Genomic DNA, 54,784 nt, shown 5'->3' with positions numbered 1-54,784 from the left:
GATGAAAACCGACGTCGTCATATTCCTGGTGACGACACCGCCAAAATCGGCCCTTGCGAGATCTTCCAGCGCGTCCAGCAACGCCTCGCGCTTCTCCGTCTCCAATGCCACGACATTCGAATAGGTCGCATAGAGCCGCCGCACCGCGGGCGGATCGAGCGTCAGCGTCCACTCGAACATGACAGGCGGCTCGCCGTGGAATGAAGCCTCCTCAAAATCCCTGAGCCGGGCCTCGCTATCGAGCCCGTAAGGCGTCTGCGTCGTCCCTCCGCCGGACGGGCTTGGACGGTGCCCGGCAAAGAGATGCGCGCTCGCCTCGTGAAAGGGATCGGGCCTGCTGTTGTCGCCAAAGACGTTCCAGATCAGGGCGACAGAGCCACTATGGCGAAGCAAGGCATGGATACGCCGCAGCGCCGGAACGGCATCGAGCCAATGGAATGCCGTCGCACTGACCACAAGATCGTAGGACTGCGGAACCTCGTTCAGCTCTTCGAAAGGCTGCTCGATCACGTCGAGTTCGGGCCGACGCAACCGCGCACGCAGGAATTCCGCAAGCCGCGCATCCGGCTCGACAGCCAGAAGCCGTTGCGGGTTGTGCTCCAGAAGATGTTCGGTGGCGAGCCCCGTCCCCGCCCCGATCTCCAGTATCGAGATACCGGGTCGCAATCCGGCCCGCTGCCGCAAGATATCCCAAACCGCCGGCGGATAGGCTGGTCGGGCGGAGTGATAGTTTTCAGGACTAAGGCCAAAGGCTTCGCGGCCGAATGAACGGGCAAGGCTGTCACCGGACATGGCGATCTCCGCGCTGATCGGGATAGAGCAATTCCAGACCTACCCCCAATCGCCACGCTCAACAAGCATCCCGCAAGGGCGCTCCTAACCGAGCAGCGAAACCACCCCGCTGGCGATATCGTAGCGCGCGGCGAGGACCCTGAGTTTCCCCTCCTTGACAGCCCCCGCGATGACGGTCGAACTCCGGCTGATCAGCGTCGCCTGCATCTTGGCGTTGGCATCGATCGCCGCATCGAGGTTGTCGCCAGCGGCATTCACCGCTGGCCAGATCGGCGCATAGAGGGCGCCGATCTGGCCAGGCACGGCTTTGCCCTCGATCGTCGCCTTCACCGCACCGCAATTGCTGTGGCCGAGCACCATCAGAAGCCGCGTGCCGAGAACGGCAACACCATATTCAAGGCTGGCGATAATCTCCGGCGTCGCGATATTTCCGGCGACGCGCACGACGAAGAGCTGACCGATGCTCTGGTCGAAGACGAACTCCACCGGCACCCGTGAATCGGCGCAGGAGAGCACCGCCGCGAAGGGCTCCTGCTTTTCCGCCGTCTTCGCCTTGAGGATCGAAAGGTCCTCGTTGAGGGACTGCAGACGCCCGTCGATGAAGCGCCGGTTTCCATCCATCATCGCCTTCAGCACGTCATCGGGCGCCAATGTGCTCTGCGCCGATGCCGGCCCGGCCGATGAGATAACAGCCCCGGCCGCAATTGCAGCGCTTCCCAACGCAGCGTACAGGAAACGCCGGCGCCCCTGGTCATCAGGAACATCGGGACAGCCGCCGCAGCCGCAAGCCACGCTGTGGTGTTGTATAAAACCATGCATTTTTCCCTCCCAAGACCGACGATACTGAAACCCGAGCCCCGCTTACGCATGGCAACGCAAGCGCCTGCCTTGCGCAAGTCACCCAAACGGGTGACATGCGAACCAGTCCCTCGGCGAATCTGCCTTGCCTTTGCCCCGTCACCTCCCGGAATATTTCGCAACGCGAACGCCTTGAGGCCATCGATGGCTTGTCCTCGCGATGCCTCCTGATGCATCGAAAGATACATTGGGGAGACGGGAGGCAAGCCGATGACACCAGGGATCATATTGTTGCTGCTTGCCGCCGGCATGGCGGGCGGCGTGATCAATGCGCTTGCCGGCGGCGCCACGCTGCTCACTTTCCCCGCTATGCTTGCCGCCGGACTGCCGCCCGTCACCGCCAATGCCTCGAATGCGGTGGCGATCGTGCCGGGCCACCTGCTCGCCGTTCTCGCCGACCGCCGCAAGGTGCTGCCGCTGGATGCTAAACTTTGGTCGTCCGTCCTCGTCTGCCTGATCGGCGGCGGCATCGGCGCGCTGCTGCTGCTCGCCTTGCCCGAGCGGCTCTTCGTTCTCCCCGTTCCGGCCTTGATCGGCATTGCCACCCTGCTCTTCCTCTTTTCGCCCCGCATCGCCGCCTGGGCGGAGGCAAGGCGGGGCGATGCCGAGCCCTCGCACGGTCTCGGCCTTTCCGTCCTCAGCCTCTCGTCTATCTATGGCGGCTTCTTCGGCGCCGGCCTCGGCGTCATCCTGACGGCGGTTCTCTCAATTGCCGATCCCGACGATATCCGTCGCGTGAAGGCGCTGAAGAACCTGCTCGCCACCTCGGTCAGCATGGCAGCCGTTATTATCTTCATCGCCCAGCGCGCCGTCCGCTGGCCCGAAACGTTGACGATGCTGTCAGGCGCCCTGGTGGGCGGTTATCTCGGCGGCTATCTCGTGCGCGTGCTGCCGGCCACGATCGTCCGCTGGTTCGTCATCCTCACCGGCGCCGTCATGACTGTTGTCTACGCCGTCAAATACTGGAGCTGAGGCCCACGCCTATCTTCAACTCCGCAGCCACAGCCGCTTCAACGCTTGCCACCGTTTCACAAGACGGATCACGACAGGCGGCGGGATTTTCCTGTTGTCGGCCACCGTCCCCTTTCTCGTAACAGGCGATCGGGGATCGAGCAGGAAGGCCACCATCAGGCAGACGCTCGTCGCCTCTGCCGTCAACACTTCATCCGACAGCAGCAGCCCTTGCTCGCCTTCCCCAAACGCCTGCCCGCCGGCGAGGACTGCACCGCTGAACACATAGAAATAGAGCTCGCGGCCGGGTTTATGCGGGAAGTCCACCCGCATGCCGGGTTCCAGCCGGACATCGAAGACGTCGATCTGGTTGCGAACGAAGAAAGGCGCATCGCCCCCCGCCGGCCCGACGAGATGCCGCCATCGATTGGGCGCGCTGTCAGGCATCGCCCCATGCTGGATGCCAGGTTCGAGATCGATCGCATCGGGCCGCACGAGGATCTGCAGCATGCGCAGCGGCGGATCGGACGCCAGCGTCTCCTCGGAGTGCCAGAAGCCACGCCCGGCATTCATCACCATCAGATGCCCGCTGTCGCAAACCAACCGGCCGTGGGCTCTATCTTCGTGGCGCATCACACCATCAGGCACCCAGGAGATGATCTCGTCATTGCAGTGCTCGTGCATGGCAATCAGCCGGCCCGGATGCAGGATGGATTCGACCACCATCGCCAGCGGCCCATGCCCATGATCGGTTGGCTTCGGCTTCACCCATCCCGGCATATTGATATGCGCGATGAACCCTCCCATGTCGCGCACAACGAAGGTTCGTTCCCCCTTGAGCAGCATCGCGTCCTCCTTGCCTGCAAGCAGTGACGATACCGGCTCATTAGCGCCCTGATACGGTTTGAGGTCAATAAAGCAGGTCGTTGCCGCGCCACGCCCCCGCCGTTACCGACGCCGGCCTGGCCCAAGCTTTGACAGCAATTCCGCAAAAGCAAGGCCACCCTCACCTCGCAGGCTGCGCATCCGGTGCCTCACCCGAGGCGGCAATGATGTCGTCGAGCGCCTGACGACGGGCCTCGGCATGGGACAGTCGCCAGCGAACCGTGTCATCCGCGCCATCCCCTTCCTTGACGTCGATATCCACCGGGCTCACCGGCTCGCCGGTCTTCTGATCGATGAAGCCCCAGCGTATCTCTGCGCCCGTCCTGCGATTGACGAAACTCATGGGCGGTCCCGAAGCGCCTGACAGGCCGAGGCTGTCGCCGATCTGGGAAAGCACCGGCATGAGAGGGGCGATCTGCCAGCCTTTCCGGGTCAGGAGATATTCGAACCTTTCCGGGTTCACCTGATAGCGCCGCCGCTCGATAAGGCCATTGGCTTCCAGATGCTTCAGCCGGTCGCTGAGCGTCGCATTGGTCACGCCGGATGACCGGCGAAAATCCTCATAGCGGCTGAGGCCGCACACGAGATCGCGTAAGATAAGCAAGCCCCATCGATCCCCGATCGCCGCCATGACGCCGGCAATCGAGCAGACCATTCCATCAAACCCCTTAGAACGCATCGAACCCTTTCCCGGCATCCGCAAAATGACCGAAGGCCTCTCATCATGAGAGCCACATTAATCTGGTGGAATGGCCGATTCAAGAAAGCCCGGAAAATACCCCTGAAGCCGCCTGGCCTGCGACAAAGCAGACCGACAAATCGCTTGCTCGCATATTCACTCTTATAATAAGAGTTATGTCTATCACCGGAGGATGACACTGCGCCGGCTGACCGCAGCCACGGGGGCCTTTGAAGCCCGTGCGGATCAGGCGCTGACCACTGCAACACAGTACCGATTTCGCCAAAACGGGAGGATCTCACCTTGGCGTCGAACAACACTGCGATTTTCACCAGTCCGACACTCGCATTCGCCGGCACCGCCGTTGCCACAGGCCTCTGGTTCGCCGCCCTTGTCGCAATCCCGGAGCTTCAGCGCTCGGACCTGTCCATCATCGTCGCGCGCATCGCCGTGCATCTCATCGTGCTCGGCGGCACCTGGGCAGGATTGTCGCGCACTTCGCTCACCGCCTCTGAGCGCATATGGACCTGGCTGGCGATCGCAATTCCCCTTACCCTCTGGCATGGGGCAGCCTGGGTGATCGTCGCCGAAGGCCTTCTCCTGCCCGGCGCAGTCTCGATCCCGTTGCTGCCGCTGATGATCGTCGTGCCGACCGCCCTCGTCATCACCGTCCTGTCGCGTTCGGACCGGATCGGCACGCTGCTCGATGCCATGCCCGCCAACTGGTTGATCGGCCTTCAGGCCTACAGAGTGATCGGCGGCGTCTTTTTCGCCAACTGGCTGGCCGGCACCACGCCCGGCATCTTCGCCCTGCCCGCCGGCACGGGTGACGTGATCACCGGACTGATGGCCCTGCCAACAGCCATCGTGCTCGCAAGCGGCCGGCCGGGCAGCACCAAAGCGGCTCTGTTCTGGAACCTCTTCGGCATAACCGATCTGGTCGTGGCGGTCACGCTCGGCGCCCTCACCACGCCCGGCCCCCTGCAACAGCTTGCTCTCGATCATCCCAATCTGACGACCGGCACCTACCCGACCGCCATCATTCCGGCCTTCACCGTACCCACCTCGCTCGTCCTGCACGCCCTGTCGCTGCGTCAATTGCTGAGACGCACGCGTCCCGTGGCGAGAGCTGCTGCCTAAAGCCTCGCGTCAAAAATCCCGTCGCCGACTTGAGCTGGCCCCAGTTTCGAGATCAATTCGGCGACGGCTTGATCCACACTCAGCACCGCACTGTCGATAACTATGGGTCTCTGCCCCCAATCGTCATAATCGCGCGTGATAACCTTCTCCCAGCTCGGATCTATCAGCCCTGGAATATCGCTTGCCCGCGTCTCGACCCGCCGGCGATGCTCAACCTTGTCCGAACAGACGATTTCGATCTCGACGGCCCGTACACCCGCCCGGACAGCGACCGAGAGCCAGGCATCACGTGTTATCGTCAGGCCGTTTACAGAGTCCGCAACGACGGTATTGCCGAGCGTCAGATTGTCTTCGGCAAGAGCATATCCAACCATATATCCCGCCGGCCCGACCTCCGATCTCAACATGCCCGAAGCCCGTATGGTCTGTTCGATCGTATCGATGCGCAGATGAACGGCCCCAAGCCGCTTCGCCAAAGCCCGCGCAATCGTCGTCTTCCCACTGCCCGGCAAACCGCCGAAAATGATCAGCATGAACAGGCACCTCCCTTGAAATCACGCTTAGATCGGAACGCTGAGCCCAACCTTGATCCGGTCCATGGCAACGAATGTCCGAAACCGCTTCACATTATTGTTGCCGAAGAACAGGCGCCGCGTCAGCGCTTCGTAATCGGCCATCGAAGACACGATGATGACGAGCATGAAATCGGCCTCGCCCGTGACGTAATAGCATTGCTGGATTTCCGGCGCGGCAGCGAATTCACGCTTGGCCTGCTCGATCTGCTCGGCGGTTTCGCTGATGACCTCCACCTCGACGAAAATGGTGATCGCCTGGCCAACGGCGGCGGGATCGACGACGGCGACATTGGCGCGGATGACACCCTCTTCCGTCATGCGCTTGATACGCCGCTGCACCGCCGGGGCCGAGAGATTGACCGCCTCGCCGATCGTGCGCTGCGGCGTGGTATTGTCACGCTGCAATATGTCGAGAATCTTGCGGTCGAAGGCATCGAGTTGTGCCGCCATGCGGACTCCACGAAACAAAATTGCAAAACAGGCATCAAATATCAGCGCCTTTTTCGTGTCTGCTGCAATATGTTTCAGCCGGACAGCAAGTGAGGCCACAATGTTTATCCTCAACGGCAATGCAGACTACCGACGCCCGCTCGTAACGGGCGATGCGGAAACGCTTAGCCTGGCTGCCGCAGAAGGCGTGGAGCGTCACCTGCGCTATCGCGACCAGCATGCCGAAACGCCGCTGATCTCCCTTCCCGGCCTGGCCGCTGAATCAGGTGTCGCCGCCATCCATGTGAAGGATGAGGGCCAGCGCCTCGGCCTCGGCAGCTTCAAGGCGCTGGGTGGCGCCTATGCCGTCATCCGCCTGGTTCTCGAAGAGGCCGAGGCAAGGCTCGGGCGGCCGGTCGATATAGCCGAGCTGCACTCGCCTGACGCCAGGATGATCGCCGAAACCATGTGTTTTGCCTGCGCCACCGATGGCAATCACGGCCGTTCGGTCGCGCAAGGGGCCGGGCTCGTCAGCGCGCGCGCGGCGATCTTCGTGCATGCAGGCGTCAGCGACGAGCGCGTCGCGGCAATCGCCCGCTTCGGCGCCGAGATGATCCGCGTGACGGGAAGCTACGACGACTCCGTGAGGGAGGCCGCGCGCGTGGCGAAAGAGCGCGGCTGGATCATCGTCTCCGACACGTCCTGGCCGGGTTACGAGCGCATCCCCGGCCTCGTCATGCAGGGTTATACGGCGTTGGTGCGCGAAGCGCTGAGGCAGCTGCCGGCCCCGCCGACGCATGTCTTCATCCAGTCCGGTGTGGGCGGCATCGCTGCCGCCGTTGCCGGGCATCTGGCGATCACGCTTGGCGAGCAGCGGCCGGTATTCACAGTCGTCGATCCCGCCCGCGCCGCCTGCCTGTTTGCGACCGCCCGCGCCGGCCATCCGGTCACCGTGCCGCATGGCGAGCCGACCGTCATGGCGATGCTCGAATGTTACGAGCCGTCGCTGGTCGCCTGGCGCATTCTCTCGCGTGTCGCCGATGCCTTCATGACCGTCGATGAGGAGGATGCCGTTGCCGTCATGAGGCACCTTGCCAACCCCGTCACTGGCGACACCGCCATTATATCAGGCGAAAGCGGCGGCGTTGGCCTTGCCGGTTTTCTGAAGGCGGTCGCCGACCCCGAGATAATGGCAGCCCTTTCCATCGGCCCGAATTCCCGCATCTTCGTCGTCAACACCGAGGGCGCCACCGACCCCGGCAAATACCGAGAGATTGTCGGGCTCTCGCCTGACGAGGTACTGTCGCGAGGTGCAGCATGAACAATCTTTCCATAAACAACGCCCGGCTGCTCGGCCGGCTCCGTGAACTCGGCACCATCGGTCGCCATGCCGACGGCCGCCTCATTCGCCTTGCCGCATCCGATACCGACAAGGAAGGCCGCGACCGGCTCGCCGCCTGGATCGAGGACGCCGGTCTCGAACTCGCCATCGACAGGATCGGCAATATGTTCGGCATCTGGGCGCCCGATGGCACGGCAGGCCGCGCGCCGCTCATGCTCGGCTCGCATATCGATACCGTCATCGATGCCGGCATCTACGACGGCTGTTACGGCGTACTGTCAGGCCTCGAAGTCATCGAGACCCTGAAACAAGCGGGCTTCGTGCCCGCCCGTCCCATCGTCGTTGCCGCCTTCACCAATGAGGAAGGCGTGCGTTATGCGCCTGACATGATGGGCTCGCTCGTCTATGCTGGCGGGCTCGACATCGATGCAGCGCTCGCGACTGTTGGAACCGACGGATCACCGCTTGGTGACGAGCTCGATCGCATCGGCTATGCCGGCGACAAGGAACCGGGTTTCCTGACGCCGCATGCCTATATCGAGCTCCACATCGAGCAAGGCCCGGTGCTGGAGCGCGAGGGCATTCCCCTTGGCGCAGTCGAAAACCTCCAGGGCATTTCCTGGCAGAAAGTGACGATCGAGGGCGATGCCAATCACGCCGGCACGACGCCGATCTTCATGCGCCGCGATGCCGGCCATGCCGCCGCCCGCGTCATCACCTTCCTGCGCGAGCGCGCCAAGGCCTCGAACACACCGACGGTCGCGACCGTCGGCTGCATGGAATTCCAGCCGAACGCCATCAACGTCATCCCCTCGAAGGCGATCTTCACCGTCGACCTGCGCGATCCCGACGAGATCAGGCTCAAGCAGGAGGAAGCAGCCCTTGCCCGCTTCCTCGAAACGCTCGCTGCCGAAGAGGATGTGACAATCGCGGTAGAGCGGCTGGCCCGCTTCGAGCCCGTCACATTCGACGAGCGCATCGTCGCCGAGATCGAAACGGCCGCCAAAGCGCGCGCACTCCCGTGCCGGCGCATGACCTCGGGCGCCGGCCATGATGCCCAGATGATCGCCCGCATTGCTCCGTCAGCGATGATCTTCGTGCCAAGCCAGGGCGGCATCAGCCACAATCCCAGAGAATTCACCGCCGATGATGATATCGTCGCCGGCGCCAATATCCTGCTCGATGTGGCGAGCAGGTTGACGCAAGAGGAATAACCGATGGATCTCGATCAACTGATCTCCGACATGCGCGGCTGGCGCCGCCACCTGCACGCCCATCCGGAATTCGGCTTCGAGGAGAAGCAGACCTCTGCTTTCGTCGCCGCAAAACTGCGCGAATTCGGGCTCGACGATGTCACGGAAGGCGTGGGCGGCACCGGCGTCGTCGGCACGCTGAAACGCGGCAACGGCAACCGCTCGATTGCGTTGAGGGCCGACATGGATGCGCTGCGCATTCCCGAACAGGCGGACCGGCCCTATGCCTCGCGCAATCCCGGCGTCATGCATGCCTGCGGCCATGACGGCCACACCGCCATGCTGCTCGGCGCCGCCCGCATGCTCGCCGCAGACGGCGGCTTCGACGGGACGGTGCGCTTCATCTTCCAGCCCGCCGAGGAATGGGGCAAGGGTGCGCTTGCCATGATCGAAGACGGCATTTTCGAGCGCTTCCCCTTCGACGAGATCTACGGCCTTCACAATATGCCGGGCCTGCCAACAGGCCATTTCCAGACGCGTGCTGGCGCCTTCATGTCGGCGGAAGACAATTTCGAGATCGTGCTCAGGGGCACCGGCGGCCACGCCGCCCGCCCGCACGCCACGAACGAAGTGCTTGTCGCCGCCTGCGCGCTGGTCATGAACCTGCAGACCATCGTCGCCCGCCGTCTCGACCCCACCGATATCGGCGTCGTTTCCGTTACCGAACTCCTGACCGACGGCACCCGCAATGCGCTCCCCGGCCTCGCCCGCATCCTCGGCGATTGCAGAAGCTTCCACCCCGACGTCAGCGCCGAAATCGAAAAGCAGATGCGTGTTATCGTCGAGGGCACCGCGCTCACCTACAACGTCTTGACCGAGGTCAACTACACCAGGGAATTCGTACCCCTGTTGAACGATCCCACCCTGACCGAAGAAGCCTTCGTAGTCGCCCGCGACATCTTCGCACCCGAGAGCATCGAGATCCGCAAGGAACCGATGACGGCATCGGAGGATTTCGCCCGCTTCCTCGCTCTGAAGCCCGGCTGCTACGTCTTCCTCGGCAACGGCGAGGATTCCGCACCCCTCCACAATCCCACTTTCGATTTCAACGATGACGGATTGGTCCACGGCGCGAAGTTCCATGCAAGCATCGTGCGACGGAGGCTGCCGGTATCAGCAGGATGAACGCAAGAGTACGATTGTCGACGCCAGCCATTTTGCACGAGACGCCCCATTTCTTTCGCGCTATGAAGATTATCGATAATCCCGCCCCATCCGACACGGAGATCCCCACATGGCTCTGAACATCCTTTTCATCGGCGGCACCGGCCAGATTTCCTATCCCTGCGTCGAGCGCGCCGTCGCTCAAGGCCACCATGTCAGCGTCTTTAACCGAGGCTTGCGAGGCGATCCCCTGCCCGCAGGCGTCACCTCCATCGTCGGCGAGCTTGGATCGTCTGCCTATGCCGATCTCGCCAAGGCCAATTACGATGTCGTCGCCCAGTTCATCGCCTTCACGCCCGATCAGATTGCCCGCGACATCGAGATCTTCTCGGGCCATTGCGGCCAGTACATCTTCATCTCCTCAGCCTCGGTCTATGAAAAGCCGGCGCGCCATTACGTGATCACCGAGGAGACGCCGGCAATCAATCCCTACTGGCCCTACAGCCAGGCCAAGATCGCCTGCGAGGAGTTGCTGAAGAAGGCCAACAATCTCGCCTGGACCATCGTTCGCCCCAGCCACACGGTTCGCACCGGCCTGCCGATCATGATGGGCGACAGCGATATCATGGCGCGGCGCATGCTGGACGGCGAGCCGACCATCGTCGCCGGCGACGGCCACACGCCCTGGACGCTGACCCGCTCGGTGGATTTCGCCGTGCCCTTCGTCGGCCTGTTCGGCAAGCAGGCGGCACTCGGCGACATCTTCCACATCACCAACGATCACGCCCATATCTGGGACCATATCCAACAGGCGATCGCCCGCCTGCTGGGCGTCGAAGCCAGGATCGTGCATGTGCCGACGGATACGCTCGTCAAGTACAATCCGGAATGGATCGGCCCGCTGACCGGCGACAAGGCCTGGACGGCGATTTTCGATAATTCCAAGGTCAAGCGTGTGGCCGGCGACTTCGCCTGCGCCCAAAGCCTGGACGAAATCCTCGAAGAGCCGATCATGCATCTGAAGCAGCGTTTCGCGAAGGGCCGTCCGCCGAAGGGCGATTTCGACGCCCTGATCGACCGCATCTGCGCCGAACAGAGTGCCCTCGGTTAACCGCCTTCCTTCAAGCCCGGCGCCCACCAACAGGCGCCGGACGTTCTATTAAGGCTCGAATGCGCGAAGGCACTTCATGACCTCGCGCAGTCCCCTCGTCAAATGTTTGTCGCGCCGGATGACCACGCCGAGTTGGCGCACGAGCGGCGGATGAACGGGTGAGGTCACGAACCGGCCTCGATCGCGCTTCAGGGCAAGTCCCGGGAGTATCGACCATCCGAGCCCCGCGGCAACCAGTTCCTTGATCGCCTCGACACTGCCGAACTCCATCGTCGGCTGGCTGCGCATGCCCGAGGCTTCGAACCATTCGTCGGTGGCGCGGCGCGTATTGCCGCCCTCATAGAGCATCATGACCTTGTCCCCGAAGAATTCCGGCGTCGGTCCACCCTCCGGCATCGTGCTGCCCTTCGGCGCCACGGCGACAAGCTCGTCCTCGTAAAAGGGCTCGATCTCAATGGAACGGCCCGAAGCCGGCAGCGTCACGACGGCGATATCGAGCGCGTTGGTTTCGAGATCGCGCACCATCTCGTCGGTATTGCCGACACGAACCACGATCTCCAGGCCCGGCATCCGCTTCTTGACGGCGGCAATCACCGGCGGCAGCAGATGGATCGAAGCCGTGCCGCCGCTGCCGATCCGCACGCGGCCCACCGCCCCCTCCCTATAGGGCGTCATCGCCTCCTCGGCCGCGAGACATTCGCCGAGAATGCGGCGCGCATGGGCCAGCAACTCGACGCCCGCCGCGGATGGCAGCGCCCGGCGGCCGATACGCTCGATCAGCCTTACACCCATCCGCTGTTCCAGCAGCTTCACCTGCAGGCTGACGGCAGGCTGCGTTAGCCCCGCCCTATCGGCTGCAGCCGTAAAACTGCCGAGATCGACGACGCTGACGAAAGCGGCGAGCTGGTCGAGGTTCAACATCAGAAGAATTCCTTATGGATTGCATAAAAACCATAAGCTTCCTTACGCGTATGTACCAGTCCATTTTCGAGGCACCCAAGACCAAAGCCGAGAGATGCCCGATGACATCAGATGTGGAAATACCGACGACAATGGATCGCGCCCCAAGCGGCGGCATTGTCAGGCGCTGCCTGATGAGCCTCAACCTCTATCTCAGCAAGCGCCGCGAGCGGCTGGTGCTCTCCGACCTGTCCGACGATCAGCTCCGCGATATCGGCATCAGCCCGGCGGAGGCGCGGACGGAGGTCAACAAATCGTGGTTCTGGGGATAGCAGCCACAATTTCTAAAATGCGCGCTTGGACTGGAGAAAACCGCTTTGTCCCTTATGTCACTGCCATCAGGGGAAGAACACCAAAGGACCACGCGATGCACAAGAACACGATCTGCGTCTGGTATGACAAGCACGCCGAAGAGGCCGCCCGCTTTTACGCCGGGATCTTTCCGGACAGCAAAGTCGGCGCCGTCCACCGTGCCCCCGGCGATTATCCCGCTGGCCAGCAGGGCGACGTGCTGGTGGTGGAGTTCACGGTTGCCGGCATCCCCTGCATCGGGCTGAACGGCGGCCCCTCGATCAAGCACAGCGAGGCTTTCTCGTTTCAGATCTCGACGGAAAACCAGGAAGAGACCGACCGCTACTGGAACGCAATCGTCGGCAATGGCGGCCAGGAAAGCGAGTGCGGCTGGTGCAAGGATAAATGGGGCATCTCCTGGCAGATCACCCCGCGCACCTTGATGGAAGCGATGCAGGCAGGCGGAGCCGAGGCAAAGCGCGCCTTCGACGCGATGATGACCATGCGCAAGATCGATGTCGCAGCCATCGAGGCAGCCCGCCGCGGCTGAAGCGACAGGTCCTGCAAATGGTAAGATCACGATGTTAGGGGCCACCGACTGGTGTGATTCCTCAAACAACAGCCCCGGCGTCGAGCTGATGCTTCGCCCTGTGATCACAGAGATTTCCAAAATTTCTAATTGAGATTGCAGCCGGAAGATGATTCCATGCCGCCCGCGTCGCCTTACACGCCCGCCCTCTTCCTGATGTTGCACCCAAGAGGCTCGAGTCGATTATGTCGATTTCAGATGCGATCTACCGTCCCTTCGAAACGCTGATCCGGCCGCTCGATATCCCCTACCGTCCGCTGCCGTCGAAAGGACCGGTGACGGTGCTCCTGCACTTCATCTCGATGTTTCGCGGTATCCTGATCACGCTCGCCCTTTGCACCATGGCGATCGAGGCCATGAATCTGACGATCGTCTGGAGCCTGTCGGTCATCGTCGATGGCGTCACGCAGCAGGGTGCCGCCGCTTTCCTGCACAATGACCGGCCGCTGCTGATCTTGCTCGGCGTAATGCTCTTCCCTGCAATCCCTATTGCCTCCTTCCTCGTGAATACGCTGAATTCGCATACGCTCGGCATCGGCATGCCGGCTGCCATTCAGTGGCAGGGCCACAGAGCGGTGGAGCGGCAGGATCTCGCCTTCTTCCACGATCTCTATGCTGGCCAGGTCGCCTCGCGCTTGCAGCAGGTGGCGTCCGCCGTCCAGCAGCAGATAATATCGGCCTTCCAGTCCATCCCGCGCTTCATCATGCAGATGGTCGGCTCCGTCATCCTTCTGAGCGCACTTTCCTGGCAGCTTGCGCTGCCGACCATCGTATGGATCACGCTCAACGTACTGCTCGCCGTCAGGCTGGCGCCTGTCTTCACCGAACGAGCACGCCGCTCCGCCAAGCGCCGCAGCCTGATTTCCGGCGCCATTACCGATCTCTACGCCAATATGCAGATGGTGAAACAATTCGCCGCCGAAGACAGCGAGGCTGGCACCATCCGCGGCATCATCGGCAAGGCGATCAAGGCCCAGCAAAGCGAACAGCGCATCTATCGGACCGCAGAGGTCATCGTCGTCGTCCTCAACGTCACGCACTGGCTGGCCATCCTGTCGATCGGCTTTACCGGGCTCGTTGACGGCTTCGTCACGATCGGCGAATTCACCGCCGCCGTTTATGTTCTCAACCGGCTATCCGGTCACACATTTACATTCCTGCAGATGGGCCAGCAGATTTTCCAGGCGATCGGCACGATCAAGGACGCCATGCCCGTCATGACGACACCGCCCACCATCATCGACCGGCTGGATGCGCAGGACCTTGTCGTCCCGAACGGCGAAATCCGCTTCGACAATGTCCATTTCGCCTACAAATCCGGCAAGCCCGTCATCGACAAGCTGTCGCTGACCGTCCGCCCCGGCGAAAAGGTCGGCCTCGTCGGCCTCTCGGGTGCCGGCAAGACGACGCTCGCCAACCTGTTGCTGCGTTTCTACGACATCAAGGACGGCGCGATCCTCATAGACGGCCAGGATATCCGCGCTGTGACCCAATCCAGCCTTCGCCGCGCCATCGGCGTCATCGCCCAGGATGTCGCGCTGCTGCACCGCTCGGTCGGCGATAACATCCGCTACGGCCGGCCGGAGGCCACACAGGAGGAGATCGAGGCTGTCGCGAAGATGGCAAGCGCAGACGCTTTCATCGCCGATCTCACCGACAGCGAAGGCCGCAAGGGCTACGAGGCCTATGTCGGTGATCGCGGCATCAAGCTCTCGGGCGGCCAGCGCCAGCGCGTCGCGATCGCCCGCGTGCTCTTGAAGAACGCGCCGATCCTGGTGCTGGACGAAGCAACCTCGGCCCTCGACAGCGAATCCGAAGCTGCCATCCAGGAACGGCTTGATCTCGTGATGGAAGGCAAGACGGTCATCGCCATCGCCCACCGGCTCTCCACCATATCCAGCATGGACCGCATCGTCGTGCTCGACCGCGGCCGCATCATCGAGGAAGGCCGGCCGGAAGACCTGATCGAGAGCGACGGGCTGTTCGCGCGCCTGTGGCGGCGCCAGACGGGTGGCTTCATTCCGGAGGAGATTGACGAGGGTGCGTCGGGTTAGCGGGTGGCAGCGGGCAGTAATTGCGCCCACACCGGAAGCTTAATCCCCTATTGCTCGCCAATCGGCTCGGGTACATGACAACAGGCCCATTCGAACGCTTCGTCGATGGCCGCAAACTTGACCGCCTGCCAATATCGATAGTCGCGGATCAGCTCTGCCCCAAGCCAGAAATCACCGCGCTCACTGGAGAGGTCCCATCCACAAGCCTCAAGCAACTGAGCGCGATCGAAAAGGCGCCGCGCGTGGGTTCGAGAGATGGCGTAGCGCTTGAAGAATTCTCCGATGCGCAAAGGGCCAATAGGCATGCGCGGCTCCAGTTCCTTTTCCGGAGGTAAACGAGACATCAGGTCGTGCAGGATGTTGCTTCCGGAAGCCGTTCGGACGAAAGCGTCCACCGTCTGCGGAGGGCTGGTCCAGTCTGGATCGTGAAAGAGGCTCTGGGACATTCTCGGCTGCGCATACCAGAGCAGGCGCCGATCGGCAGATGATCGTGAGAATCGCGTCCCCTGATCGAGCATGTCGAGTGATTTCAAATGCTCGTCGAACCATTCGCGGATCAAGGCTTCGGCAGGTTCGGAAATTCTGAGCTGGCGAACGCGCCGGTCCCCGTTGTCATGGGTATCAACCAGGAGACCGTAGTTGCGCATCTCCGCGAGATGCGCAAACGCCGTGTTCTTGGAAGCAACGTCACTCTCAGCGATGAGGGCGTTCAGTTTGGCGGCCGTAAGGCCCGGATGAGACGGCGACGTGACACGCTGAAAATGAAAAGCCAGAATTGATTGCGTCAGCAACCATCGTTTCATATCTGCGGTGTAGCGGACGATACGAGGCGCGGCATCGTGCATGGCAATGAGCTTCAGCGCAGCATCCCTCAAGGCGAACGCATAAAGGCGATTTTCCACAATGGCTTCGACGGTCAAAACGTCAGCCGCGTCAGTGGCGGAGCGCATTGCGGTTGATATGGAAGTCACGGAGATCTCTCCAGGCAAGGTTGAATTGGGCAAGCGACGGCCTGAGCGACCGACAGCTTGCCCTCGTGGCGCTGGCTACGCCCCTTGCGCGCTCGCAGGCTTGCGTGTTCACGCACACTTTCCTTGCACGCAGGGCATATCGACATCGCCAGCGTCTTCCGCCAGCAGTCGGCCATCTCCTGCTGCACTATGTCCCTTAAGATAAAATTGCAACGGGCCGAAAGCCCCGCAAAAACCTAAGCCAGCGGCTTCGTCGCACAGATCGCGAAACGGTCCTGCACCATGCGCTCCAGTCCGCGCAGGAAGGGCATCTTGCGCGCCTGCGCCCAGTGGATATCCGAAAGCTTGCGGTCAACGACGATATTGTCGAAGCCTGCCTGGCGCAGCAATTCGACGATCGCCTCGGCCGGCATCTTGTCGGGGAAATAGACGCGCGAGCGGATGGCCTGATGGCGGGCCATCATCTCGGGCTTCATGTGGCTCGCTGGCGCCTTGCCGGTCAGCTTCGTCCAGAGCTTCTGCAGCCCTTTCACCCAGGTCTCCTTGCCCATGTTGCCGTCGACGATCAGCACCTTGCCGCCAGGCTTCAGCACGGAAAACCATTCGCGGAAGGCCGAGGGCGGATCGACCAGCGTCCAGACGAGGTGCCGGTTGGTGATCACGTCATAGCTGCCCTTGGCCTCCATGGTGTTTTCCGCGTCGCCCGAGATGAAGCGGATATCGGTGCCGCGCTTCTTCGCCTTGGCGCGCGCCTGCGCCAGCATCGCATCCGACCAGTCGAGCCCGGTCACCTTGAAGCCTGCCCCATGCATGAGATGGGAAATGACCGCCGTGCCGCAGGCCAGGTCGAGCGCCGCCCGCCCCTGCCCCTCGCCGAGATGCTTGCGGATCAGCCGCTGCCAGCCTTTTCGCTCGGCTTCGGAAAAGATTTCGTGGCCGACACTCTCGTCGAACGTCGCTGCGCGTTCCGACCAGAAGTCCCGGATTTCATCGCGAATGGAGTAATTCGTGTTCATCGTATTCATCATCTTCACCCAGCGCCGAACGTACTTTGGAAAAGCTCTAAAACATAAAACTTGATTCCAAAAGTCAATTTTTCTATGCCTCAGGAAATAGCCGAGTACGGGGAGAGTTTCCAGATGAATTTTATGAAATTGCTTGCACTATCAGCAGTTGCAGTTGCGGCGCTGTTGCCGTTCTCGGTCTTTGCCGACCCTTTCACCATCAAGGATGTGGCCGGCCGCGAGGTCACATTCGACAAGCCGGTCGAGCGTGTCATTCTCGGCGAAGGCCGGATGCTCTATGCCGTCGCCCCGATCGAGAGGGACGATCCCTTCGCCAAGATCGTCGGCTGGCGCAACGATCTCTGGACGACGGACAAGGATGGCTTCAACGCCTATGTCGAGAAATTCCCCAAGGGCAAGGACCTGCCCTTCCTCGGCAACCTGACGGACGGCACGCTGCAGACCGAGACGGTCGTGGCGCTTCACCCTGATCTCATGCTGCTGCCGATCGGCAACAAGAAGGCCGCCGACGAGGTGAAGCTCGAGGATATGCTCAGCAAGATCGGCGTGAAGATCGTCTATATCGATTTCCGCGAACACATCCTCGCCAATACCGAGCCGAGCCTAGAGATACTCGGCAAGCTTTTCGGCCATGAAGACCGCGCCGAAGCTCTCGCCGCCTACTGGAAGCAGCAGATGGCGCGCGTCACCGACAAGCTGAAGGAAGCCAACCCCAAGAAGCCAAACGTCTTCATGTATCGCGCCGCCGGCCTCGTCGAGTGCTGCGGCACCTTTGGCCCCGACAATTTCGGCCTGATGGTGGATTGGGCCGGTGGCCACAATCTCGGCTCCGATTTCCTGCCCGGCTATACCGGCTCGATCAATGCCGAGCAGGTCGTCGCCTCCAATCCTGACGTCGTCGTCGTGACAGGCTCGAACTGGAGCCAGACCAAGGACGCCAAGGATTTCGTCAATGTCGGCCCGGCCGCTGCCGGCACGATCGACGACAGCCGCAAGGCGCTGGATGCGCTGATGCAGAACCCCGCCTTTACCGGCTCCAAGGCGGTTGCCGATGGCAATGTCCACGCGATCTGGCACCAGTTCTACACGAGCCCCTACCAGTTCGTCGCCGTGCAGCAGTTGGCCAAGTGGTTCCACCCGGACCTCTTTGCCGATCTCGATCCGGATGCGACCTTCAAGGAATTCCATGAGAAATTCCTGCCCGTCGCCTATCAGCCCGGTTACTGGGTCGACGCCAAGGCCGGAAAGTAAGCGCCATGGCAGAGATCGCCGCCATGCCGATCGAAGCCGAAGCAGGCAGGGCGCGTTATCGCGCCCTCGCCCGCCGCAAGCTGATGATCCTCTTTGCCATGACGGCAGCGCTCTGCCTGTCCTTCGCCATCGATCTCGCCTGGGGGCCGGCCCGTTATGGCCTTGATGAGGTCGTGGCCGCCCTCCTCGATCCCGACTCCGTCTCGGCGCAGATCCGCGCCGTCGTCTGGGATATCCGCATGCCGGTCGCCATCATGGCGATCGTCGTCGGCGCCTCGCTCTCGGTCGCCGGCGCCCAGATGCAGACGATCCTTGCCAATCCGCTCGCAAGCCCCTTCACCCTAGGCATTTCGGCCGCCGCAAGCTTCGGCGCAGCTCTCGCCATCGTTACCAGCGTGCCGATCCTGCCGGTTGCGGCAGGCCTGCTCGTGCCGGTCAATGCCTTCATCATGGCGCTGGTCGCAACCCTCTTCATCCATTTCATCTCGCAGGCGCGCGGCGTCTCGGTGCAAACAGTCGTGCTGCTCGGCATCGCACTCGTCTTCACCTTCAACGCGGCTCTCGCCTTCCTGCAATATCTCGCCTCCGAACAGGCGCTCTCGGCCGTCGTCTTCTGGACCATGGGCAGCCTCACCAAGGCCACCTGGCCGAAGATCTGGATCACGCTTGCCGTGCTGCTCTTTGCACTTCCGCTCTTTGCCCGCCATGCCTGGGCGCTGACGGCCATCCGCCTCGGCGAGGACAAGGCGGCAAGCTTCGGCGTCAATGTGCGCCGCATCCGTCTGGAGACGATGCTGGTCATCTCGCTGCTGGCGGCCGTTCCCGTCAGCTTCGTCGGCACGATCGGCTTCGTCGGCCTCGTCGGCCCGCATATCGCCCGTATGATCCTCGGCGAAGACCAGCGCTTCTTCCTGCCGGGCTCGGTCCTCTCGGGCGCGCTGCTGCTGTCGGTTACCTCGATCGTCTCCAAGTCGATCATTCCGGGCGTCGTCTTCCCGATCGGCATCATCACGGCGCTCGTCGGCGTACCCTTCTTCTTCTCGCTCATCCTCTCGAACAGGAGCCGCTCATGGTAGCGCTTCAGCTGCAGTCGGTCGGCGCCTATCACGGCCGCAAGCTTTTCGTGGAAAACGTGACGACGCCGAAAATGACGGCTGGCGAACTCGTCGCCGTCATCGGTCCCAATGCCGCCGGCAAATCCACGCTCTTCAAGCGCATCACCGGCCTCCTGAAAGGCCCGGGAAACGTGCTGGTCGAAGGCGCGAAGACGAAGAATGCCATCAGCTACATGCCGCAGGATACCTCAGCCAACGCGGTGCTGACGGTCTATGAATCGATCCTGCTCGCCCGGAAGCAGGGCCAGTCCTGGGCCGTCAGCGATCAGGATCTCAGACTGATCGACGACATCATGAAGGCGCTGAACATCGAGGCGATCGCCTTCCGCGATCTCGGCGCTCTCTCCGGCGGCCAGCGCCAGCTCGTCTCCATCGCCCAGGCACTGGTGCGCGAGCCGGAGATCATGCTGATGGACGAGCCGACCAGCGCCCTCGATCTTCACCGCCAGGTGGAAGTCTTGGATTTCATGCAGCGTCAGGCCCGCAAGCGCGGCATGATCGTGCTGATCGCCATCCATGATCTGAACCAGGCGCTGCGCTTCGCAGACAAGGTGCTGATCATCCAGAACGGCCGCATGCGCGCCTGCGGCGAGCCGCGCGATGTGGTCACCGTCGATATGCTGCGCGAGGTCTACAAGATCCACGCCCGCATCGAGAAATGCTCCAGGGATCATGACCACGTCATCGTCGATGGCACGGCGCATTAAGGTGTTCCCAAGACCCTGAAGTGAGCGAAAAATATAGTTTTGTTCGAATTTAATTGTGATTGAAGCTTTCAACTAGACTAAAACTGGCAGCCACTCTTTCATTCAAGTCGCACCAGGCTCGGGCATTCAAGCGACTGATTAGCTTATGAAGGCCGCCGGTGCGCAATTCGTTTGGGGAGCTTATGTCATTTAAGAGAGTGCCATGGAGTGTGGCTGCGGGATTGGTCGCAGCGCTGATTGGAACGCCGACGCTCGCGGTCGACACTGTAAAGCTACAGTCGATTCGCTCATCCCTGTCTTTGGAGGAAATAGTCGCATTTGCAGTGTCGAAATCGACAGCGCCGATTCTCGACATCGACAAAACAATCGAGATGAACATCGTCATCAATGCGAAGGGTATGGAGAGGGGCGATATTCAAGCTTTGCAGCTCGAGTTTTTGCGCGTGTTTTTTGGGCTGATGGCTTACGCAGACGTGCGTCTCAATTTCAATGCCAGCCAATCGATAGATTATTCAGCTGGAGCGCCATATGCCCCTTTCGGTGATCAGAACCGGCCCTCAAACACCCAGACCTTCGAAGTGTTCGTTGATCGTGATGCGCTCAAGCTGGCAAAATTGGGCCTGATAGCAGTGCACGATATAGACACGCTTCGAAGCAAACCGGACACATTGGAATGCTATCATGAGCGCCGAAAAGGATACCCGGCTATTAACGTAGTGGTCGACCGCGATATTAATCCGGTAGGCTGCCTGTACACAGTTCTGCTGCAGTCGATCGGAATTGAGGGACCTTTCGGCGGGGTTGCAGCAACACATCGCGCCGGGGACGTTCCCGGCTTCAGACGCAATGCCGAAATGGCGGCAGCATATGCTATTCATGAGTGTCGATCTCTCATCGGTAAAAAAGATCAGCTTGAAAGATGCCTTAGGGGAGTTCTTGAAGATGGGAAATTGTGACCGTCACCTTAGACCCGACAATCAAAGTTGGCGTCCCAGCAGCCAGTCGGATTCAGTTCGATCACCGGCGATTTCGGTGAGGAATACCGGCTCACCTATGTAAGGCTGAGCAATCCAATACGAGCCTTATCGCCGCGTTAGGTTTTCAAATAATCCAATGCTTGAATAAAAGACCGAAAGCGGCGGAAGTGATTCCGTTTTCTCTTCCGCCGCATTAAGAGCGCGCAGGAAATCCGGCGCGCCTGTTTCAGACACTTACCGGCCGCGCGGGATCGTCTGGCCCTGCTTCATCGCATCAATATCCTGAGCCTGACGAAGCTCGCGCTCGGCGTCTTCGTTGGATTCGTCGACCGTGCGGTGGTGCCCGGTCGGCAGAATATCGTCACGCAGTTCCGGATCGAGCAGCGGCTCCTCGTGAGCACGAGCCTTGTATTGCGATGCTGCCAAAGCTTCGTTCGACTTGCTGATATCCCAGCCCTCCGCCCGCCAGAGATCGGCACGCTCGTCCATGTCGATGGAGCCTTCATCGTCGAGAATGTCATGCGCGATACCGTAGGTCGCGTCGTCAACCTCGACGGAGATCAGAAAGCCGCCCCGGCGCAGGCCTTCGGCATAAACCGAACGGTCCTCATCCGGAAACAGCCAATCCCCCAGCTTCGACCAGAAACCGCCACGGTCGTCGCCGGCAACGCCGGCCTTGTCACTATCCGCTTCATATCCCGGCATCATTCTGACGGTGGTGATGCCCAAATTCTTCAGCCGGTCGATCGCGCTCTCGGCGTCATGACGGCTGTCGAAGAAAGCCGTCAGCGTGCTGCGGCCCTCGCCGCCTGAGAATTCGGGGGCGCTGTCATTATGGAGATTGCTCATTGGGATTCCTCCTCGGTGTCTTTCCTTTCCGCAAACGGGCGAAGAAGCTGGAGGTTCCGCACCTGACTGCGGAAATGCGACGTCCTCAGGAGCGCAATGTCCTGAACGCCGCACGAACCTCCCGGGCAAAGAGTTCCGGCTCCTCCCAGGCCGCGAAATGGCCGCCTTTTTCGGCGGTATTGTAGTAGATCAGCTGCGGATAGGCTCTATCGAGCCAGTGCCGCGGCGGCCGGTAAACCTCGCCGGGAAAGATCGTCACGGCGACCGGAACCTTGACCGGTCCCAGCTTGGTGCCTCCAGCCACATTCTCCCAATAGATGCGCCCGCTCGACGGCCCGGTATTGGTCAGCCAGTAAAGCGTGATGTTGTCGAGAATGGCCTGCCTGCCGAGCGCCTGTTCCGGGTCTCCGCGGGTAAACACCCAGTCGGCGATCTTGTCGTAGAGCCAGGCCGCCAGCCCGACGGGGGAATCCGCCAGACCGTAGCCGATCGTTTCCGGCCGCGTTCCCATGATCGCCGCATAGCCGAAGCCGTTGTTGAGGAAATCCCGCGCCTCCTTGAAGATGATCTTTTCTTCCGGCGACAGGTTCTCGGGCGCGGGCGCACCGCTCATCAGCGCCTGAGCTGCATCCGGCGGAAAGGTCGTGGCGCGTTCGACCCGGTTGACGTGAATGGCAAGCAGGCCTTTGGGCGCCAGACGCCCCAGCGCATCGCTGATGATCGCGCCCCAGTCACCGCCCTGCGAAACATAGCTCTCATAACCGAGGCGTTTCATCAGCATGTCCCAGGCAGCCGCGATGCGCTGCGGGTTCCAGCCCAGTTCCGTGGGCTTGCCGGAAAAACCGAAGCCGGGGATCGAGGGGATGACCAGATGAAAGGCATCCTCTGCCGTGCCACCATGCGCCGTCGGATCGGTCAGCGGACCGATGACGCCAAGCAGCTCGAACACCGATCCCGGCCAGCCATGCGTCATGATCAGCGGCAAGGCATCCTCATGGCGGGAGCGCACATGGATGAAATGGATATCCACCCCGTCTATCTCGGTCACGAATTGCGGAAAGGCATTCAGTCTCTCCTCCGCCTTGCGCCAGTCGTAGGAGGACTGCCAGTCCGCCACCAGCGCCTTCAGCCGCTCCGGCGGCACACCCTGCGATCGGTCGGCCACGGTCTCTCCATCAGGCCAGCGCGTTGATGCAAGCCGGCGGTGCAGATCGGCAAGCGTCGCCTCGGGGATGTTGGCTCTGAACGGGCGTATCTCGCCGCCGAGTGCGGTAATATCGACAGGGTCCGCCGCAGCCGCAGCCGACGGAAGCATCGTCGCCAGCCCGGCCGCCGCGCCGGCCAATAACAGCGAGCGCCGCGACATCTGCGGTCTCTGGATCGATTGCCTAGAGGTCATCACATGCATCCTTTCCATCGGAAGGTTCGCAGGCGCATTTCAGGCGCTGAGCATTATGCGACTGAAATGCCTGCGAAGCGATCATCAGGTCTCGTCCGGCCCGGCGCGGTAAACCAGAAACTTGTTGCCCTCCGGGTCGCGGAAATAGGCGCAGTAAGGCCCCTCGCCATTCTCCCCGCGCGGCCCCGGCGCTCCCTCGTCAGAGCCGCCGGCCGACAATGCGGTTGCATGGGCCTCGCGCACCTGAGCGCGGGAGCGTGCCTCGAAGGCCACCATGCCGCCATTGCCGACATTGGCCGGCCGGCCGTCGAAGGGCTTTATCACGCCGAATTCCAGCGTGCGCTCGCCGTAATAGACCGCTCGGCCGGGCTGGACCAGAAAACGGCCGATGCCGAAGACGGCCATGAGCCTGTCGTAGAATTCAGCCGCAGCCTCGAGATTGTTGGTGCCGACGGTCGAATGTCCCGGCAGGCCGCGCACTCTTTGAGGCTCGGCGGCTTTCAGATTTACGGTCATGTCGTTCATGTCCCATCGTCCTTTCATAGGGGGACGCGGGCCGTTCGCTGGCACCGCTGTTGGTGATGATGTACGGCGCGGCACGATCGGCCGGTACTGAGGGAAAGTGAGAGGCAGACTCTCATGACTGCGCTCTACCGGCGGCAGGCGCGATGCACGATCCTTGTCATCGAAAATTCACCCCGATCGCGGCCCTGAGCCTCCACAGCGAGCACGGCCGCCGGAGAGGAAGGACAACGGACATGCTGACATCCTCACTTGGATCATTGCTCATAGCCGCTGCAATCACGGGCACGACACTTACCCCCGCAAGCGCCGGCACACCTGAAGCCGCAAAGCCTGAAATCGGCACCATCGCCATTGGCGGCGATATCACTCTGCGGCGGCTCGTCGTGCACAATTCGGCGTCGAAAGGCACCGTACTTTTCCTGCACGGCTTTCCCGAAACCTCGGTCGTCTGGCGCGACATCGCAGCTGCACTCGGCGACGAATTCGAAGTGCATGCCTTCGACTGGCCGGGATACGGCCTTTCATCGCGGCCCTCGGTCGAAATCTTCTCCTATTCTCCGCGTGATTATGCCGGCGTGCTGAAGGCCTATATCGACAAGGCCGGCATCGACCGATCGAAACTGACGATCTATGCCGCCGATATCGGCGCCCTGCCCGCCCTGCTCCTGGCCCTCGACGAGCCGGATATCGCACAGCGCATCATCGTCGGCGACTTCGCCCCCTTCAACCGGCCGGCCTATATGCATGAGCGCCTGCAGAACCTGAAGACCGAGCCGGCTGCTTCCAGGACCCGCACCGTCATGAACCAGACGAGCGACGAAATCCTTCAAAACGTCTACAGGCGCGGCCTGCCTGACGATAAGCAGTTCGATCTCGCCGCCGGCGTGAAAGAAGACATGGTCCGCGGCTGGAGCCACGGCCCCCTCACTTCCGCCGATGCCTTCTACCATTATTATGCGGCATTCACACGGGATCAGGATGTGCTCGAAGCGAACCTCGGCAGACTCCGGACACCGGTGAAGGTGATCTGGGGCGAAAAGGACATCTATATCGACAGCAGGATGGGCGCGGAGTTTGCCGAAAGAACCGGCGCGACATTCGAGATCCTGCCCGGCATCGGCCACTATCCGCATCTGCAGGCGCCGGAACAGGTGGTCGCGGAAGTCCGCGCCCTACCCGATTGAGCAATAGCTCCGACAGGCTTCCCGCAGCCGCGGCAACGTCCAATCGATGAAGGAGCGCACCTTGAGCGCCAGAAAGCCCTGGCGCGGATAGACGATATGGATCGGCTGCGGCGCACCGGCATAGTCGTCGAGGATCGGCACGAGAGAACCGGAGGCGAGTTCACCGGGGATCTGATAATCGAAAAGCCTGGCAATACCGGCTCCGCCCACAGCGGCGGCAACGCAGTTCGCCGCCGTATTGACCTCGATGCGATGGCGCGGCACCACCTCCACCGGCCGGCCATCGATATCGAAGGTCCAGAAGAAGGTCCTGCTGTTGAAGATGATCCCGTCATGATCGGGCAGTTCGCCCGGATGCTGCGGGCATCCGCACCGTGACAGATAATCCGGGCTCGCGCAGGTCAGCAGCCGGAATTCGGCAACCTTGACGGCATAGAGCGAACTATCCGCCAGCGCGCCCAGCCGGATGGCAATATCCACCTGCTCGCCGACGAGATGAACGGTGCGATCGAGCGACAAGAGGTTCAGCGAAACCTCCGGATGCTCCACCAGAAAGCCGAGCGCGATCGGCAGCACATAGCGGTTGCCGAATTCCACCGGCATGGTGATCGTCAGCACTCCCCGCGGCCGCTGATATTCGCCGGAAGCGCGGCGCTCCGCCTCCTCCATATCGGCAATGATCTTGCGCGCCGCCTCCACATAATCGCGCCCGGCATCGGTGAGCTGCAGCTTCCGGCTGGTGCGAATGACGAGACTGGCGCCGAGCAGCCGCTCCAGCTCGGCCACCTTGCGGCTGACGCTCGGCAGCGGCGCATTCAACCGCTTGCTGCCCGCCGACAAACTGCCGGCATCGACAACGGCAAGCAACACGCGCATGGCATCCAGCCGATCCATCAGTGGCCTTCATCCCGCCTTCCCCGCGGGAAATCTTAAACCTTCGAAACTCCGACCGATAGATGGGTCCTTATCCATCACGGTCAGCTCATCCGCTCCGCCCGACGCCGCGGAAACGATCTCCTCGACCTCGGCATGGGAAGTGGCGATCGTGGTGGACGGATGCTCGCCTGCTCGGATACGGATAATTCCGAGAGCAACCGGAACCCCGAATGAAAACCGTCCGCATCGCTGCCGCCCAGACCTTGGAATATCGCGAAAATATCGAGGCCGCACTGACATGCGCGCTCGACATGATCCGTCAGGCCGAAGCCGAGGGCGCGCGGCTCCTCTGCTTTCCAGAGGGCTTTCTGCAGGGCTATCTGACGGAACCGGAAGCGGCGCGGCGCGCCGCGATGGGTCTCGCATCGCCGACGTTCAAAGCCGTGACGAACCGTCTTGCCGCTGCCGGCTCCATGATCGTGATGGGCATGATCGAGTCCGAAGGTGAAGACCTGTTCAACACCGCCGTCGTCATTCATAAGGGCGAAGTGATCGGCCGATATCGCAAGGCGCATCTGCTCAAGGGAGAAAGGTTTTTCCGGCCCGGCACCGAGACGCCCATCTTCACAATCGATGGCCTGCGCTTCGGCATCAACATCTGCTACGACACCGGTTTCCCCGAGGCCGCTCGCAAGGTCGCACGCGCAGGCGCATCTCTTCTCGTCTGCTGCGCCAACAACATGATGCCGCGCGCCAATGCCGAAAAATTCCGGCACGTGCACAACGCCGCCAGAGGCGAACGCTGCCGGGAAACCGGCCTGTGGCTCATCTCCGCCGACGTGACGGGGAAACGCGAGGGACGCATTTCCTGGGGACCGACGGCGGTGTTGAATCCTGCAGGCGAAGTGGAAGCGCAACTCCCACTCGAATCCCCCGGTCTGTTGATTTTTGATATAGCCTCCGAGCAGTAGTCGCCGCCAAAGAAGCGATCACGCATGCCCATTCACATCGGCAACAATCGCAAATTCAGGTTTCGCCGGTGTCACGACATCCATGCAGGTCGCACCGGTGACAAAGCGGTAATGTGAGGGCGCGCCATATATGCAGACTGACGCCTTCCAAATCTCGGACTGCGACCTGTCGAACACAGCACCTTCAATCCGATAGGCGAAGTGTTCCCGAACGAGGCCTTCATTGTCACTATCCTCGTTTTCGGTACTCAATGGCATTTCATCCAGCAGCCGGACGATGCAATTACGGTCGAATGAGACCCTCAGCAAATGTTCGGAATCACCGGGGATGAGGAAATCAGCTTCGATGCCATCCGCCCGCCACCGGAAAGAATGAAGGTCACTGGCGCTGGCTTGTAAATCGATGCCAATCTCAAGCGGAATATACTTTGCCACCGAATGCTCCCCGCCAACTCTGCTGGTTCACAGATATTTAGGAACCTTACGTTCCAATAGGCTGACCAGCATCGGATCCATGAACTCGTAATCATCGAATGTCGAGGCAGATAATGCGCTCGCCGTTCAGCGACTTGCGGAACTTGCAGGTGATTTTGCTGCGATGCGCCTTCTCCATCACGAAGATGATGTCGGCCCACTCCACCTGTTCGGCATCGAGCGGATTGCAGGCATCGTTGTTTGTTCCCACCGACGACACTTCGATGTCGTCGCGCGCAGAAAACACCTGCTCGGCGGTCGGGCTTCGCAGCTTTTTCCGAATGCACACGAACGGCACGTATCGGGATTTGATCGACATTCGGGCCTGATCGCGCATTGATATGGAACGGATGATCGCGTCAACATAGGCGCCAACCTTGCGCCCGGCAAAGCGAATCCATTGCGGAGCCGCCACTTCCGCGCTCCCCAAGCCCCATCACGCTTTCGTTACCACAACGCCTGTAACAACCCGCGATCCCGTTGCGAATACCCCGACGTGCCCCGCCGAAAACAGGGGCGTTACGAGCAACGGAGACTATCAATGTTGAAGACTTCCATCAGCACCGCCCTTCTTGCCGGCGCAATCACGTCAGCTCTTGCCACGATGGCGAGTGCCTCCCCGCTGACCAAGGCCGAGGCCGATGCTGCCGTCGCCGCTCACAAGGAGAAATGCTACGGCGTTGCCCTGAAGGGCCAGAACGATTGCGCTGCCGGTCCGGGCACCACCTGCCAAGGCACCTCCGTCAAGGACTTCCAGGGCAATGCGTGGAAATTCGTCCAAGGCGGCACCTGCGCCTCCCTTGATCTGCCGGGCGGCCGTCATGGCTCGCTGAAGCCGCTGACGCGCGACATCTAAGCCGCCGGAATCAGACGAAGATCGAGGAAAGCGGAGGCGAAAATGGCAAACGCCGATAGGGCGACCAACCTTCCCATGGAGACGGAAAGCACCCTCCGCTTTCCGACATATCAGGTGACCGGCCTAGCCGGCACCAGTTTCAAGCCGGAGCATCTGGCAGCGATTGCAGCCGTATCAGGCCCGCAGGGTTTCTTCGAAGTCCATGCCGAAAACTATATGGGCGCCGGCGGCCCGCCGCATCGCGCGCTTGAACGCCTACGCCGCGACCACCCGATTTCGCTCCATGGCGTCTGCATGTCGCTCGGCGGCCCGCAGCCGCTCGACCGCGAGCATCTCCAGCGTTTCAAGAACCTCGTCGACCGCTACGAGCCGGCGCTGGTATCGGAACATCTCGCCTGGTCGACGCATGTCGATACCTATCTGAACGATCTCCTGCCGCTGCCCTATACCAGCGCGACGCTGACGCATGTCTGCGACCATATCGACCAGATGCAGAATGCCATCGGCCGCCCGATCCTTCTCGAAAATCCCTCCACCTATGTGCTGTTTTCGGAATCCTCCATGGGCGAAACGGATTTCATCCGCGAGATTTCAAAGCGCACCGGCTGCGGCCTGCTGCTCGACATAAACAACGTCTTCGTCTCCGCTACCAATCACGGTTTCTCGACGCTGGAATATCTGCGCGATTTTCCGCTGGCGAAAGTCGGCGAGATCCACCTCGCCGGTCATGCCGAACAGGAGGATGACGAAGGTGAGCTGCTTTTGATCGACAGCCATGACGGCCCGGTCGCCGATGCCGTCTGGCAGCTCTACGAGATCGTCATTGCCAGATGCGGGCCGATCCCGACCCTGATCGAATGGGACAGCAAGATCCCCGACTGGCCGGTGCTGCGTGCCGAGGCGCTGGCCGCGCAGGCGATCCTCGACCGGCATGCAAGAGAGGCCTCCCATGCGCTCGGCTGACATTCTGCCGATGCGGCGGGCGGCACCTGACTTCGCCGGCCAATTCTCAGCCGCGCTGCTCTCCCCCGATGCCCCCGCCCCTGATCTGGTGACCGGCCCGCGCGGCAAGCGCGCGGAGAAGCGCTACAATGTCTACCGCAACAATGTGACCGTCAGCCTGATTGCTGCGCTCGCCTCGATCTTCCCGGCGGTCGAGCGCATTACGGGCACGGATTTCTTCCGCGCCATGGCCCGCTTCCATGTGCGCGAAACGCCGCCCGCCTCGCCGCTCCTCTTCGAATACGGCCGCGACTTCGCCGATTTCATCGATCGTTACGAATATGCTCAGGATATGCCCTGGCTCTCGGATGTGGCGCGTATCGAGCGTGCCTGGCTGGACGCCTATCACGCCGCCGATGCGCCGGCGCTCAGGGCCGAAGCGCTCGCCGCCATACCGCCGGAAGAACTTGATGGCGTGACCTTCCAGCCGCATCCGGCAACGCGGGTGATTTCATCGGCCCATCCGGCCGTCACCATCTTCGCCATGAACCGTGGCTCAGGTCCGGTCAGCCGCGTCGACGATCACCCCGAAGACGGGCTGATCACCCGTCTCGACGACGAGGTCACCGTGCGCCTCCTGCCGCCAGGCGGTGCGGCTTTCTTCAACGTCCTTCTATCGGGCGAATGCCTCGCCGCCGCGGTCACAGCCGGCCTCGACGCTCATCCCGCCTTCGATCTCTCCGCCGCCATCGGCGAGATGATCGCATCAGGCGCCTTTTCCGCTATCGAACTGGAGATTTCCAATGTCTGATATGCTTCACTCCCGGCCTCACAATAGGCCCCACAACGAACCTCGCAACGGCTCTCTCTCCCCGCTCGCGAGGCTGGTGGCGACGGCTGACGGACTTGTCCGCACCGTCGCCCAACCCGATCTCGTCCAGGCTGTCCTCCGTGTGGCGCTCGCCGTCCCCTTCTGGCGCTCCGGCATCCTGAAATGGGATGGCTTCCTGCAGCTGAACGATACGGCGATCGATCTCTTCACGCAGGAATTCATGCTGCATCTGCCAGGCGGCCCTTATCCCTTCCCCGCGCCCGCCGTCATGGCCTTCCTGTCAGGCTGCGGCGAGATCATCTTCCCAACGCTTCTAGTGTTCGGCCTCGCCACCCGCTTTGCCGGCCTCGGCCTGCTCTTCATGACGCTGGTGGTGGAGCTTACCGTTCCCGATGGCTGGCCCATCCACATTACCTGGGCGGCGATGGCGCTCGCCATCATGCGCTACGGGCCGGGCCGCCTGTCGCTCGATCATCTGATTGGGAAGCTCGCAGGCGCTCTAAGAAAAATACGTGTTTTATGAGGTCTCCAGTTTGAGCGAAGCAGTCGTTTAAAATCGTCCGAAATCAGGATGATCGGTGATGTTTCCATCCTCATCATCTGTTTCGAAAAGGAAAGACTGCTGATCGTCGTCCGGCGGCAAGGACAAGTCCTCAATGCCGAAGACCTCAAATTTCGAGCCAGCCAGCTTCTTGATGTGCCCGTCGTCCGAATAGATGACCGTCGCACCCTCGATAGCAGCTATGGCGACAATCTGATCATCGAACTTGGCTTTCGCCTTCGACGGCGCTTCGGATTTCGCCCCGTTCCTGCGACGCTCAACCTGCATGGCGGCGTATTCGACCGCCGCGCGTTCATCGAAAGGCGAAATGCGGAAGTGCTTGCTTCTTTTGATGATCGACAGACGTTCCGGCGCTCCGTCCTGCGCCCTCACAAGGCTTTCTGCGAGTGAGGGTGTGGGAATGATGATCTTCGTCTTTTCCCGCTGCAGGGTCGCAATCAGATATTCGACCCGCTCCCGGCAACGCTCCACCGGCTGGCCGGTGGTCTTGCTGGTCGGCGCATTGGCGTTTTCGTCAAAGAGGTAAACGAGGATATTGGCGTCGAAGGCAACAATCAATTCGCGTCTCCGCCACCATGACGATCTTCCAGCAGAGCGCGAATAGGATCGGGAACCTCGTTCCAAGTGCTTCCTTTGATCTTCCGCAGGGAGGCAACCACATCTTCCAGCGGCTCGTCGCCCAGGACCTCAAAATCGGTAATCTTGAAGCTCTTCAGCACCCAACCGCCATCGGTCTCCCGATACCATGTCCCGCTGCCGTAAACGCGCAATGTTGGGCCGAGGAGATACTGTGCGATCTTCCGCGCGAGGTCGGCCGTGACGTTGAGACCGCTATGGATGACAGCACCATCGCGCAGGTGGACAGGGATGGTTTCGTCCTTGCCGCCGACGCGAATAACCTGTCCTTCAAGGCTGCCTTCCTGCCGGATCGGGCCGAAGACCAGAGGTTCCGGTCGAGTACGGCCGGGAAACGGCAGAATGACAGCGCCATCTTTCCCGCTGAGCCCACCGGTCGCGTTGTCCTTGCGCAGCATCTCATCGAGCTCGTCAAACGCCCTGAGCGCATCCTTCGGTGCGCTACCCCGTTGAAGGCTCCGTACCCTGTCCCGCACTTTCGGCTGCGCCGGCTCGTCCACGGCGGCGACAAGGATCGCGGAACCCGTCTCGACAGCCTGAAAATGAACATTAACGGTTTCACCAAGCAAACGTGCATACGCCGCCATGTACTCCGCAAGCCTGTCCATCGGCAGCGTTTCCGGCGTGTAGCTGTTTTCTATGTGAAACCTGTATTCGCTCATTCCAGTTATGCCTCATGCTGATCGGCGCAACTTCCGACTGATCAGATGACTACCATTGATAGCTCTTTAGACCAACGATACATCTTCATCGTGGCAAGAAATAGCGCCGCTGGCCGTCGATTTCGCCCGTGCGCGCCACGCCAGTCGCCACCAGCGTTTCCAGAACCTCCGCGACACGATCTCTGCGCTTTGCCGTGTTCCTGCCGTCGAATACGCCAGCGATAGCGTCGGGAAGCGCCGGAGCCGGAGCCCTGGCGAGGAGATCGCGCACCAGCCTGATCTGTTCCAGTCCATCGGGCGGCCATTTTAGGCGCTCCGCCATGTCGGGCACCTCGACATCGAGCGTGCCGACATATTCGTCTTCCATCTTCGGCGCTTTCACGCCCAGCTTCGGTATTTGATAATCTGGCCGTAGCCAGCGGACCAGTCCGCGCTTTTCCTCCGCTACTCGTTCACGGTTGAGCGCAACGAGCCTTGTCAGCAATTCTTCTTCGGCTTGCACCTGTGTTTTCGCTTTATACGACGATGACAGGGTAGCGCCTGGCTTGCCGACCAAATCGGGGATCAGGTCTTCCCAGCCATAGGCGATGAGCACGGCGCGGTCGATGTCGTCGTGTATCTCCTTCAGGACAGAGATGAGACCGGCCTGATGCGCATCACGCTCGACATCCGTTAGGGGTGGCGCCTTACTGCCATTCTCCAGTTCTCGTAATCGCTCAAGCGCGTTGTAGAGGCCAGTTACAGTCAGGAAGGAATGTTCGTCCAAGCGTTGCTTGCGGAATGTGTCCAGACGTTCACCCAGTTCGCATAAGCGCTCTCGTTGAGCGAACAACGGTTCGGAGGGCAGCAGGGTCGGATTGACCGCAGGCGGGAAGGGAAATGCGTCAAAGCACACGCTGTTGTAAACTGGTGTATTTGCTTTACCGGCTCGCCCTCCCATAGCAACCGAGAATTTTTCATGCGGACGTGAGTTTAGAACTGAATAGATGGAAAAATCGTCCGAGGCTACAACTCTTAGCTTTTGATCTGGCAACACTTCTTTTGGTAAAGATACAAAATATCTTCTTGGAGAATTTTCCAAAGTGGCGAAGTAATAATTAATTCCAGATATCGCCTCCCTAAGATCAGAACGGTTTGCCTCAAAGCGCCACCATTCCTTCCGAAGTCGGGGATTTCGCTCCTTAGCTCTATGGGGGAATACGGCTTCCAGTAAATATTGATAGGTGCGAGGGAACTGATCCCTTATCTCTCCCTCATCTAAACGGTTGATGTCCAAAATCCGCATAAGTTGACGATTTTGACCTATGGTGTCACCGTTGGCAAAAAGGCGGGTTTCGTAGTCGAGATTTTCATTCCCCGAGACGATAAATCCCCGGCCATACGGTTTGACCCCTGCGCTTCCGAGGGTAGAATTTGAAACTAGCTTTTCAAGTCGCACATTTCCCAGCTCATATTTGAGACTTGGAGGTATAAAATCGACATTCTCGATTCGAGATAACTTTACATACTCATCGTCGCTATAGCGCTTCCGTGTTGTTTGATCGGCATCGGGCGTTAGAACTATTCTTTTTTGTTTATCTTTTTCCGCGTTTGCAGTGATCATGCAGATCCGCACGGACGCAGAGCCTGCGTCATCTGGCCATTTGTGATCTGGCACCACAAAGTAGATTGTTTTCCCGCTCACCTTGAGGGCTGACGAAAAGATTGCATTGTTTTGTTGTAGTCGGAGCCGTGCTGTGGAAACTAGCCCAACGGCACGTGCAGTTCGGTGGCGCTCCAGCGCCTGCCACCAAAAATACATTACCAAGTCGACATTCTTTGGTACCTTTGGAAAGGCACGCGCCAAAGCTGCTACATAACCGTCTCCAAGTTCCATCCGTAGCTCTCGGGCAGAAATGAAGGGTGGATTGCCGACGATGAACTCGACCTCCGGCCATGGCGCGCGCTTCGGGTTCACATAGGTATAGAGCGGCACCTGCGCATCGGGGTCGGGAATTTCCTCGCCTGTGACTGGATGCAGCTTCGTCGTCACGCCATCCCAGCGCGATAACGGCCTGCCGCTCGCGTCTCTCTGCAGCTCCTCTCGGTCATAGGCAATCACCGCGTCCTGTTGTTTGATCGTGCCATAGGCATGCAGGATCGGCTCTGTGATCGAGGCGAGGCCTGCGGTTTTGAGCTGCCATTTCAAATAGCCGATCCATAGCACGAGGTCCGCGATGGGCACGGCGCGGGGGTTCAGTTCCAGTCCATAGAACTGACGCGGGTTGACCGTCTCACCCTCCATCGCGAAACGCGCCTGATCCTCGCCGAGATCGTCCAACGCCTCCAGAACCTCGCCTTCGAGACGCTTCATCAATTCGAGGCTGACATAGAGGAAGTTACCGGTGCCGCAGGCCGGGTCCAGTACCCGCGTCGTGCAGAGTTTGTGATGATACGCCTTGACCGCTGCAAGCGCCCCGGCGTTGTCGCCCTTGTCCCTCAGCTCCTTCACCTGCCCCTGAACCAGTTCCCAGTCTGCGCGCAACGGCTCGATGATGGTGGGCACGACAAGGCGCTCGACATAAGCGCGGGGTGTATAATGTGCGCCGAGCTTTGACCGTTCTCGTGCGTTAAGCGCCCTTTCGAGCAGCGTGCCGAAGATGGCAGGCTCGACATCCGACCAGTCCTTGCCCGCCGCGACCCAAAGCTCGTTGATGTCGTCGCGGTCGAGCGGCAGGGCGGAACGCTTCTTGAACAGCGAGCCATTGAATTTCTTCAAAGTGGCGTTGAGGTGCGGAGCGTAGCCGCCGCCGTCCATCACGGTCCACAGGCTTTCGAGCGCCGGCACGAAATTGTTCGGCGTGTCTTTCATCTGCCCGAGCAGCTTCTGAAATCCCTTTTGTGGAATGAGCTTCACATCCTCGGCAAACATGGTGAACAGGCAGCGCATCAGGAATTCTGCCACATCCTTCGCGTCGTGCTTTCCTTCCAGCCGCTTGGCAATCTTCGCCAGCCGCTCCGCAATGTCGCGCGTGACTTCTGCCGATATGCGGGTCGGATCGAGGGACAGCGGATCGGTCCAGATCGCCCGGAGCCGTGCCTGCATCTTCTCGCCACGAAGATCGTCCATGCCGATGCGGTAGGATTGCCGGTCGGGGAAATGGGCATAGTTTTTCCCTTGCCCGGAAAAGTCGGCATAGACCTCGATGACGTGACCGACATCGACGACGAGCAGGAACGGCGGATATCCATGCTCGACCGGAAGAGCGCGAGCATAGTCTTCAGCCTGCTTGCGCGCGGCGAGCATCACTTGGTCCCAGCCACGTGTGCCGCGCTTCGCCTGACCGGGCTTCCGTTGGCCGGCATCCTCCGGAATCAGCACCATCTGCTCCGGATCGATTTTGGCGGACGTGCGCTTACCGGACTGCTTGGCTTCGAGGATGAAGCAGCCGCGCTTGTAGCAGTCTATCCTGCCTGCCGTCCGCGAACCGTCAGCATGCTTGAAATCGACACGACGTTCGAAAACGTAGTCGTTCAGTTCGTTCCGCTCCTGCGCCATTTGAGGACGAGGAAGACCGAGGGCCTCGCAAAGTCCGATGACGAAGAGCTGATAGTTCGCAAGCTCGGATCCGCCGGAAGAACCACTGGCCAAGATAAGTTCTTCAATTTTCTGGTGATCAACAAAGCTCGTGGTCACAAAAATCGCTCGGATAATTTCTTAACAGTTTTCGCCATCAATGTCCGACGAATGACTTCATATTTCGTTAACGGTATCGTTGGGATGGTGGGCCGGATCTGGCGCAATCAGGGCCTAGATAGTTTGAACTTTTACCCCAGTGCGAAATTATTCACAACTGAGGGATTTGTAAAATGGTTGGCGCAGTAGTAGCGCATCTCATTAAGAACGCCCCGCAGTCCGCACCGACACAAACACCCGCCCGGCCCCTTATCGCGCCGGGCGGCTTTTGCGCTTTGTTGCCGCACTACTCTTGCCGTTTGCCCGCCGATGCGCTCAATAGGCGCCGGCCTTGCCTCACGTGCCGCGTCATCAAATTTCTCAGGATGACGGTAACAAACACGTGGACCCGTGCGTAGAGGATAGTGGCGGATGAAACATTCGGTCCGTGAAGAGGAATGGGCGGCCTGGATGCGCGCGGCAATCGCCGGCGATATCAAGGCCTATGACCGGTTCCTGAAGGCCGTGACACCCTATCTCCGGTCGATTGCGCGCAGGCGCTGCGACCAGTTCGGTGCCCCGCCGAGCGAGGTTGAGGACGTGGTGCAGGAAGTTCTGCTGGCAGTTCACCTGAAGCGCGGGACCTGGGATATCTCCCGGCCGATCGGCCCATGGCTATCGACCATCGTGCGCAACAAGCTGATCGACAGCCTGCGCCGCCGCGGCCGCCATGTCAGCGTGCCGATCGAGGATATGATGGAGACGCTGGAAGCCGACCACCACGAGGATGGCGCCGATCGCGTCGATGTCGACCGCATGCTGGAAGGCCTGCGCGACCCGCAGCGGGAAATCGTCCGGTCCATCTCGCTCGCCGGCGCCGGCATCCGCGAAACGGCCGAGAGACTACAGATGACGGAAGGCGCCGTGCGGGTGGCGTTGCACAGGGCGCTCAAGGGATTGGCGGCCCTCTATCGGAGCAATACGCGTGAAAACGAATGACCTGATCAACCTGCTGGCAAAGGATGCACGCGTTCGCATCCGCTTCGGCCGTGTCTTCCTGATCGCGCTGGCCATCGGCGTGGTGATATCAGCCGCGCTGCTGCTCTCGACCCTCGGTATCCGTAGGAATATGGCGGATATGATCGAGACGCCGCGCGTCCTCTTCAAGCTCGGCTTCACCCTGCTGCTCGCCGTCACCGCCACCCGCCTCGCCTTCCGCATCGGCAAGCCAGGCGTCTCGCTGCAATCTGCCGCCCTGATGCTCGTCCTGCCGCTTGCCGTTCTCATCATCGGCATCGTCACCGAGCTCTTCGTCGTGCCGCAGACGGCCTGGGCAAGCAGCATGGAGGGCCGGTTCCCCGCCTTCTGCCTGTTCTTCGTGCCGACGCTGTCAATCGCTCCGCTAGCCGCCATCCTCTACTCGGTCCGGCAAGGCGCCCCGGAAAATCCGGGCACGGCCGGCGCCGTCGCAGGCCTTGCTGCCGGCGGCATCGCAGCCGCCATCTACGCCTGGCATTGCCCCGACGACAGCCCGCTGTTTCTGGCGGCATGGTATTCGATCGGCATATTGGTCGCGACCGCAGCCGGTTTCCTCCTGGGCCGAAAAATCCTCCGCTGGTGACGGCGGCGGCTTCCTTCAGGACGCGCCAGACGTCGATATCGACATCGGCCGATCAGGCGGGACAGCAGCGAAAATACGCATCGGCCGCCGGGAACTTTCGGCCCCGATCTCAGTCTGACATGCGGAGCGTACGGTGCGCTTCCCTCAACAAAATCATGCACCACACGGCGCGTCGTGCGATCCAGCCTGTTATTTCCCAATAATTCGGCCCGCTTCGGCGGGCCTCTTTGTGCCCCGGTAACCGCATCGGCTGTTATCGCGTCCGCTTTCCCGTCAGCGCCTGCCAGGCGAGCCGCAGCGTATCGAGGCGGGAGCGAATGCGCTCCTGTTGCGGGATGGCCAGCCGGTTGCGAAAATCGGCAAGTGCCTGGGCTTCGAGCCTGCTTCCGAGTTTTTCCGGCAGATGCGGCACGGGTGCGCCGGTCAGCCGGTCGATGACAGTCCAGTCGTCGTCGTTGCGGCGCTCGATATCGTAGCGGTTCATGATGGTCAGGATATCTCTAAATTAGGGATGCGGATGACAAGAAGAGCGGCTTTCCGATCCACATGCAATCGACAAAATGTGAGCGAGCGTCAGGAAAATACGCACATGGTCAAAATTGCGTTGCCAAGCCTGATCTTAGGCACTCAGTTTCGTCGCTCTCACCCTGTCGAACCGCTTGCGGACCTTTGCCGGCCTGGCCTTCAGTTCGGCCTCGGCATAGTTGAGATCCAGGAAAGGCATGGGCCGGGCATTGATCTCGCCGATCTTGGCCCCGAGCGCGGCAAGACCCATCACGATCTCGTCGAACATCCTTGCGTCGTCATGCCTGGCTTCCACATGCATGGTTTCCCATTGCGTGGCTTCCATGTGGCCCTCCTCCACTGCGGTTACCTCGGCCGCTACGGTAGCATTCGATAAAATGGCAGACCAATCCCACATTGGAGCTAACCCGAATGAACCTCATTTACCGTCTTTTCGCCATCGCCGCGACATGCATTGATAGCAATACGGGTCTAAGATGCAGCAAGCATCGGAAACCAGTCACGGGAGGATAACCATGCACGAGATGACACCATCGGAAATGCTGAGAGACCCGATGATCCGCCAGATGCTTCGCGCCGACAGGATCAGCCTGGCGTCTTTTGAGGCGCTTCTCGACGCTGCCGCCCGTCGGCACGCCCGTTCCGCAAGCGACGGCACCTTTGCGGCGTCGAAGATGCCGGACAGCTGGAGTGTTTATGCTGCGGCCAATATCTGATCGAACGCTTTTTCCAGATGCCCGTCCGACTCCGGGCACCCCTGAGGCCCGCTCCCAAGTGAGCGGGTCCTTTTTGTTTGCGAGGGCGCAGCATTGTGGCGATGAAGGCGGCAGGCCCTCATGCACGCCTGCCGCCTCCCACCTCCGAGCGTCCGCCGCCCAGCGCTCAAGGAGGGAGGGCCACGATACCCCGGTATTGTGGCCTTTGGGGCAGCTGGTCTGGAAGATATTCCCGGTGTCATCGGCCGGTCACATCACCCATCTGGAGGAGCCCGATCGCTTTCAGGCGCATGTCGTTGAAAGCGTTGGGAGGAGATAGAACCGCACCTGTGGATAAGCTGTGGAAACATTGTGGATCGAAGGTCGCCTTGAGGCGCAGTTTGGCGTCAGCCGTTGCCATTTCGTTCCAAATGCGGTCTTCTAATCGCACCTGCCGTCGGCCTCCGCCGCAACTGACGCCGACGCAGCCACAGGGCGCTCCGACATGAGGTCGTAGAGCGCCCTTTCTTTTTAACGTGGCAGACATGTCACGCGCTCGAGATTCACGCATTCCGCAATTCCGAATTTCATAATTCACGCGTATAGTGTGTTTGAGGGTCTCAATCTCCGTGCCTTGAGGGGTCGAGGACAATGAGCTGGAACACGTCATCGGCATTTGCGCCGGTCGGGCTGGTTTTGCGCGGTCGGGAGACGCACACCGTCGTGCGTACGCTCGGCGATGCCGCATATCTCCTGATCCGGGACTGGCCTTTCGATGATGGCGAGGAATATATGATCGCCGTCAAAGCCTGCATCGACGCCATCTGTGGAGAAGTCGCTCCTGAGCAATTCCGGGAGGCATTTTTGCGCGCCGCCGACGAGGCAGGCATTGCCGCGCTGACCATCGTTCATTGATGGGGGGCGTCCATTGAGGCCAAAGCCATAGACTGCATTGATTTTCTCGGTAAAACCGTCATCTGCTGGCGGCGGCGCGATGACGCGCGCCGGCTCTGACATCCGAGAGGCAATGAAGACAGCAGCAATAACAGGCACAATCGCCTGCATCGCCTTCGCCGCGGCCGCAGTTGCGCAGTCGAATCTCGATGCCTCCCCCGTCCAGCCGGACTACGTGGCCGTCACGCAGGCGCTCGACAAGAACGGCAAGCCGGTCGATCCGACCGTCACCATTACCCATCACGACGGCATGTTTCTGAGCGAGACCCTGCGCGACGGCACGAAAAGCATCGGCTTCGGACCGGCCAGCAACGATCCCGTTCTGCGCTGGAGCAGGCAGGCGGATGGTCAGATCACGTTCCTGGAACTTCTCCTTCGCGATCGAAAACCGGACGCCGCGAAAACAGAAACGCCCCAGCCACTCGCAGAGGTTTCTACCGTTGCCGGGGAACGCTGCAGATGGCGCGAAACGGCGAGCAAATCGCCCTCGCCCGGGACATTCATCGCACGAGAGCAGACTTGCGTCACCGACGACGGCATCGTCATCGAAACAAGGCTGCTCGCTCCCAATGACGTGCCGATCTATCACACCCGCCTCACCAGCCTCGACCGCCGCGCCATCGCCCCCGCGGAGATTGACCCGCCATCGGAAATCCTGACAGCGGAATTCTGGCTCAGACCGATCCGCAGCCATAATGCCGATCCTTCCCAGCCCGATTTCGACATTACGCTGGAGACCGTCAGCGGCTCGACGATCCGCTTGTTGCGGCATTATCCCTGGCACTACCGGGAACAGCGGGACGGAGGCGGCTCCGTCAGCATCAAGATCTGGAACAGGCTCGAAGCGCAGGGCATCTCCTACCGGCAGGCAGGCGGCCATCGCAGGCTCACGGCCGCGCGTCCGACAGACGATGGCTCTGCCTCTTTCAAATTCGATGAGACAACCGGAAAGATCTCGCTCGGCAAGGCCGAAGCCGTCCTCGGCGAGAGCTGCGAATGGTTTGATCTGATGCCGGGAGTTCAGGACGCCGGAAACAGGGAGTGCCTCACACGCGACGGGCTGCCGCTCAAGCTGGATATCAGCGGAATGAATTTGGCCCTCCCCTACACCGCCACATCATTCCGCCGTCGCGCCGTCGCTCTCTCGGAGATGCGCTTGCCAGCCGAAGCCTTTTCGCTGGACGAATGGGGATTGCCCGCGGTGCGGTGAGGTAGGTTGCCTCTTTTGGGTTTTGCCGTGGGATACCCCCTCTGTCCTGCCGGACATCTCCCCCACAAGGAGGGAGATGTCCGGCAGGTGTCCGACCCGGATAGATAGGTAACAGAACGGACCGTTTAGATAGGTGACAGTTCTCTGAGCGCCGGGAGGACCCGGCGATGGTTTGGAGAGAGACTGGCATCATGGACGAGCGGTTGCGCTTTGTTGGAGAGTGTCTTGCGGGCGAGGAGACGATGACGGAGCTGTGCGCGGCCTATGGGATATCGCGCAAGACGGGCTACAAGTGGTTGGAGCGGTATCGGGCGCTCGGGCCTGCGGGGCTTGTCGACCTGCCGCGGGCGCCGCTTGCGCATGGGCGGGCGACGGCGGCGGAGCTGGTGGCGCGGATTGTGGCGGAGAAGGAGGCGCACCCGCAGTGGGGGCCGAAGAAGGTGCTGGCGCGGCTGAAGCGGGCGGCGCCGCAGCTTTGCTGGCCGGCGGCCTCGACGGTGGGCGAGATCCTGAAGCGGCACGGGCTGGTCGGGCGCCGGCGGCATCGCTGGCGGGCGGCTGGTTGCGGCCCGCTCGCGCCGGCCAGCGGACCCAATGCGGTGTGGAGCGCCGATTACAAGGGGTGGTTCCGGACCGGCGACGGGCGGGGCTGCGAGCCGCTGACGGTGATGGATACGGCGAGCCGCTTTCTGCTGGCGCTGGAAGCCTGCGCGCGGCCGGCCGAAGGCGAGGCCTGGCCGGTGTTCGAGCGGCTGTTTGCCGAGCATGGCCTGCCGGAGCGCTTTCGCAGCGACAACGGTTCGCCCTTCGCGGCGGTCGGCGTCACCGGGCTGACGACGCTTGCCGTGCGCTTCATCAAGCTCGGCATCGGCCTGGAGCGCATCCAGCCGGGCAAGCCGCAGCAGAACGGCCGCCACGAACGCTTCCATCTGACGATGCTGCCGCTGGCCAAGGCGCCGGAGGCCGACCATGGCGCGCAGCAGGCTGCCTTTGACGCGTTTCGCCAGAATTACAACGCCGAGCGTCCGCACGAGGCGCTCGCCATGGATGTGCCTGCCGATCACTACCGGCCGTCACCGCGGCGCCTGCCCGACCGCCTGCCTGAACCGGACTATCCGGCCGAGGCGGCGGTGCGCCGGGTGCGCTCCAATGGCGAGATCAAATGGAGCGGCGGCCTCGTCTATGTCGCTGCGGCGCTGGCCGGCGAAGCCGTGGCGATCGAGGAGAGCCAAGCCGGAGCCTGGACGCTGCGCTTTTATGCCCATCCGCTCGGCATCATCGACAGGAAGAGCAAGCAGCTTGTCCGCCCCAGCGCCCTGCAACCCCGGCCAGCCGGCGCAGGGGCGGACACTGGTTAAAGGGGGGAAAACTGTAACCCATCTATCCGGTTCAATCTGTTACCCATCTATCGGCTGGACACAGGGCAGAGGGGGGTATCCCACGGCAAAACGAAGCAACCCGAATCAGCATTCCCGTAAAATTTCGCCTTGCATCCGACCGATTGCATAAAGACATAGGAAATAAGCATACCCGTGTCGCAATCAGCCCGGCACTTTCGTCTTAAGGCAGCACCCTTTCTTTCAGATATGGATACAGGAACACCATGACCAGCGAACCCCTGCTTTCAGAGATCGAAGAACAGGCCGAACTGCCGGTCGAAGACCATAGCGCCCGCAACAGGCTGGTGATCGGCCTGCTGCTCGTCTCCGCCTTCGTGGTCATCCTCAACGAGACCATCATGGGTGTCGCGATCCCGCACCTGATGGCCGATCTGAAGATCCCCGCAAGCTCCGCCCAATGGCTGACTTCGGCCTTCATGCTGACCATGGCCACCGTCATTCCCGTGACCGGCTTTCTCCTGCAGCGGCTGAACACGCGGCCGGTCTTCATCCTCGCCATGTCGCTCTTTTCCGCCGGCACGCTGGTCTGCGCCCTCGCACCCGGCTTTCCCATGCTGGTCGTCGGCCGCATCGTTCAGGCCTCCGGCACGGCGATCATGATGCCGCTCCTGATGACGACGATCATGAACCTCGTACCGCCGCATTCGCGCGGCAAGACGATGGGCAATATCTCCATCGTCATCTCGGTCGCACCTGCCATCGGCCCGACGATCTCCGGCCTTATCCTCTCCTCGCTCGACTGGCGCTGGCTCTTCCTGCTGGTGCTGCCGATCGCGCTCGCAGCCCTTGCGCTGGGCGCCTCGAAAATCGAGAACGTCACCGTGCCGTCAAAGGCGCCGCTCGATGTCATCTCGGTCGTGCTGTCGGCCATCGGCTTCGGCAGCTTCGTCTTCGGCATCAGCGAGCTCGGCGCGCCCGAAGCCGGCACGACGCCGCTCGATCCCCGTGTCATGCTCGCCGCGGGTGCTGCCGTCATCGCCGTTTTCGTCTGGCGGCAGATCCATCTCCAGAAGCACGAGCGGGCGCTGCTCGACCTGCGCACTCTGCAGACGAAGACCTTCACCATCGCCGCCGGCATGATGGCGATCCTGATGATGTCGATGTTCGGCGTCTTCATCCTGATCCCGATCTACCTCTTGTCCGTGCTCGGCCAGACGACCCTGACGGCCGGCCTGCTCCTCCTGCCCGGCGGCCTGATCATGGGCCTCTGTGCCCCCTTCGTCGGCAGGCTGTTCGACCGCTACGGCCCTGCCCGCCTCGTCATCCCCGGCGCACTCCTGTTCAGCTCCGTCATGTGGGGCCTAACCTTTCTCACCGTCACGACCCCGATCTGGGTTGTGCTCGGCTTGCACATCGTGATGAGCATCGGCCTTGCCCTGATGTTCACACCGCTCTTCACCGTCAGCCTCGGCTCCCTGCCGCCGAAACTCTATTCGCACGGCAGCGCCATCATCGGCACCACCCAGCAGGTCGCCGGCGCCGCCGGCACAACGCTTTACGTCGCCATCATGACTTGGCGCGCCGGCATCCTGACTCAAGGGGAAGCAGATGCCGCAACGGCTACCGTCGGCGGCATGCAGTCCGCCTTCTTCGTCGGCGCGCTGATTTCGCTCGCAGCCGTCGTGGCGTCTTTCTACGTCAGACGCCCGCCCGCTCAGCCCGAGGGTCAGTCGATGGGCCATTGAGGCCCATCACGCCGGCTCAATGGTATGTCACGACGGGATCGAACATCCTTTGCAGAAAGGAGCGCTGCGCTACCTGCGCATATTCCCGGGGAATGTCATGCCCGCATTCGAAGACGTGGAGCATGACCGGCACGCCTGCATCCGACAGGGCATTCGAGAACCGTTCGGCCTGGGCGATGGGAGCCCGCTCATCGAGCCTTCCGTGCAGCAACAGGGTTTCCGCCCGGATTTTCTGCGCGTGATGCAGGGCCGAGCGGGCCAGAAAGGCGCCGCTCGTGAGGCCCGCCTCCTGCTCGATTACCCAGCGCAGCCCTTTCGAACTGCTCTCATAGGCCGCCTTGAGATCGTAGACGCCGCTGCGCAGAATGACGGCTTTGAGATCGGGAACCTGGGCTGCGACCATCGCCGATGCAACCGCCCCCCGACTGTTGCCATAGAGAACGATACGATCAGGATCGACGCAAGGCTGCTGCCGCAGGAAGGAGAGTGCGGCCATGATCGCCCGCTGGGTATCCGGGCCGCAGAAATCCGCCGGTCCATCCGAAGCCCCGAAGCCCGGCTGCGAGACAGCCGCCGCGGTGATATTCAAACCGGAACAGAACCGAAGCAGCGCGCCCGTATCGACGGCCTCTTTCGCGCCAATGAGACGGCCGCCCTGATTGCCGTGGACGAACAGGATGGCTCCCTCGGGTGTTTTGCTCTCAGGCTGGGCCTGAAAAATCTCGACACGCGCCCCGTCACCCCTATCGATGAGATGTCGTGTCACATTAGGCATGTTCACCCTCACCCTCGCATCCTGCACGGAAGCAGGCCTCGCCGCCCAGGCAGCTGCCTTCTGCTCCTCAGCCCGGCGAAATTCGCACGCGCAGGCCGGCAAGTCTCCCGTAAATTTCGATGGGATTTGTCGGCATGCCATCGCATGTTTCGTCCTAAGGCCGAGATCCGGCCCCTGATGGCGCGGATCACCAACAGGAGAGACACCCATGAGAAAGATCATCGCCTCCACATTCGTCAGCCTCGACGGCGTCATGCAGGCGCCCGGCGGCCCTGACGAGGACCCCGTCAACGGTTTCAAATTCGGTGGCTGGGTATTTCCCTACGCGGACGATACGATGGGAGCCGTGATGGGCGAGCTCTTCGCAAAGCCCTTTGCGCTGCTGCTCGGCCGCCGAACCTACGACATCTTCGCCGCCCACTGGCCTTATCAGGACGACGACATCGCCAAGGCCTTCAATCCCGCCACGAAATATGTCGCGACGCACCGGCCTGAAACCCTCACCTGGCAGAATTCGCAATCGCTGGGACCCGACATCGTCGCGGCATTGCGCAAGATCAAACAGGAGAACGGGCCGGACCTGCTCATCCAGGGATCGGGCAATCTCATCCAGACGCTGCTTGCCAACGACCTGATCGACGAAATGACCGTGCTGACCTTCCCGCTGATCCTGGGCAAAGGCAAACGACTGTTCGAGGGCGGCGCGATGCCCGGCGCCCTCAAGCTCACGAGATCGGCGGTATCGGGCACCGGCGTCATCGTCGCGACCTATGAGCGCAACGGCGAAGTCCGGGCGGGCTCGTTCGCATCCGATCAACCGTCCGAGGCCGAGCTCGAACGCCGCAGGAACTGGCAGTAGCCGGTACTTTCTCGGTCGCGGCTGCGGGATCAGGCTACCCCGATCCCGCAGCCATCGAAATGACAGCACTAGAAAGCTCCGCGCTGTCGAAAAAGTGATTTCGTTCCAACAACTTCTGTCACCCATGGGCTTGCCGGAAACGCTCAATGCCCATCTTCTGCCCGAATGTTGGCGTTCTAGTCGGGCTTCGCCCCACACGGACCAACGCCGCGCGTGACAGTATTTTATCGGATTTCAAGGACATAAGAATGCCGCTGAGAACATCTTCCCGCTGGATCGCACCGCTCGCCGGCCTTCTGGTGCTCTCGGGAAGTGCAATTGCCGTGCGCGCCGAGCCGCAGCCTGCGCCGCCGGTCACGCAGGCCAGCCCGAAGCCCGCCTATACGGTTCCGGCCCGCCGCCCCGCCCATATCGTCCGGCAGGATACGGGTGCATCACTGTCAGCGCTCTTTGATTCAGTCAGCGGCAATCAGGCCAAGGTGCTGAACGAAATGGGCGGCCTGACGGTTTCGATGAATAACGACATCGCCGAGGCGATCGAAGCCTATTACGCCCAGCCGAAGGCAAAGCTCATCTGGGTCGACGGCAGGGGGCCGACGCCCAAGGCCGCACAGGCGCTCAGCCTTCTGAAACAGGCTGACGACTGGGGATTGAATGCCGGCGACTATGCCGTTGCCCTTCCCCAGGGAGCGGGCGACCGCGCAAAGGCGCTGGCCGAGTTCGAAGTCTCCCTCTCGGCCAAGATGCTGATGTTCCTTCAGGACAATTTCCGGGGTCGCATCGATCCCAACAAGCTGTCGAATTATTATGATTTCAAGCGCAAGCCTGTCGATCTGAAGGGCACGATCGCTGAGCTCTCGGCCACGCCTGATCTGATGGTGGTCTTCGACCGCCTGCTACCGAGCAACCCGAAATTCGCCCAGCTCGCCGCCGAGCTGCATTATCTCCGCACCTCAGGCCAGGGCGGCGATGCTGCCGCCAACATCAACAAGGTGATCGTGGCGATGGAGGAAATGCGCTGGCTGCCACAGGAATTCCCCGAGCGATACGTGTTCATCAACCAGCCGGCCTACATGGCCTATTATTATGAAAACGGTACGCTAACGCTCTCGATGAAGGCTGTGATCGGCCAGCAGGACCACCAGACGAATTTCTTCGATGCCTCGATCAAGACGGTCGAATTCAATCCCGACTGGGGCGTGCCGCAATCAATCATCCGCAACGAGATGCTGCCGCACCTGAAGCGCGACCCCGCCTATCTGGACAAGGAAGGCTATGTCGTCTCGGTCAAGGGCAAGACGATGCCCTCGGCCAAGGTCGACTGGTCGCAGCCGCTCGAAAATATCGGCGTCGTCCAGCCGCCCGGAGCGGACAATGCGTTGGGACAGCTGAAGATCCTCTTCCCCAATTCGCACGACATCTACATGCACGACACCCCTGCCCGCGGCAAATTCGCCTCGCAGGACCGCATGTTCAGCCACGGATGCGTGCGCCTGGAAAACCCCAAGGCGATGGCAGCCGCCGTCCTGAAGACCTCGGTCGAGTTCGTCGATCAGCAGATCGCGGATGGTGCCAAGAAGGACATGCCGGTTCCGGAACAGGTTCCGGTCTACGTCTCCTATTTCACTGCATGGCCGACCGACGATGGCGTCATCCACTATTTCGACGATATCTACGGCCGCGACGCACAGACCTTGTCGGCGATTTCGGCCACGACCGCGAGCCGCGCGCAGTCATAGACAGAGGAACGATCAAGGCCTGAGCCAACCGTCCGCCTGTGCAGAGACGGCAAAGCCACACCCCCACCTGTGCGGCGCCCGACAACTGTGGCATAACTAGCCGATGGCGATACATGTCTTGGCAGTCCATCGTGATACTGTCGGGACGGAACAGGCGGCAGGCGGTTCGCTTGCGGGAGCCTATTCCGTAGGCGTCCTCTGCTGGCTTTTGTCAGCCGGCGTCTACATCGCAGCCAAATGGGTCTCCGCCGAAATGCCGCCCTGGGCGCTCTGCTTCTGGCGCGTGCTCATCGCCTTCGCGATCATGCTGCCGATCGTGCGCCACCATTTTTCCGCGATGCTCGCACTGGTGCGGGCACGCGGCCTGGAGCTGCTTTTCATCGGCGGCATGGGACTGGCCATCTGTCAGGGCCTGATCTTCGTCGGCCTTCAACATGCCGATGCCACCACCGCCGGCATCATCATCGCGCTGATCCCGATCATCACCATGATCCTCGCCCGCCTGATGCTGGCAGAGCCGATGGGAAGCTGGCAGGTGGCCGGCTCCATCCTCGCCTTCCTCGGCATCCTCATCATCATCGTCAAGGGCAGCCCGGCAGCACTTCTGCGCCTCGACTTCAATCCGAGCGAACTCTGGATCGTCGCCGGCGCCTTCTGCTTCAGCCTCTACACGGTACTGCTGCGCCGCGCGAAATTCGACTTGAACCGGCTCGCGCTGCTCGTCCTGCTGCTCGGTGCCGCCGCGCTGACAGCCCTGCCCTTCTACCTCTACGAACTCGCCGTCGACGAACGCACGACGCTGAATACGAGCGGCCTCATCGCACTCGCCTATGTCGCGATCCCCGGCGGCGCGCTCATGTATTATCTCTTCAACCGAAGCATCGAGGCGCTGGGGGCTGCGCGCGCCGGCGTGCTCCTCTACATCCAGACGATCTTCATCGCCGTGCTCGCCTATTTCATCCTCGGCGAGAAACTGCAGACCTATCATCTCGAAGGTGCCGCCCTCATCATCGCCGGATTGCTGCTGATCATTTTGCTGAAACCGAAGGCAAAGGCCGCAGCCGCCTGAAGGCGGCGCGTGCAGAACCCTCAGCTCTTCACACCCGCCCCATAGCGCAGTCCGTCCACCAGCAGCGCAATCATCCGCCGCGTCGCCGCCGGGTCATCGCCCTGCCCGAGATTGGAAAGCTGCGCGCCGGCGCGCAGGAGCTCGCTCGCTTCCACATCGCCGCGTGCCGCGCCCACCGCAACGGCTCTATCCAGCAGTCCCTGCAAAGCCGGGATCATGCGCTCGTCGAAATAGGCCGGCAGCGCCTGATAGGCCGGGTCGCCGGAATGCAAAGCTGCGGCAAGGCCGCGCTTGGCCATGATGAAATCGGCAAAGCGCTGCATCCAGCGCGACAGCGCCTCGCCCGGCTCATTTTCGGCGGCGAGTGTTATGGCAGCATCGGCGCAGGCATCCATCTCGTTGCGCACGACCGCCTTGATGAGGTCCGAGCGCTGCGGAAAATGGCGGTAGACCGTGCCGACGCCAACGCCGGCCTTTTCCGCGATCTCGCGCACCGGCGCATCGACGCCGGAGGTGGCAAATACATCCAAGGCGGCTTTCAGCAGCAGATCCAGGTTGCGCCGCGCATCCGCGCGCACAGGCCTGTCATGGCCGCTATCAGTCTCACGCGCCTCGCCCGGACTGTCCGTCCCGCTGGTCATATCAACACCTCTTGCAAAGCGGAACATTGTTCCGTATAAACGGAACCGCGTTCCGGATGCGCCTTTATACCCTGTTCGGCGCGGCTTTGCCAGATGCAAGGCCCGCCGTCGGGGCTTTTGCCAGATTCAAAACCTGCCCTTACGGGCAGCTCAAGATTCAAAGGAAACGAAGATGCAATACCGTCCCCTTGGCCGCACCGGCATCAAGGTCAGCCCCTATTGCCTTGGCGCCATGATGTTCGGCGCGATCGGCAATGCCGATCATGACGATTCCATCCGCATCATCCACAAGGCGCTCGATACCGGCATCAACTTCATCGACACCGCCGATATGTACAGCCACGGCGAATCCGAGGAGATCGTCGGCAAAGCCCTGAAGGGCCGGCGCGACAATGTCGTGCTCGCCACCAAATGCTTCATCCCGATGGGCCAGGATCCGAACCAGCAGGGCAGTTCGCGCCGCTGGATCTATCGCGCGGTGGAAGATTCGCTGCGCCGCCTGCAGACCGATTATATCGACCTCTTCCAGATGCACCGCCCCGCCCCCGACACCGATATCGAAGAAACGCTCTCGGCCCTCACGGATCTGATGCGCGCAGGCAAGATCCGGGCCATCGGCTCCTCCACCTTCCCCGCCTCCGATATCATCGAGGCGCAATGGGTGGCCGAAAAGCGGGGGCTGGCCCGCTTCCGCACCGAGCAGCCGCCCTATTCGATCCTGCATCGCGGCATCGAACGCGAGGTCCTGCCGACGCTCGAACGCTACGGCATGGGCGCCCTCGTCTGGAGCCCGCTCGCCATGGGCATGCTGACCGGCCGCTACCGCCGGGGTGCAGCTCAGCCCGACAGCACCCGCGTTGCTTATTTCCCCAAGCAAATGTCGAATGAAAACAGCCTCGATGCCGTCGAGCAGCTCATTCCGCTCGCGGAAAGTGCCGGCATCTCGCTCACTCACATGGCGCTTGCCTTCGTCATCGCCCATCCGGGCGTTACGTCGGCGATCCTCGGGCCGCGCACCATGGAACAGCTCAATGATCTCCTGGCCGGCGCGCAGGTGCGTCTGAGCGACGAGCTGCTCGATGCCATCGACGCCATCGTACCACCGGGCACCGAAACCGGCCCGCTGGAAGCCAACTATAAGACCCCGGCGATCCAGACCGCGAGCCTGCGGCGCCGTCCGCCCGCCGAACGCGCCGCCGGCTGATCGGTAAAACAGGTCTGAAGGCTCCGCTATTCCCGCGGAGCCTTCAGCACAACGGCGGATCAAACCGCCTCGGAAGGTAACTGCGACAGCCTGCGTTGCGCCTCCTCCACCTCGATGGCGAGCTCCTCCAGAAACTCGTCCCACATATCGAGCGCCCTCAAGCCTTCACGCGTGCGAAACAGATAATCGGCCGAACTGCCGATACTGCCCGAAGCCGTGGCAAGCCGTTGAATGGTCGCCTCCCGGGAAAGCCCGCCCGCATATGTATTTGCAAGCGGGTTCATGGTGAAAGCAATGCCGCTTCCAAAGCGGGTACCCTCTTCATCGAGCAAGTCGACCCAGCGGGGAATATAGGCCTCGGCCACCATCTCCCGTCGCCACAACAACTCGAGTTCGTGCAGAAGATCCGCTTCATCCAGGCGCAGGGCGACCCCATCGCAGGCCCCGCCCGCATCAAGGCCGAGCACGAGACCTGGATTGTCGGGCGAACCCCGCCCGGAAACGGTGGCGAGGCAAAAGGACCGGCGCCAGCCTTCGACACGGGCTTTCCGGCTTTCGACGCTGAGAATGATCGGATTCCAGATCAACGAACCATAGGCGAAAATCCAGACATCGCCCGTCGGCCGCTCCGCAAGTATCGATGCGAGAGATGCATGCCGCTCCTCGTCGCTGAGAAGTTTGAGCGACGGCGCCTCCCCGGCAATCAGGTCAGCGAAAGTGCCGCTGAGCAGCAGCTCGCGCGACAGGATTTCTTCGCCGCAACAGGCGACCGCTTCCGAGTGTTTGTTGTTGATCGTCATGACACCCTCAATGACAGGCCGTTGATATCAGCATGGCCCTGTTTCGCGGCCATCATCCACGCCTGGCGCGCGGGATAAAGCCTGCCGGCACAGACACAGTGTCTCCGCAGCCGCAACAATCGATGCTCGTGCCTCCCCCTTCCCGCCACAAAGATCAGCACCACATCGCTCTGGAAGGCACACAATGAACGGGAGCCCGACATGAGCGAAATCGGCCGTCTGCTCGGCGCCGGCAAGGAAGCGGAAGTCTATGAACATGGCACGCTGGCGCTGAAGCTCTACAGGCCCGGCCGCCCGAAGGCCCCGGCCTTCCGCGAGGCCGCCAATCTGGCGATCGTCGAGCGGCTCTCCCTGCCCGCGCCCAGAATCCATGTCGTCGGCGATTATCACGGCCGATGGGGCCTGCTCATGGATCGGGCGACCGGCACGAGCCTTGCCGATGAGATGATGCCGGAACCACCGCTGTCGGCCATCAGGGAGATGGCAGCACTCCATCAGCGCCTGCACCGCGAGCCCGGCACCGGCCTTCCCTCATTGAAATCAAGACTGTCGGCCAATATCGAGCGCGCCGAACGACTCACCCCGGACCTGCGCGACCGGCTGCTTCTGACACTTGCCGCCCTGCCCGATGGCGACAATGTCTGCCACGGCGACTTCCACCCCTGGAATATCCTGGGCTCCGGTGAAGACGTGATGATCGTCGACTGGCTGGATGCCTGCAGCGGCAATCCGGCCGCCGATGTCTGCCGCACCTACCTCCTGATGCGCCGCTCGCTTCCGGCAATCGCCGAGGCCTATGTCGTCACCTATGCGAAGGCGGACGATTTGACCCCGGACGAGGTCTTTGCCTGGCTCCCTGTGGTCGCAGCCGCCCGCCTTGCCGAGGATGTGGCTGAGGAGAACGAGGACCTTCTGCACCTGGCAGCACTGGCGCCTGCCGGCGTATAGGCAGGGCGCGCCCTGACGGAAGGCTGGCGCTGCTGCAGGCAAATCAGGCAGCACAAGCCTCGCAGGTGCCACGGATTTCGATCGTCGTCTTCGCCGGCTTGAATTTCTGGCTGCGCACCCAGCTCATCAGGCGGTGATCCACCTCGTGGTCGTGGAACTCGATCACCTGTCCGCAGCTTTCGCAGATCGCGAAGGCAACGATGCCATGGCTGTGGCAGTCCTCGCCTGGATGGGCGCAGGCGACGAAGGAATTGATGCTTTCGAGCCGGTGCACGACGCCATATTCGAGCAGCTTTTCCAGCGCCCGGTAGACCTGCAGCGGCGCGCGAAAACCCTGGTCGCGCAGCTTGTCGAGGATCGTATAGGCGCTGAGCGGTCCCTCGGCCTTTTCGAGCACGTCGAAAACGAGCGCCTGATTGCGGGTGAGCTGAGGTGCGTTCATGAGCCTTGTCCTTGCAGGTCCCTGCGCCCGCGCCAGGCGGGAAGCAGGCTCAGAATGAAGAGAATGAGGGCCGCGACGACGATCGACGGGCCGGATGGCGTGTCATAGGTCAGCGAGCCGAAAAGCCCGCCGACAACGGCAACCGCGCCGATCAGCGAGGCAAACACGGCCATCAGTTCCGGCGTCGAAGAGAAGCGCCGGGCGGTCGCCGCCGGAATGATCAGCAGCGACGTGATCAGCATGATGCCGACGATCTTCATGGCGATGGCGATGACGACGGCCATCAGCAGCATGAAGAACAGCCGCGCCCGCTCCGGCTGCAGGCCCTCGGCCTCGGCAAGTTCCGGATTGACGGTGGCTGCGAGCAGCGGCCGCCACAGCCAGGCGATCGCCGCCAGTACGAAGATACCGCCGCCCCAGATGAGCGCGATATCGGTGGTCGAAACCGCCAGAATATCGCCGAACAGGAAGGCGATGAGATCGATGCGCACCCAGCTCATGAAGGCGACCATGACGAGGCCGATGGCGAGCGTCGCATGCGAGAGGATGCCGAGCAGCGCATCGGCCGACAGCGCCTGACGCTTCTGCAGGAAGAGCAGCAGGATCGAGACGGCAGCGGCAACGACGAAGACGGCAAGCGTAAGGTTGAAATCGAAGAGCAGCGAGAGCGCTACACCGAGCAGCGCCGAATGGGCGATCGTATCGCCGAAATAGGCCATGCGACGCCAGATGATGAAACAGCCGAGCGGCCCGGTCGTCAGCGCCAGGCCGACACCGGCGAGAATGGCGCGCACGAAGAAATCGTCAAGCATGACGGTTCTCCCCGTTGTTGGTCACGCTCTGCGCCCCGCTCTGGAAATGCGTATGTGCGTGGGCGTGAGCCTCCGCATGCGCATGCCCGTGGGCATCATCCCCGTCAGCGTGCGCATGGGCATGAGCGTCCGCGTGATCGTGCGAATGCGCATGATCATGCCCGTGATCATGATGATGCCCATCCTCGGGATAGCAATGATCCGTCACCGAGCCGTCTTCATGCAGCACGCGTCCGTCGGGCAGATGCGTATGATCGTGATGGTGGCTGTAGACGGCAAGCGTCTGCGCTGCGCGGCTGCCGAAGAGGCGCACATATTCCGGGCTCTGGCTCACCGTCTGCGGCGTGCCGCGGCAGCAGACATGGCCGTTGAGGCAGATGACGGTATCCGTCTCCGCCATGACGACGTGCAGGTCGTGCGAGATCAAGAGGATGCCGCAGCCGGTCGTATTGCGGATCGATTTGATGAGATCGTAGAGCGCGATCTCGCCGGCAAAATCCACACCCTGCACCGGCTCGTCGAGAACCAGAAGATCCGGCTTGCGGGCAATGGCGCGCGCCATCAGCGCCCGCTGGAATTCGCCGCCGGAGAGATGCTGCACCTGCGCATCCAGCATATGCACCATGCCCGCTGCTTCGAGAGCGGCCATGATATCGGCCTCGGGCAGCGGCCCGGTCAGCGTCATCAGACGGCGTACGGAAAGCGGCAGCGTCCAGTCGATCGCAAGCTTCTGCGGCACATAGCCGACCTTGAGGCCAGCGATGCGGCTCACCCTGCCCTCGTCCGGCTTCAGCACGCCGATCGCCGCCTTGGCGCTCGTCGATTTGCCGGAGCCGTTCGGGCCGATCAGCGTGACGATCTCGCCGCGCGAAACGGAGAAATCCACACCGCGCACCAGCCAGCGGCCGCCGCGGCTAATGCCGACATTGTCGAGTGAAACCAGCGGTTCGGCCCTGCTGCCGGCGGGGCTATTTGCGGGAGAAAGCATCAAATTTTCCGAAAGTGCTGTTGCGTCCTGCTATTGCACACGTTATAGCATAACGCAATTGATGTAATAACATAACAATTGCAATTCAAGCGGAGCATGCTGATGAAACTGGCGATGGGCCTTACCCTCGCAATCCCGGCCTTCCTTTTCGCCGGGTCCCTCCAGGCCGCCGATGCCCCTGTGGTCGTCACCTCGATCAAGCCGGTCCATTCGCTGGTTTCGGCCATCATGCAAGGTGTCGGCAAGCCGGAGCTCATCGTCGATGGCGCGGCCTCCCCGCATACCTATAATCTCAAACCTTCCAATGCCCGCGCCTTGCAGGATGCCAAGGTGATCTTCTGGGTCGGCCCCGGCCTCGAAGCCTTCCTCGAAAAGCCGCTGCAATCGCTGGGTTCCGACGCGATCGTCGCCCAGCTCGACGACGCGCCGGGTCTGGTGAAGCTGCCCTTCCGCGAAGGCGGGGCGTTCGAGGCCCACGACGATGGCGACGAACATGAAAGCGCCGAGGCCGGTCACGACCATGCTCATGAAGAGGCCGAAGGCGACCATGACCATGGGCACGGCGCCTTCGACACCCATCTCTGGCTCGACCCTGTCAATGCCAAAGCCATGGCCGCCGAGATCACCACCACGCTGGTCGCCGCCGATCCGGCCAATGCGCTGACCTATGAGGCCAATGCCAAGTCGCTGGATGACAAGCTCGATGCGCTGGACAAGGAAATTGCCGCCACCGTGTCACCGGTGAAGGACAAGCCCTTCATCGTCTTCCACGATGCTTACCAGTACTTCGAACATCGCTACCATATCCGCGTCGCCGGCTCGATTACCGTCAGTCCCGAGACCATTCCGGGCGCCGAGCGTGTCTCAGAGATCCACAAGAAGGTGGGCGACCTCGGCGCAACCTGCGTCTTCGCAGAGCCGCAATTCGAGCCGCG

57 protein-coding genes and 1 pseudogene (2 of these 58 only partly in view) are annotated in these 54,784 nt (G+C 61.6%); 32 read left to right on the top strand and 26 right to left on the bottom strand.

From position 1 onward, the window contains the following. Both FHT87_RS18220 and FHT87_RS18215 read right to left on the bottom strand, forming a co-directional pair. Nucleotides 1-792, bottom strand: the 5' portion of a protein-coding gene (locus FHT87_RS18220) for a class I SAM-dependent methyltransferase (protein ID WP_183803754.1). Its footprint begins 15 nt before the window's first position; 792 of the gene's 807 nt are visible here — the first part of the coding sequence; it begins with the start codon at nucleotides 790-792; the stop codon falls past the left edge of the window. A gap of 84 nt (nucleotides 793-876) precedes the next feature. After that, a complete protein-coding gene (locus FHT87_RS18215; RefSeq protein ID WP_183803752.1) occupies nucleotides 877-1,611 on the bottom strand; it encodes a carbonic anhydrase in 735 nt (244 codons plus the stop codon). A gap of 249 nt (nucleotides 1,612-1,860) precedes the next feature. Here FHT87_RS18215 and FHT87_RS18210 point away from each other — a divergent pair, with 249 nt between their 5' ends. Next, nucleotides 1,861-2,622: a sulfite exporter TauE/SafE family protein gene (locus tag FHT87_RS18210; protein ID WP_183736234.1), complete on the top strand. Its 762-nt coding sequence runs from the start codon at nucleotides 1,861-1,863 to the stop codon at nucleotides 2,620-2,622. Between the two features lie 15 nt (nucleotides 2,623-2,637). Here FHT87_RS18210 and FHT87_RS18205 read toward each other — a convergent pair whose 3' ends face one another. Together FHT87_RS18205 and FHT87_RS18200 are read right to left on the bottom strand one after the other, a co-directional pair. Continuing rightward, nucleotides 2,638-3,447 carry a pirin family protein gene (locus tag FHT87_RS18205; protein WP_183803750.1) on the bottom strand — a complete coding sequence of 270 codons (810 nt, stop codon included), beginning with the start codon at nucleotides 3,445-3,447 and terminating at the stop codon, nucleotides 2,638-2,640. Nucleotides 3,448-3,607: 160 nt separating this feature from the next. Beyond that, nucleotides 3,608-4,165, bottom strand: a complete 558-nt coding sequence (locus tag FHT87_RS18200; protein ID WP_183803747.1) for a helix-turn-helix domain-containing protein — start codon at nucleotides 4,163-4,165, stop codon at nucleotides 3,608-3,610. 303 nt (nucleotides 4,166-4,468) lie between these two features. On the opposite strand from FHT87_RS18200, the gene FHT87_RS18195 reads away from it, so the two are divergent. Beyond that, nucleotides 4,469-5,305 (top strand): hypothetical protein, encoded by an 837-nt coding sequence (locus tag FHT87_RS18195; RefSeq protein ID WP_183803746.1) that lies wholly within the window; start codon nucleotides 4,469-4,471, stop codon nucleotides 5,303-5,305. On the opposite strand, the gene FHT87_RS18190 is transcribed toward FHT87_RS18195, so the two are convergent. Both FHT87_RS18190 and FHT87_RS18185 read right to left on the bottom strand, forming a co-directional pair. Beyond that, nucleotides 5,302-5,838, bottom strand: coding sequence for an AAA family ATPase (locus tag FHT87_RS18190; protein ID WP_183803744.1), 537 nt, complete (start codon nucleotides 5,836-5,838; stop codon nucleotides 5,302-5,304). The two genes, FHT87_RS18195 and FHT87_RS18190, sit on opposite strands and share 4 nt — an antisense overlap. Before the next feature lie 27 nt (nucleotides 5,839-5,865). After that, complete coding sequence (locus tag FHT87_RS18185; RefSeq protein WP_183736237.1) at nucleotides 5,866-6,330, bottom strand: Lrp/AsnC family transcriptional regulator; 465 nt, start codon at nucleotides 6,328-6,330, stop codon at nucleotides 5,866-5,868. A gap of 100 nt (nucleotides 6,331-6,430) precedes the next feature. Between FHT87_RS18185 and FHT87_RS18180 the strand changes: the two genes are divergently transcribed. The 4 genes from FHT87_RS18180 to FHT87_RS18165 all read left to right on the top strand — a co-directional run bounded on the left by FHT87_RS18180 (nucleotide 6,431) and on the right by FHT87_RS18165 (nucleotide 11,119). Then, nucleotides 6,431-7,630, top strand: coding sequence for a diaminopropionate ammonia-lyase (locus FHT87_RS18180; protein ID WP_183736238.1), 1,200 nt, complete (start codon nucleotides 6,431-6,433; stop codon nucleotides 7,628-7,630). Continuing rightward, entirely contained in the window at nucleotides 7,627-8,865 is a 1,239-nt protein-coding gene (locus FHT87_RS18175; RefSeq protein ID WP_183803742.1) for a Zn-dependent hydrolase, read from the top strand. Before FHT87_RS18180 ends, FHT87_RS18175 begins: the two co-directional genes overlap by 4 nt. A 3-nt stretch (nucleotides 8,866-8,868) precedes the next feature. After that, nucleotides 8,869-10,029 (top strand): M20 aminoacylase family protein, encoded by a 1,161-nt coding sequence (locus FHT87_RS18170; RefSeq protein WP_183736240.1) that lies wholly within the window; start codon nucleotides 8,869-8,871, stop codon nucleotides 10,027-10,029. A gap of 109 nt (nucleotides 10,030-10,138) precedes the next feature. Further along, entirely contained in the window at nucleotides 10,139-11,119 is a 981-nt protein-coding gene (locus FHT87_RS18165) for an SDR family oxidoreductase (RefSeq protein WP_183736241.1), read from the top strand. 48 nt (nucleotides 11,120-11,167) lie between these two features. On the opposite strand, the gene FHT87_RS18160 is transcribed toward FHT87_RS18165, so the two are convergent. Continuing rightward, entirely contained in the window at nucleotides 11,168-12,040 is an 873-nt protein-coding gene (locus FHT87_RS18160; protein WP_183736242.1) for a LysR family transcriptional regulator, read from the bottom strand. Between the two features lie 101 nt (nucleotides 12,041-12,141). Here FHT87_RS18160 and FHT87_RS18155 point away from each other — a divergent pair, with 101 nt between their 5' ends. The 3 genes from FHT87_RS18155 to FHT87_RS18145 all read left to right on the top strand — a co-directional run bounded on the left by FHT87_RS18155 (nucleotide 12,142) and on the right by FHT87_RS18145 (nucleotide 15,013). Then, entirely contained in the window at nucleotides 12,142-12,351 is a 210-nt protein-coding gene (locus FHT87_RS18155) for a DUF1127 domain-containing protein (RefSeq protein WP_183736243.1), read from the top strand. A gap of 95 nt (nucleotides 12,352-12,446) precedes the next feature. Then, nucleotides 12,447-12,920, top strand: a complete 474-nt coding sequence (locus FHT87_RS18150; protein ID WP_183736244.1) for a VOC family protein — start codon at nucleotides 12,447-12,449, stop codon at nucleotides 12,918-12,920. Nucleotides 12,921-13,144: 224 nt separating this feature from the next. Then, entirely contained in the window at nucleotides 13,145-15,013 is a 1,869-nt protein-coding gene (locus FHT87_RS18145; protein WP_183803739.1) for an ABC transporter ATP-binding protein, read from the top strand. 47 nt (nucleotides 15,014-15,060) lie between these two features. Here FHT87_RS18145 and FHT87_RS18140 read toward each other — a convergent pair whose 3' ends face one another. Both FHT87_RS18140 and FHT87_RS18135 read right to left on the bottom strand, forming a co-directional pair. Further along, entirely contained in the window at nucleotides 15,061-15,984 is a 924-nt protein-coding gene (locus FHT87_RS18140; protein WP_348647680.1) for a hypothetical protein, read from the bottom strand. Between the two features lie 236 nt (nucleotides 15,985-16,220). Further along, nucleotides 16,221-17,009, bottom strand: a complete 789-nt coding sequence (locus FHT87_RS18135; RefSeq protein WP_183736293.1) for a class I SAM-dependent methyltransferase — start codon at nucleotides 17,007-17,009, stop codon at nucleotides 16,221-16,223. A 114-nt stretch (nucleotides 17,010-17,123) separates the two neighbouring features. On the opposite strand from FHT87_RS18135, the gene FHT87_RS18130 reads away from it, so the two are divergent. The 4 genes from FHT87_RS18130 (at nucleotide 17,124) to FHT87_RS18115 (ending at nucleotide 21,038) form a co-directional block, all read left to right on the top strand. Then, complete coding sequence (locus FHT87_RS18130) at nucleotides 17,124-18,260, top strand: ABC transporter substrate-binding protein (RefSeq protein ID WP_183736246.1); 1,137 nt, start codon at nucleotides 17,124-17,126, stop codon at nucleotides 18,258-18,260. Between the two features lie 5 nt (nucleotides 18,261-18,265). Next, complete coding sequence (locus tag FHT87_RS18125; protein ID WP_183803736.1) at nucleotides 18,266-19,336, top strand: iron ABC transporter permease; 1,071 nt, start codon at nucleotides 18,266-18,268, stop codon at nucleotides 19,334-19,336. Next, the gene (locus FHT87_RS18120; protein WP_183736248.1) at nucleotides 19,330-20,082 is read left to right on the top strand and encodes an ABC transporter ATP-binding protein; all 753 of its coding nucleotides are present in this window, start codon (nucleotides 19,330-19,332) and stop codon (nucleotides 20,080-20,082) included. Before FHT87_RS18125 ends, FHT87_RS18120 begins: the two co-directional genes overlap by 7 nt. 182 nt (nucleotides 20,083-20,264) lie before the next feature. Further along, nucleotides 20,265-21,038 (top strand): hypothetical protein, encoded by a 774-nt coding sequence (locus FHT87_RS18115; protein ID WP_183803734.1) that lies wholly within the window; start codon nucleotides 20,265-20,267, stop codon nucleotides 21,036-21,038. 255 nt (nucleotides 21,039-21,293) lie between these two features. On the opposite strand, the gene FHT87_RS18110 is transcribed toward FHT87_RS18115, so the two are convergent. The 3 genes from FHT87_RS18110 to FHT87_RS18100 all read right to left on the bottom strand — a co-directional run bounded on the left by FHT87_RS18110 (nucleotide 21,294) and on the right by FHT87_RS18100 (nucleotide 23,832). Next, complete coding sequence (locus FHT87_RS18110) at nucleotides 21,294-21,908, bottom strand: hypothetical protein (protein WP_183803732.1); 615 nt, start codon at nucleotides 21,906-21,908, stop codon at nucleotides 21,294-21,296. A gap of 85 nt (nucleotides 21,909-21,993) precedes the next feature. Further along, nucleotides 21,994-23,307 carry an epoxide hydrolase gene (locus FHT87_RS18105; protein ID WP_183803729.1) on the bottom strand — a complete coding sequence of 438 codons (1,314 nt, stop codon included), beginning with the start codon at nucleotides 23,305-23,307 and terminating at the stop codon, nucleotides 21,994-21,996. 84 nt (nucleotides 23,308-23,391) lie between these two features. Next, entirely contained in the window at nucleotides 23,392-23,832 is a 441-nt protein-coding gene (locus tag FHT87_RS18100) for a VOC family protein (protein WP_183803726.1), read from the bottom strand. A gap of 233 nt (nucleotides 23,833-24,065) precedes the next feature. On the opposite strand from FHT87_RS18100, the gene FHT87_RS18095 reads away from it, so the two are divergent. Further along, nucleotides 24,066-25,016, top strand: a complete 951-nt coding sequence (locus FHT87_RS18095; protein ID WP_183803722.1) for an alpha/beta hydrolase — start codon at nucleotides 24,066-24,068, stop codon at nucleotides 25,014-25,016. Here the strand turns inward: FHT87_RS18095 and FHT87_RS18090 are convergent. Next, nucleotides 25,005-25,910 (bottom strand): LysR family transcriptional regulator, encoded by a 906-nt coding sequence (locus tag FHT87_RS18090; RefSeq protein WP_183803719.1) that lies wholly within the window; start codon nucleotides 25,908-25,910, stop codon nucleotides 25,005-25,007. The genes FHT87_RS18095 and FHT87_RS18090 overlap by 12 nt on opposite strands. Before the next feature lie 212 nt (nucleotides 25,911-26,122). On the opposite strand from FHT87_RS18090, the gene FHT87_RS18085 reads away from it, so the two are divergent. Beyond that, nucleotides 26,123-26,863: a carbon-nitrogen hydrolase family protein gene (locus tag FHT87_RS18085; protein WP_183803716.1), complete on the top strand. Its 741-nt coding sequence runs from the start codon at nucleotides 26,123-26,125 to the stop codon at nucleotides 26,861-26,863. A gap of 18 nt (nucleotides 26,864-26,881) precedes the next feature. Here FHT87_RS18085 and FHT87_RS31245 read toward each other — a convergent pair whose 3' ends face one another. Beyond that, nucleotides 26,882-27,298, bottom strand: coding sequence for a hypothetical protein (locus FHT87_RS31245; protein ID WP_246699617.1), 417 nt, complete (start codon nucleotides 27,296-27,298; stop codon nucleotides 26,882-26,884). Between the two features lie 27 nt (nucleotides 27,299-27,325). Next, nucleotides 27,326-27,656, bottom strand: a pseudogene (locus tag FHT87_RS18075) (phosphotyrosine protein phosphatase). A 222-nt stretch (nucleotides 27,657-27,878) separates the two neighbouring features. Between FHT87_RS18075 and FHT87_RS18070 the strand changes: the two are divergent. Genes FHT87_RS18070 through FHT87_RS18055 form a run of 4 tightly spaced genes read left to right on the top strand, consistent with a single transcriptional unit; the run spans nucleotide 27,879 to nucleotide 30,490 of the window. Then, on the top strand, nucleotides 27,879-28,193 hold the full coding sequence (locus tag FHT87_RS18070; RefSeq protein WP_183736257.1) for a DUF2282 domain-containing protein: 315 nt from the start codon (nucleotides 27,879-27,881) through the stop codon (nucleotides 28,191-28,193). Between the two features lie 42 nt (nucleotides 28,194-28,235). Beyond that, nucleotides 28,236-29,156: a DUF692 domain-containing protein gene (locus FHT87_RS18065; RefSeq protein ID WP_183803713.1), complete on the top strand. Its 921-nt coding sequence runs from the start codon at nucleotides 28,236-28,238 to the stop codon at nucleotides 29,154-29,156. Further along, the gene (locus tag FHT87_RS18060) at nucleotides 29,143-29,946 is read left to right on the top strand and encodes a DNA-binding domain-containing protein (protein ID WP_183803711.1); all 804 of its coding nucleotides are present in this window, start codon (nucleotides 29,143-29,145) and stop codon (nucleotides 29,944-29,946) included. Before FHT87_RS18065 ends, FHT87_RS18060 begins: the two co-directional genes overlap by 14 nt. Then, nucleotides 29,939-30,490: a DoxX family protein gene (locus FHT87_RS18055; protein ID WP_183803709.1), complete on the top strand. Its 552-nt coding sequence runs from the start codon at nucleotides 29,939-29,941 to the stop codon at nucleotides 30,488-30,490. The genes FHT87_RS18060 and FHT87_RS18055 overlap by 8 nt, the downstream gene beginning before the upstream one ends. 27 nt (nucleotides 30,491-30,517) lie before the next feature. Here the strand turns inward: FHT87_RS18055 and FHT87_RS18050 are convergent, their stop codons facing one another. From FHT87_RS18050 to FHT87_RS18040, 3 genes are all read right to left on the bottom strand, one after another. After that, nucleotides 30,518-31,087 (bottom strand): PIN domain-containing protein, encoded by a 570-nt coding sequence (locus FHT87_RS18050; RefSeq protein ID WP_183803706.1) that lies wholly within the window; start codon nucleotides 31,085-31,087, stop codon nucleotides 30,518-30,520. Further along, entirely contained in the window at nucleotides 31,084-31,773 is a 690-nt protein-coding gene (locus FHT87_RS18045) for a hypothetical protein (protein WP_210277861.1), read from the bottom strand. Before FHT87_RS18045 ends, FHT87_RS18050 begins: the two co-directional genes overlap by 4 nt. Before the next feature lie 139 nt (nucleotides 31,774-31,912). Continuing rightward, nucleotides 31,913-35,503: a DNA methyltransferase gene (locus FHT87_RS18040; protein ID WP_183803703.1), complete on the bottom strand. Its 3,591-nt coding sequence runs from the start codon at nucleotides 35,501-35,503 to the stop codon at nucleotides 31,913-31,915. Between the two features lie 411 nt (nucleotides 35,504-35,914). On the opposite strand from FHT87_RS18040, the gene FHT87_RS18035 reads away from it, so the two are divergent. Together FHT87_RS18035 and FHT87_RS18030 are read left to right on the top strand one after the other, a co-directional pair. Continuing rightward, a complete protein-coding gene (locus FHT87_RS18035; RefSeq protein ID WP_183803700.1) occupies nucleotides 35,915-36,481 on the top strand; it encodes a sigma-70 family RNA polymerase sigma factor in 567 nt (188 codons plus the stop codon). Next, nucleotides 36,468-37,103, top strand: a complete 636-nt coding sequence (locus FHT87_RS18030; protein ID WP_183736262.1) for a DUF1109 domain-containing protein — start codon at nucleotides 36,468-36,470, stop codon at nucleotides 37,101-37,103. Before FHT87_RS18035 ends, FHT87_RS18030 begins: the two co-directional genes overlap by 14 nt. Nucleotides 37,104-37,356: 253 nt before the next feature. On the opposite strand, the gene FHT87_RS18025 is transcribed toward FHT87_RS18030, so the two are convergent. Both FHT87_RS18025 and FHT87_RS18020 read right to left on the bottom strand, forming a co-directional pair. Beyond that, entirely contained in the window at nucleotides 37,357-37,587 is a 231-nt protein-coding gene (locus FHT87_RS18025) for a hypothetical protein (protein ID WP_007817645.1), read from the bottom strand. 135 nt (nucleotides 37,588-37,722) lie between these two features. Then, the gene (locus tag FHT87_RS18020) at nucleotides 37,723-37,953 is read right to left on the bottom strand and encodes a hypothetical protein (protein WP_246698262.1); all 231 of its coding nucleotides are present in this window, start codon (nucleotides 37,951-37,953) and stop codon (nucleotides 37,723-37,725) included. Between the two features lie 190 nt (nucleotides 37,954-38,143). Here FHT87_RS18020 and FHT87_RS18015 point away from each other — a divergent pair, with 190 nt between their 5' ends. The 5 genes from FHT87_RS18015 (at nucleotide 38,144) to FHT87_RS17995 (ending at nucleotide 43,572) form a co-directional block, all read left to right on the top strand. Further along, the gene (locus FHT87_RS18015) at nucleotides 38,144-38,344 is read left to right on the top strand and encodes a hypothetical protein (protein WP_183736263.1); all 201 of its coding nucleotides are present in this window, start codon (nucleotides 38,144-38,146) and stop codon (nucleotides 38,342-38,344) included. 630 nt (nucleotides 38,345-38,974) lie between these two features. After that, on the top strand, nucleotides 38,975-39,238 hold the full coding sequence (locus tag FHT87_RS18010) for a DUF982 domain-containing protein (protein ID WP_183736264.1): 264 nt from the start codon (nucleotides 38,975-38,977) through the stop codon (nucleotides 39,236-39,238). Nucleotides 39,239-39,350: 112 nt separating this feature from the next. Then, entirely contained in the window at nucleotides 39,351-40,487 is a 1,137-nt protein-coding gene (locus tag FHT87_RS18005) for a hypothetical protein (RefSeq protein ID WP_183736265.1), read from the top strand. A 167-nt stretch (nucleotides 40,488-40,654) separates the two neighbouring features. After that, entirely contained in the window at nucleotides 40,655-41,845 is a 1,191-nt protein-coding gene (locus tag FHT87_RS18000; protein WP_183736266.1) for a helix-turn-helix domain-containing protein, read from the top strand. A 245-nt stretch (nucleotides 41,846-42,090) separates the two neighbouring features. After that, nucleotides 42,091-43,572, top strand: a complete 1,482-nt coding sequence (locus tag FHT87_RS17995; RefSeq protein WP_183736267.1) for an MDR family MFS transporter — start codon at nucleotides 42,091-42,093, stop codon at nucleotides 43,570-43,572. A gap of 16 nt (nucleotides 43,573-43,588) precedes the next feature. Here FHT87_RS17995 and FHT87_RS17990 read toward each other — a convergent pair whose 3' ends face one another. Further along, a complete protein-coding gene (locus tag FHT87_RS17990; RefSeq protein ID WP_183736268.1) occupies nucleotides 43,589-44,347 on the bottom strand; it encodes a prolyl oligopeptidase family serine peptidase in 759 nt (252 codons plus the stop codon). 208 nt (nucleotides 44,348-44,555) lie between these two features. Between FHT87_RS17990 and FHT87_RS17985 the strand changes: the two genes are divergently transcribed. The 3 genes from FHT87_RS17985 to FHT87_RS17975 all read left to right on the top strand — a co-directional run bounded on the left by FHT87_RS17985 (nucleotide 44,556) and on the right by FHT87_RS17975 (nucleotide 48,014). Then, nucleotides 44,556-45,206: a dihydrofolate reductase family protein gene (locus FHT87_RS17985; RefSeq protein ID WP_183803697.1), complete on the top strand. Its 651-nt coding sequence runs from the start codon at nucleotides 44,556-44,558 to the stop codon at nucleotides 45,204-45,206. A 248-nt stretch (nucleotides 45,207-45,454) separates the two neighbouring features. Then, the gene (locus FHT87_RS17980; protein ID WP_183736269.1) at nucleotides 45,455-46,945 is read left to right on the top strand and encodes a L,D-transpeptidase family protein; all 1,491 of its coding nucleotides are present in this window, start codon (nucleotides 45,455-45,457) and stop codon (nucleotides 46,943-46,945) included. Between the two features lie 103 nt (nucleotides 46,946-47,048). Beyond that, nucleotides 47,049-48,014 (top strand): DMT family transporter, encoded by a 966-nt coding sequence (locus tag FHT87_RS17975; RefSeq protein WP_183736270.1) that lies wholly within the window; start codon nucleotides 47,049-47,051, stop codon nucleotides 48,012-48,014. A gap of 20 nt (nucleotides 48,015-48,034) precedes the next feature. Here the strand turns inward: FHT87_RS17975 and FHT87_RS17970 are convergent, their stop codons facing one another. Then, entirely contained in the window at nucleotides 48,035-48,655 is a 621-nt protein-coding gene (locus FHT87_RS17970) for a TetR/AcrR family transcriptional regulator (RefSeq protein ID WP_183736271.1), read from the bottom strand. A gap of 172 nt (nucleotides 48,656-48,827) precedes the next feature. Here FHT87_RS17970 and FHT87_RS17965 point away from each other — a divergent pair, with 172 nt between their 5' ends. Next, nucleotides 48,828-49,859: an aldo/keto reductase gene (locus tag FHT87_RS17965; RefSeq protein WP_183736272.1), complete on the top strand. Its 1,032-nt coding sequence runs from the start codon at nucleotides 48,828-48,830 to the stop codon at nucleotides 49,857-49,859. A gap of 59 nt (nucleotides 49,860-49,918) precedes the next feature. On the opposite strand, the gene FHT87_RS17960 is transcribed toward FHT87_RS17965, so the two are convergent. Further along, the gene (locus tag FHT87_RS17960; protein WP_183736273.1) at nucleotides 49,919-50,659 is read right to left on the bottom strand and encodes a gamma-glutamylcyclotransferase; all 741 of its coding nucleotides are present in this window, start codon (nucleotides 50,657-50,659) and stop codon (nucleotides 49,919-49,921) included. 201 nt (nucleotides 50,660-50,860) lie between these two features. On the opposite strand from FHT87_RS17960, the gene FHT87_RS17955 reads away from it, so the two are divergent. After that, entirely contained in the window at nucleotides 50,861-51,607 is a 747-nt protein-coding gene (locus FHT87_RS17955; protein WP_183736274.1) for an aminoglycoside phosphotransferase family protein, read from the top strand. Between the two features lie 43 nt (nucleotides 51,608-51,650). On the opposite strand, the gene FHT87_RS17950 is transcribed toward FHT87_RS17955, so the two are convergent. Genes FHT87_RS17950 through FHT87_RS17940 form a run of 3 tightly spaced genes read right to left on the bottom strand, consistent with a single transcriptional unit; the run spans nucleotide 51,651 to nucleotide 53,849 of the window. Further along, nucleotides 51,651-52,049 carry a Fur family transcriptional regulator gene (locus FHT87_RS17950; RefSeq protein WP_183736275.1) on the bottom strand — a complete coding sequence of 133 codons (399 nt, stop codon included), beginning with the start codon at nucleotides 52,047-52,049 and terminating at the stop codon, nucleotides 51,651-51,653. After that, nucleotides 52,046-52,861 carry a zinc ABC transporter permease subunit ZnuB gene (gene znuB / locus FHT87_RS17945; protein ID WP_183803695.1) on the bottom strand — a complete coding sequence of 272 codons (816 nt, stop codon included), beginning with the start codon at nucleotides 52,859-52,861 and terminating at the stop codon, nucleotides 52,046-52,048. The genes FHT87_RS17950 and znuB overlap by 4 nt, the downstream gene beginning before the upstream one ends. Then, nucleotides 52,854-53,849, bottom strand: a complete 996-nt coding sequence (locus FHT87_RS17940; protein WP_183736277.1) for a metal ABC transporter ATP-binding protein — start codon at nucleotides 53,847-53,849, stop codon at nucleotides 52,854-52,856. The genes znuB and FHT87_RS17940 overlap by 8 nt, the downstream gene beginning before the upstream one ends. Nucleotides 53,850-53,951: 102 nt before the next feature. On the opposite strand from FHT87_RS17940, the gene FHT87_RS17935 reads away from it, so the two are divergent. Then, nucleotides 53,952-54,784, top strand: partial view of a zinc ABC transporter substrate-binding protein gene (locus FHT87_RS17935; protein WP_183736278.1) — the 5' portion only. It continues 148 nt past the right edge of the window; only the first 833 of its 981 coding nucleotides appear in the window; its start codon is at nucleotides 53,952-53,954; the stop codon falls past the right edge of the window.

Source organism: Rhizobium sp. BK316 (assembly GCF_014193695.1).
GTDB lineage: Bacteria > Pseudomonadota > Alphaproteobacteria > Rhizobiales > Rhizobiaceae > Rhizobium.
The sequence above is the reverse complement of the archived record's forward strand: the minus strand, read 5'-3'. Positions and strand labels throughout refer to the sequence as shown.

What these genes read in the sequence shown, in the direction of transcription:
- FHT87_RS18180 (WP_183736238.1), top strand. Translation starts at nt 6,431, where the DNA reads ATGTTTATCCTCAACGGCAATGCAGACTACCGACGCCCGCTCGTAACG.
- FHT87_RS18170 (WP_183736240.1), top strand. Translation starts at nt 8,869, where the DNA reads ATGGATCTCGATCAACTGATCTCCGACATGCGCGGCTGGCGCCGCCAC.
- FHT87_RS18020 (WP_246698262.1), bottom strand. Translation starts at nt 37,953, where the DNA reads ATGGAAGCCACGCAATGGGAAACCATGCATGTGGAAGCCAGGCATGAC.
- FHT87_RS17955 (WP_183736274.1), top strand. Translation starts at nt 50,861, where the DNA reads ATGAGCGAAATCGGCCGTCTGCTCGGCGCCGGCAAGGAAGCGGAAGTC.
- FHT87_RS18120 (WP_183736248.1), top strand. Translation starts at nt 19,330, where the DNA reads ATGGTAGCGCTTCAGCTGCAGTCGGTCGGCGCCTATCACGGCCGCAAG.
- FHT87_RS18150 (WP_183736244.1), top strand. Translation starts at nt 12,447, where the DNA reads ATGCACAAGAACACGATCTGCGTCTGGTATGACAAGCACGCCGAAGAG.
- FHT87_RS18115 (WP_183803734.1), top strand. Translation starts at nt 20,265, where the DNA reads ATGTCATTTAAGAGAGTGCCATGGAGTGTGGCTGCGGGATTGGTCGCA.
- FHT87_RS18015 (WP_183736263.1), top strand. Translation starts at nt 38,144, where the DNA reads ATGCACGAGATGACACCATCGGAAATGCTGAGAGACCCGATGATCCGC.
- FHT87_RS18105 (WP_183803729.1), bottom strand. Translation starts at nt 23,307, where the DNA reads ATGACCTCTAGGCAATCGATCCAGAGACCGCAGATGTCGCGGCGCTCG.
- FHT87_RS17995 (WP_183736267.1), top strand. Translation starts at nt 42,091, where the DNA reads ATGACCAGCGAACCCCTGCTTTCAGAGATCGAAGAACAGGCCGAACTG.
- FHT87_RS18070 (WP_183736257.1), top strand. Translation starts at nt 27,879, where the DNA reads ATGTTGAAGACTTCCATCAGCACCGCCCTTCTTGCCGGCGCAATCACG.
- FHT87_RS18145 (WP_183803739.1), top strand. Translation starts at nt 13,145, where the DNA reads ATGTCGATTTCAGATGCGATCTACCGTCCCTTCGAAACGCTGATCCGG.
- FHT87_RS18025 (WP_007817645.1), bottom strand. Translation starts at nt 37,587, where the DNA reads ATGAACCGCTACGATATCGAGCGCCGCAACGACGACGACTGGACTGTC.
- znuB (WP_183803695.1), bottom strand. Translation starts at nt 52,861, where the DNA reads ATGCTTGACGATTTCTTCGTGCGCGCCATTCTCGCCGGTGTCGGCCTG.
- FHT87_RS17990 (WP_183736268.1), bottom strand. Translation starts at nt 44,347, where the DNA reads ATGCCTAATGTGACACGACATCTCATCGATAGGGGTGACGGGGCGCGT.
- FHT87_RS18205 (WP_183803750.1), bottom strand. Translation starts at nt 3,447, where the DNA reads ATGCTGCTCAAGGGGGAACGAACCTTCGTTGTGCGCGACATGGGAGGG.
- FHT87_RS18200 (WP_183803747.1), bottom strand. Translation starts at nt 4,165, where the DNA reads ATGCGTTCTAAGGGGTTTGATGGAATGGTCTGCTCGATTGCCGGCGTC.
- FHT87_RS17975 (WP_183736270.1), top strand. Translation starts at nt 47,049, where the DNA reads ATGGCGATACATGTCTTGGCAGTCCATCGTGATACTGTCGGGACGGAA.
- FHT87_RS18215 (WP_183803752.1), bottom strand. Translation starts at nt 1,611, where the DNA reads ATGCATGGTTTTATACAACACCACAGCGTGGCTTGCGGCTGCGGCGGC.
- FHT87_RS18100 (WP_183803726.1), bottom strand. Translation starts at nt 23,832, where the DNA reads ATGAACGACATGACCGTAAATCTGAAAGCCGCCGAGCCTCAAAGAGTG.
- FHT87_RS18060 (WP_183803711.1), top strand. Translation starts at nt 29,143, where the DNA reads ATGCGCTCGGCTGACATTCTGCCGATGCGGCGGGCGGCACCTGACTTC.
- FHT87_RS18005 (WP_183736265.1), top strand. Translation starts at nt 39,351, where the DNA reads ATGAAGACAGCAGCAATAACAGGCACAATCGCCTGCATCGCCTTCGCC.
- FHT87_RS18175 (WP_183803742.1), top strand. Translation starts at nt 7,627, where the DNA reads ATGAACAATCTTTCCATAAACAACGCCCGGCTGCTCGGCCGGCTCCGT.
- FHT87_RS18110 (WP_183803732.1), bottom strand. Translation starts at nt 21,908, where the DNA reads ATGAGCAATCTCCATAATGACAGCGCCCCCGAATTCTCAGGCGGCGAG.
- FHT87_RS18095 (WP_183803722.1), top strand. Translation starts at nt 24,066, where the DNA reads ATGCTGACATCCTCACTTGGATCATTGCTCATAGCCGCTGCAATCACG.
- FHT87_RS18045 (WP_210277861.1), bottom strand. Translation starts at nt 31,773, where the DNA reads ATGGACAGGCTTGCGGAGTACATGGCGGCGTATGCACGTTTGCTTGGT.
- FHT87_RS18165 (WP_183736241.1), top strand. Translation starts at nt 10,139, where the DNA reads ATGGCTCTGAACATCCTTTTCATCGGCGGCACCGGCCAGATTTCCTAT.
- FHT87_RS17940 (WP_183736277.1), bottom strand. Translation starts at nt 53,849, where the DNA reads ATGCTTTCTCCCGCAAATAGCCCCGCCGGCAGCAGGGCCGAACCGCTG.
- FHT87_RS18065 (WP_183803713.1), top strand. Translation starts at nt 28,236, where the DNA reads ATGGCAAACGCCGATAGGGCGACCAACCTTCCCATGGAGACGGAAAGC.
- FHT87_RS18160 (WP_183736242.1), bottom strand. Translation starts at nt 12,040, where the DNA reads ATGTTGAACCTCGACCAGCTCGCCGCTTTCGTCAGCGTCGTCGATCTC.
- FHT87_RS17965 (WP_183736272.1), top strand. Translation starts at nt 48,828, where the DNA reads ATGCAATACCGTCCCCTTGGCCGCACCGGCATCAAGGTCAGCCCCTAT.
- FHT87_RS18055 (WP_183803709.1), top strand. Translation starts at nt 29,939, where the DNA reads ATGTCTGATATGCTTCACTCCCGGCCTCACAATAGGCCCCACAACGAA.
- FHT87_RS18125 (WP_183803736.1), top strand. Translation starts at nt 18,266, where the DNA reads ATGGCAGAGATCGCCGCCATGCCGATCGAAGCCGAAGCAGGCAGGGCG.
- FHT87_RS18135 (WP_183736293.1), bottom strand. Translation starts at nt 17,009, where the DNA reads ATGAATACGATGAACACGAATTACTCCATTCGCGATGAAATCCGGGAC.
- FHT87_RS18090 (WP_183803719.1), bottom strand. Translation starts at nt 25,910, where the DNA reads ATGGATCGGCTGGATGCCATGCGCGTGTTGCTTGCCGTTGTCGATGCC.
- FHT87_RS17950 (WP_183736275.1), bottom strand. Translation starts at nt 52,049, where the DNA reads ATGAACGCACCTCAGCTCACCCGCAATCAGGCGCTCGTTTTCGACGTG.
- FHT87_RS18210 (WP_183736234.1), top strand. Translation starts at nt 1,861, where the DNA reads ATGACACCAGGGATCATATTGTTGCTGCTTGCCGCCGGCATGGCGGGC.
- FHT87_RS18190 (WP_183803744.1), bottom strand. Translation starts at nt 5,838, where the DNA reads ATGCTGATCATTTTCGGCGGTTTGCCGGGCAGTGGGAAGACGACGATT.
- FHT87_RS17980 (WP_183736269.1), top strand. Translation starts at nt 45,455, where the DNA reads ATGCCGCTGAGAACATCTTCCCGCTGGATCGCACCGCTCGCCGGCCTT.
- FHT87_RS17960 (WP_183736273.1), bottom strand. Translation starts at nt 50,659, where the DNA reads ATGACGATCAACAACAAACACTCGGAAGCGGTCGCCTGTTGCGGCGAA.
- FHT87_RS17970 (WP_183736271.1), bottom strand. Translation starts at nt 48,655, where the DNA reads ATGACCAGCGGGACGGACAGTCCGGGCGAGGCGCGTGAGACTGATAGC.
- FHT87_RS18000 (WP_183736266.1), top strand. Translation starts at nt 40,655, where the DNA reads ATGGTTTGGAGAGAGACTGGCATCATGGACGAGCGGTTGCGCTTTGTT.
- FHT87_RS17985 (WP_183803697.1), top strand. Translation starts at nt 44,556, where the DNA reads ATGAGAAAGATCATCGCCTCCACATTCGTCAGCCTCGACGGCGTCATG.
- FHT87_RS18185 (WP_183736237.1), bottom strand. Translation starts at nt 6,330, where the DNA reads ATGGCGGCACAACTCGATGCCTTCGACCGCAAGATTCTCGACATATTG.
- FHT87_RS18155 (WP_183736243.1), top strand. Translation starts at nt 12,142, where the DNA reads ATGACATCAGATGTGGAAATACCGACGACAATGGATCGCGCCCCAAGC.
- FHT87_RS18035 (WP_183803700.1), top strand. Translation starts at nt 35,915, where the DNA reads ATGAAACATTCGGTCCGTGAAGAGGAATGGGCGGCCTGGATGCGCGCG.
- FHT87_RS18130 (WP_183736246.1), top strand. Translation starts at nt 17,124, where the DNA reads ATGAATTTTATGAAATTGCTTGCACTATCAGCAGTTGCAGTTGCGGCG.
- FHT87_RS18010 (WP_183736264.1), top strand. Translation starts at nt 38,975, where the DNA reads ATGAGCTGGAACACGTCATCGGCATTTGCGCCGGTCGGGCTGGTTTTG.
- FHT87_RS18085 (WP_183803716.1), top strand. Translation starts at nt 26,123, where the DNA reads ATGAAAACCGTCCGCATCGCTGCCGCCCAGACCTTGGAATATCGCGAA.